At 70.4% G+C, this 53,951-nt stretch carries 49 protein-coding genes, 1 tRNA gene and 2 pseudogenes; 20 read left to right on the top strand and 32 right to left on the bottom strand.

Annotated elements, in window-relative coordinates:
• Positions 1-339, bottom strand: a pseudogene (locus ACWELJ_RS12400) (alpha/beta hydrolase); the annotation flags it as partial.
• 166 nt (positions 340-505) lie between these two features.
• Between ACWELJ_RS12400 and ACWELJ_RS12395 the strand changes: the two are divergent.
• From ACWELJ_RS12395 to ACWELJ_RS12385, 3 genes are all read left to right on the top strand, one after another.
• Positions 506-898 (top strand): OB-fold nucleic acid binding domain-containing protein, encoded by a 393-nt coding sequence (locus ACWELJ_RS12395; protein ID WP_452366247.1) that lies wholly within the window; start codon positions 506-508, stop codon positions 896-898.
• 251 nt (positions 899-1,149) lie between these two features.
• The gene (locus tag ACWELJ_RS12390; RefSeq protein WP_452366246.1) at positions 1,150-1,767 is read left to right on the top strand and encodes a DUF3159 domain-containing protein; all 618 of its coding nucleotides are present in this window, start codon (positions 1,150-1,152) and stop codon (positions 1,765-1,767) included.
• Between the two features lie 298 nt (positions 1,768-2,065).
• On the top strand, positions 2,066-2,647 hold the full coding sequence (locus ACWELJ_RS12385) for a sigma-70 family RNA polymerase sigma factor (protein WP_357195933.1): 582 nt from the start codon (positions 2,066-2,068) through the stop codon (positions 2,645-2,647).
• An 87-nt stretch (positions 2,648-2,734) separates the two neighbouring features.
• Here ACWELJ_RS12385 and ACWELJ_RS12380 read toward each other — a convergent pair whose 3' ends face one another.
• The gene (locus tag ACWELJ_RS12380; RefSeq protein ID WP_452366243.1) at positions 2,735-3,430 is read right to left on the bottom strand and encodes a potassium channel family protein; all 696 of its coding nucleotides are present in this window, start codon (positions 3,428-3,430) and stop codon (positions 2,735-2,737) included.
• Positions 3,431-3,446: 16 nt separating this feature from the next.
• Entirely contained in the window at positions 3,447-4,112 is a 666-nt protein-coding gene (locus ACWELJ_RS12375; protein WP_452366242.1) for a potassium channel family protein, read from the bottom strand.
• Positions 4,113-4,344: 232 nt separating this feature from the next.
• On the opposite strand from ACWELJ_RS12375, the gene ACWELJ_RS12370 reads away from it, so the two are divergent.
• From ACWELJ_RS12370 to ACWELJ_RS12355, 4 genes and pseudogenes are all read left to right on the top strand, one after another.
• A complete protein-coding gene (locus tag ACWELJ_RS12370) occupies positions 4,345-6,333 on the top strand; it encodes an APC family permease (protein ID WP_452366241.1) in 1,989 nt (662 codons plus the stop codon).
• Positions 6,330-6,704, top strand: a pseudogene (locus ACWELJ_RS12365) (TRAM domain-containing protein); the annotation flags it as partial. The gene ACWELJ_RS12370 and the pseudogene ACWELJ_RS12365, both read left to right, overlap by 4 nt.
• 501 nt (positions 6,705-7,205) lie before the next feature.
• Entirely contained in the window at positions 7,206-8,006 is an 801-nt protein-coding gene (locus ACWELJ_RS12360) for a class I SAM-dependent RNA methyltransferase (RefSeq protein WP_452366245.1), read from the top strand.
• Between the two features lie 126 nt (positions 8,007-8,132).
• Positions 8,133-8,942 carry a hypothetical protein gene (locus ACWELJ_RS12355; RefSeq protein ID WP_452366240.1) on the top strand — a complete coding sequence of 270 codons (810 nt, stop codon included), beginning with the start codon at positions 8,133-8,135 and terminating at the stop codon, positions 8,940-8,942.
• Positions 8,943-9,082: 140 nt separating this feature from the next.
• On the opposite strand, the gene ACWELJ_RS12350 is transcribed toward ACWELJ_RS12355, so the two are convergent.
• Positions 9,083-9,766 carry an SIMPL domain-containing protein gene (locus tag ACWELJ_RS12350; RefSeq protein ID WP_452366239.1) on the bottom strand — a complete coding sequence of 228 codons (684 nt, stop codon included), beginning with the start codon at positions 9,764-9,766 and terminating at the stop codon, positions 9,083-9,085.
• Between the two features lie 98 nt (positions 9,767-9,864).
• A complete protein-coding gene (locus ACWELJ_RS12345; RefSeq protein WP_452366238.1) occupies positions 9,865-10,464 on the bottom strand; it encodes a winged helix-turn-helix transcriptional regulator in 600 nt (199 codons plus the stop codon).
• 93 nt (positions 10,465-10,557) lie between these two features.
• Between ACWELJ_RS12345 and ACWELJ_RS12340 the strand changes: the two genes are divergently transcribed.
• Entirely contained in the window at positions 10,558-11,769 is a 1,212-nt protein-coding gene (locus ACWELJ_RS12340) for a pyridoxal phosphate-dependent aminotransferase (RefSeq protein WP_452366237.1), read from the top strand.
• Positions 11,770-11,832: 63 nt separating this feature from the next.
• Here the strand turns inward: ACWELJ_RS12340 and ACWELJ_RS12335 are convergent, their stop codons facing one another.
• From ACWELJ_RS12335 to glsA, 9 genes are all read right to left on the bottom strand, one after another.
• A complete protein-coding gene (locus tag ACWELJ_RS12335) occupies positions 11,833-12,603 on the bottom strand; it encodes a glucose 1-dehydrogenase (protein ID WP_452366236.1) in 771 nt (256 codons plus the stop codon).
• The gene (locus ACWELJ_RS12330; RefSeq protein WP_452366235.1) at positions 12,600-13,799 is read right to left on the bottom strand and encodes an NADH:flavin oxidoreductase; all 1,200 of its coding nucleotides are present in this window, start codon (positions 13,797-13,799) and stop codon (positions 12,600-12,602) included. The genes ACWELJ_RS12335 and ACWELJ_RS12330 overlap by 4 nt, the downstream gene beginning before the upstream one ends.
• Positions 13,796-14,371, bottom strand: a complete 576-nt coding sequence (locus ACWELJ_RS12325; protein ID WP_452366234.1) for a TetR/AcrR family transcriptional regulator — start codon at positions 14,369-14,371, stop codon at positions 13,796-13,798. Before ACWELJ_RS12325 ends, ACWELJ_RS12330 begins: the two co-directional genes overlap by 4 nt.
• Positions 14,372-14,447: 76 nt before the next feature.
• Positions 14,448-14,795, bottom strand: coding sequence for a hypothetical protein (locus tag ACWELJ_RS12320; RefSeq protein WP_452366233.1), 348 nt, complete (start codon positions 14,793-14,795; stop codon positions 14,448-14,450).
• Positions 14,796-14,858: 63 nt separating this feature from the next.
• Complete coding sequence (locus ACWELJ_RS12315; protein ID WP_452366232.1) at positions 14,859-15,440, bottom strand: GrpB family protein; 582 nt, start codon at positions 15,438-15,440, stop codon at positions 14,859-14,861.
• Between the two features lie 16 nt (positions 15,441-15,456).
• Positions 15,457-16,800 carry a hypothetical protein gene (locus ACWELJ_RS12310; RefSeq protein WP_452366231.1) on the bottom strand — a complete coding sequence of 448 codons (1,344 nt, stop codon included), beginning with the start codon at positions 16,798-16,800 and terminating at the stop codon, positions 15,457-15,459.
• A gap of 58 nt (positions 16,801-16,858) precedes the next feature.
• Entirely contained in the window at positions 16,859-17,041 is a 183-nt protein-coding gene (locus ACWELJ_RS12305) for a hypothetical protein (protein WP_452366230.1), read from the bottom strand.
• 16 nt (positions 17,042-17,057) lie between these two features.
• Positions 17,058-17,477, bottom strand: coding sequence for a DUF1707 SHOCT-like domain-containing protein (locus ACWELJ_RS12300; protein WP_452366229.1), 420 nt, complete (start codon positions 17,475-17,477; stop codon positions 17,058-17,060).
• 173 nt (positions 17,478-17,650) lie between these two features.
• The gene (gene glsA, locus ACWELJ_RS12295) at positions 17,651-19,486 is read right to left on the bottom strand and encodes a glutaminase A (RefSeq protein WP_452366228.1); all 1,836 of its coding nucleotides are present in this window, start codon (positions 19,484-19,486) and stop codon (positions 17,651-17,653) included.
• Positions 19,487-19,637: 151 nt separating this feature from the next.
• Between glsA and dxs the strand changes: the two genes are divergently transcribed.
• Together dxs and ACWELJ_RS12285 are read left to right on the top strand one after the other, a co-directional pair.
• Complete coding sequence (gene dxs, locus ACWELJ_RS12290; protein ID WP_452366244.1) at positions 19,638-21,590, top strand: 1-deoxy-D-xylulose-5-phosphate synthase; 1,953 nt, start codon at positions 19,638-19,640, stop codon at positions 21,588-21,590.
• 131 nt (positions 21,591-21,721) lie between these two features.
• Entirely contained in the window at positions 21,722-22,525 is an 804-nt protein-coding gene (locus ACWELJ_RS12285) for an enoyl-CoA hydratase (protein WP_452366227.1), read from the top strand.
• Between the two features lie 44 nt (positions 22,526-22,569).
• Here the strand turns inward: ACWELJ_RS12285 and ACWELJ_RS12280 are convergent, their stop codons facing one another.
• The 4 genes from ACWELJ_RS12280 to ACWELJ_RS12265 all read right to left on the bottom strand — a co-directional run bounded on the left by ACWELJ_RS12280 (position 22,570) and on the right by ACWELJ_RS12265 (position 25,985).
• Positions 22,570-23,094 (bottom strand): hypothetical protein, encoded by a 525-nt coding sequence (locus tag ACWELJ_RS12280; RefSeq protein ID WP_452366226.1) that lies wholly within the window; start codon positions 23,092-23,094, stop codon positions 22,570-22,572.
• Positions 23,095-23,179: 85 nt separating this feature from the next.
• Complete coding sequence (locus ACWELJ_RS12275; protein ID WP_452366225.1) at positions 23,180-23,740, bottom strand: hypothetical protein; 561 nt, start codon at positions 23,738-23,740, stop codon at positions 23,180-23,182.
• Between the two features lie 171 nt (positions 23,741-23,911).
• Complete coding sequence (locus tag ACWELJ_RS12270) at positions 23,912-25,156, bottom strand: HRDC domain-containing protein (RefSeq protein WP_452366224.1); 1,245 nt, start codon at positions 25,154-25,156, stop codon at positions 23,912-23,914.
• 202 nt (positions 25,157-25,358) lie between these two features.
• On the bottom strand, positions 25,359-25,985 hold the full coding sequence (locus tag ACWELJ_RS12265) for a DUF3000 domain-containing protein (RefSeq protein ID WP_452366223.1): 627 nt from the start codon (positions 25,983-25,985) through the stop codon (positions 25,359-25,361).
• Positions 25,986-26,059: 74 nt separating this feature from the next.
• Here ACWELJ_RS12265 and hemE point away from each other — a divergent pair, with 74 nt between their 5' ends.
• Together hemE and ACWELJ_RS12255 are read left to right on the top strand one after the other, a co-directional pair.
• Complete coding sequence (gene hemE / locus ACWELJ_RS12260) at positions 26,060-27,127, top strand: uroporphyrinogen decarboxylase (protein WP_452366222.1); 1,068 nt, start codon at positions 26,060-26,062, stop codon at positions 27,125-27,127.
• Between the two features lie 486 nt (positions 27,128-27,613).
• On the top strand, positions 27,614-28,960 hold the full coding sequence (locus ACWELJ_RS12255) for a protoporphyrinogen oxidase (protein ID WP_452366221.1): 1,347 nt from the start codon (positions 27,614-27,616) through the stop codon (positions 28,958-28,960).
• Between the two features lie 339 nt (positions 28,961-29,299).
• Here the strand turns inward: ACWELJ_RS12255 and ACWELJ_RS12250 are convergent, their stop codons facing one another.
• The gene (locus ACWELJ_RS12250) at positions 29,300-30,250 is read right to left on the bottom strand and encodes a serine/threonine dehydratase (RefSeq protein ID WP_452366220.1); all 951 of its coding nucleotides are present in this window, start codon (positions 30,248-30,250) and stop codon (positions 29,300-29,302) included.
• 120 nt (positions 30,251-30,370) lie between these two features.
• Between ACWELJ_RS12250 and ACWELJ_RS12245 the strand changes: the two genes are divergently transcribed.
• The 3 genes from ACWELJ_RS12245 to ACWELJ_RS12235 all read left to right on the top strand — a co-directional run bounded on the left by ACWELJ_RS12245 (position 30,371) and on the right by ACWELJ_RS12235 (position 33,243).
• On the top strand, positions 30,371-31,021 hold the full coding sequence (locus ACWELJ_RS12245) for a TetR/AcrR family transcriptional regulator C-terminal domain-containing protein (RefSeq protein WP_452366219.1): 651 nt from the start codon (positions 30,371-30,373) through the stop codon (positions 31,019-31,021).
• A 59-nt stretch (positions 31,022-31,080) separates the two neighbouring features.
• Positions 31,081-31,776, top strand: a complete 696-nt coding sequence (hemQ, locus tag ACWELJ_RS12240) for a hydrogen peroxide-dependent heme synthase (RefSeq protein ID WP_452366218.1) — start codon at positions 31,081-31,083, stop codon at positions 31,774-31,776.
• Positions 31,777-32,259: 483 nt separating this feature from the next.
• Positions 32,260-33,243 (top strand): acyl-ACP desaturase, encoded by a 984-nt coding sequence (locus ACWELJ_RS12235; protein WP_452366217.1) that lies wholly within the window; start codon positions 32,260-32,262, stop codon positions 33,241-33,243.
• Positions 33,244-33,245: 2 nt separating this feature from the next.
• Here the strand turns inward: ACWELJ_RS12235 and msrB are convergent, their stop codons facing one another.
• The 3 genes from msrB to ACWELJ_RS12220 form a co-directional block, all read right to left on the bottom strand.
• On the bottom strand, positions 33,246-33,698 hold the full coding sequence (msrB, locus tag ACWELJ_RS12230; protein ID WP_452366216.1) for a peptide-methionine (R)-S-oxide reductase MsrB: 453 nt from the start codon (positions 33,696-33,698) through the stop codon (positions 33,246-33,248).
• A gap of 10 nt (positions 33,699-33,708) precedes the next feature.
• Positions 33,709-34,995 carry a glycosyltransferase family 87 protein gene (locus ACWELJ_RS12225; protein WP_452366215.1) on the bottom strand — a complete coding sequence of 429 codons (1,287 nt, stop codon included), beginning with the start codon at positions 34,993-34,995 and terminating at the stop codon, positions 33,709-33,711.
• A 133-nt stretch (positions 34,996-35,128) separates the two neighbouring features.
• Positions 35,129-36,691 (bottom strand): alpha/beta hydrolase, encoded by a 1,563-nt coding sequence (locus tag ACWELJ_RS12220; RefSeq protein WP_452366214.1) that lies wholly within the window; start codon positions 36,689-36,691, stop codon positions 35,129-35,131.
• Positions 36,692-36,900: 209 nt separating this feature from the next.
• Here ACWELJ_RS12220 and zapE point away from each other — a divergent pair, with 209 nt between their 5' ends.
• The 3 genes from zapE (at position 36,901) to ACWELJ_RS12205 (ending at position 40,907) form a co-directional block, all read left to right on the top strand.
• Positions 36,901-37,923: a cell division protein ZapE gene (gene zapE, locus ACWELJ_RS12215; protein WP_452366213.1), complete on the top strand. Its 1,023-nt coding sequence runs from the start codon at positions 36,901-36,903 to the stop codon at positions 37,921-37,923.
• Positions 37,924-38,070: 147 nt separating this feature from the next.
• Positions 38,071-38,874, top strand: coding sequence for a tyrosine-protein phosphatase (locus tag ACWELJ_RS12210; RefSeq protein ID WP_452366212.1), 804 nt, complete (start codon positions 38,071-38,073; stop codon positions 38,872-38,874).
• A gap of 308 nt (positions 38,875-39,182) precedes the next feature.
• Positions 39,183-40,907 (top strand): TlrC/CarA/OleB/SrmB family ABC-F type ribosomal protection protein, encoded by a 1,725-nt coding sequence (locus ACWELJ_RS12205; RefSeq protein ID WP_452366211.1) that lies wholly within the window; start codon positions 39,183-39,185, stop codon positions 40,905-40,907.
• On the opposite strand, the gene ACWELJ_RS12200 is transcribed toward ACWELJ_RS12205, so the two are convergent.
• Together ACWELJ_RS12200 and ACWELJ_RS12195 are read right to left on the bottom strand one after the other, a co-directional pair.
• Complete coding sequence (locus ACWELJ_RS12200; protein WP_452366210.1) at positions 40,888-41,424, bottom strand: GNAT family N-acetyltransferase; 537 nt, start codon at positions 41,422-41,424, stop codon at positions 40,888-40,890. The two genes, ACWELJ_RS12205 and ACWELJ_RS12200, sit on opposite strands and share 20 nt — an antisense overlap.
• Positions 41,425-41,432: 8 nt before the next feature.
• Positions 41,433-42,665 (bottom strand): MFS transporter, encoded by a 1,233-nt coding sequence (locus tag ACWELJ_RS12195; protein ID WP_452366209.1) that lies wholly within the window; start codon positions 42,663-42,665, stop codon positions 41,433-41,435.
• Between the two features lie 325 nt (positions 42,666-42,990).
• Between ACWELJ_RS12195 and ACWELJ_RS12190 the strand changes: the two genes are divergently transcribed.
• Both ACWELJ_RS12190 and rox read left to right on the top strand, forming a co-directional pair.
• A complete protein-coding gene (locus ACWELJ_RS12190; protein ID WP_452366208.1) occupies positions 42,991-43,947 on the top strand; it encodes a hypothetical protein in 957 nt (318 codons plus the stop codon).
• Positions 43,948-44,075: 128 nt separating this feature from the next.
• Positions 44,076-45,503 (top strand): rifampin monooxygenase, encoded by a 1,428-nt coding sequence (gene rox / locus ACWELJ_RS12185; RefSeq protein ID WP_452366207.1) that lies wholly within the window; start codon positions 44,076-44,078, stop codon positions 45,501-45,503.
• Between the two features lie 8 nt (positions 45,504-45,511).
• Here the strand turns inward: rox and ACWELJ_RS12180 are convergent, their stop codons facing one another.
• From ACWELJ_RS12180 to ACWELJ_RS12145, 8 genes are all read right to left on the bottom strand, one after another.
• Positions 45,512-46,801, bottom strand: a complete 1,290-nt coding sequence (locus ACWELJ_RS12180) for a hypothetical protein (protein WP_452366206.1) — start codon at positions 46,799-46,801, stop codon at positions 45,512-45,514.
• Positions 46,802-46,883: 82 nt separating this feature from the next.
• A complete protein-coding gene (locus tag ACWELJ_RS12175) occupies positions 46,884-47,189 on the bottom strand; it encodes a hypothetical protein (RefSeq protein ID WP_357094104.1) in 306 nt (101 codons plus the stop codon).
• Between the two features lie 93 nt (positions 47,190-47,282).
• Positions 47,283-47,355: transfer RNA gene (locus ACWELJ_RS12170), tRNA-Gly, on the bottom strand.
• Between the two features lie 137 nt (positions 47,356-47,492).
• Complete coding sequence (locus tag ACWELJ_RS12165; RefSeq protein ID WP_452366205.1) at positions 47,493-48,692, bottom strand: hypothetical protein; 1,200 nt, start codon at positions 48,690-48,692, stop codon at positions 47,493-47,495.
• Positions 48,689-50,356 carry a cutinase family protein gene (locus tag ACWELJ_RS12160; RefSeq protein ID WP_452366204.1) on the bottom strand — a complete coding sequence of 556 codons (1,668 nt, stop codon included), beginning with the start codon at positions 50,354-50,356 and terminating at the stop codon, positions 48,689-48,691. The genes ACWELJ_RS12165 and ACWELJ_RS12160 overlap by 4 nt, the downstream gene beginning before the upstream one ends.
• Positions 50,357-50,373: 17 nt before the next feature.
• Positions 50,374-51,147 carry a hypothetical protein gene (locus ACWELJ_RS12155; protein WP_452366203.1) on the bottom strand — a complete coding sequence of 258 codons (774 nt, stop codon included), beginning with the start codon at positions 51,145-51,147 and terminating at the stop codon, positions 50,374-50,376.
• A 416-nt stretch (positions 51,148-51,563) separates the two neighbouring features.
• Positions 51,564-52,442 carry a MinD/ParA family ATP-binding protein gene (locus tag ACWELJ_RS12150; protein WP_452366202.1) on the bottom strand — a complete coding sequence of 293 codons (879 nt, stop codon included), beginning with the start codon at positions 52,440-52,442 and terminating at the stop codon, positions 51,564-51,566.
• Positions 52,443-52,445: 3 nt separating this feature from the next.
• Positions 52,446-53,276 (bottom strand): hypothetical protein, encoded by an 831-nt coding sequence (locus tag ACWELJ_RS12145; RefSeq protein WP_452366201.1) that lies wholly within the window; start codon positions 53,274-53,276, stop codon positions 52,446-52,448.
• Positions 53,277-53,951 lie beyond the last annotated feature (675 nt).

Genomic DNA, 53,951 nt, shown 5'->3' with positions numbered 1-53,951 from the left:
GGCGGCGGACAGGGCCGCGGGGCAGCCGGTGGTGTCGGCGCCGGTCCAGGCGGGCAGGGCGGCGACCACGCCGAACACCGATTCGGGGTGCTCGGCGGCCCAGTCCACGGCGACGGCCGCGCCCAGCGAGATCCCGGTGACCAGGACGGGTCCGGAGCGGGCGGCGGCGTCCAGGGCGGCCCGGTAGCTCTCGATCACCGCGCGCGGGTCGGGGTCGACCGCCAGGAACGGCAGATCCAGTGCGGCGCAAGCGGATCCGAAGGCGCGGCGGGCGAAGTGGGCGTCGGAGCCGGTTCCGGGCAGGGCGACGGCGACCGCCGGACGGGGAAGATCGGGCACCGGCCGACTGTAGCGGGGACGGGCGCGCGTGGCGGGTGCAGCCCGTCCCATCTACAGTGGCGGAGGTACGGCCATGAGCGGCCGGGTGGCAAACCGCCCGGTCGACGTGGAAGGAACGAACGACGTGAGACCCACGCCGTCCGAGCTCTACAGGAGAGCGTGCGAGATGCCATCCGCGGGTGGGAAGGACACCCCGTCAGGCTATTTCCGGCGGCTCGGCCGCAGACTGACGGAGGACCTGGATCGTTTGGATGCCGAAGAGCTCGCCGAGACGTCCGAGGCGTCGGGCGCGTGCCGGGCATCGGAATGCCGGCGTGGTGAGGAAGTCACCATGGTCGGCCGGCTCCGCAGTGTGGAGGCCTGTCCCAAGGCCGGTGGTGCGGAGGTGGCCGCCGAATTCTTCGACGGCACCGACAGCGTGGCCCTGGTGTTCATCGGCAGGCGTCGTATCCCGGGAATCGAACCGGGCCGTCGTATCCTGGTCCGCGGCCGCGTCGGTGAACGCGACGGCGGCAAGGTCATCTACAACCCCTACTACGAACTGCGCGGGAATTCCTGACACTCATGCCGAACCCCACCAGCAGCGGCGAGGGCCGCGAGTCCGCCGAGCCCTCCGCTGCGGCGGACTTCGACCCGCCCACGGTCCAGTTGAACCCGGCCGACGCCGATGCGACGGCATGGCGCCTGGATCACGCGCTGCTGGACGAGGACATGCAGGCGCTGGTGGATGCCGAGCGCGCCGCCGACGCCCCGCACCATGCCGATGAGGAGGCCGGGGCGGACGAGCCCGAGCCGACGCTGCTCGAGCAGATGGGCGGCCTGTCGGGCCTGATCTATTCCTCGCTGCCGGTGCTGGTGTTCGTGCCGGTGAATTCGCTGCGCGGCCTGACCGCCGCGATCTGGGCGTCGCTGGGCGTGGCCGCGGCGATCCTGGTGTGGCGCTTGGTGCGTCGGGGTCCGATCCAGCCCGCCATCTCCGGTTTCCTGGGTGTGGGTGTGTGCGCGTTCATCGCCTACCGGATGGGGGAGGCGAAGGGTTTCTTCCTGTTCGGCATCTACGCGAGCCTGGTGTACGGCGGGGCGTTCCTGCTGTCGCTGGTGGTGCGCTGGCCGCTGGCGGGCGTGATCTGGGGTGCGTTGAACGGGCACGGCACCGGGTGGCGTTCGGACAAGCGCGCCATGCGGCTCTACGACATCGCGACCGCGGTGTGGGCGCTGGTGTTCGTGGCCCGGTACCTGGTGCAGAACCACCTGTACGCGGCCAACAGCACCGGTCTGCTGGCGGTGGCGCGGATCGCCATGGGATGGCCGTTGACCGCGGTGGCCGCGCTGGTGACCTTCTGGGCGGTCCGCAAGGCCGGTCATCTGCCCTCTGCCAGGGCGAATGCCGGTAAGGCTGAGGCCGGGGCCGCGGATTCCGCGGCCTAGCTCAATCGTCCAGTTCGGGCACTTATCGCGCTAAATCCGCGTCGCGCAACACCTTCGGGCCCGTGCGGGGACGAAAGGGGGTGACCAACCCACCCCTGGGGTACCTATTTCGGCGGCCCCCCGGCGAGCACGATCTTTCTCAGAAGCTCTCACAGGCTACGGAGAAAGGAACGCGGAGTTGAGTACCGACGGCAAGGCAGTGGCAGCGCAGGAACGGGGCGAGGGGCTCGGTACCGCGGTGCAGATTGCGGCCTCGCGCCGGCACCCGGCGGGGCGGGGAGGCAGCAAGACCGGCAGTGTGGCGACGTCGGAGTCCCGGCGCGCCGCAGCGGAACTGGAGAAGCTGATCGGCCCGGCCGCCGCCGGTGACCGCGCCGCCGTCTCCGAGATCCTCAAGATCGTGTACCCGCTGGTGCGCCGCTACTGCGCGGCTCGCATGGGCGGCGCGGGTCACCTGCACGTGACCGCGGATGATGTGGCGCAGGAGATCTGCCTGGCGACGGTGCAGGCCATCCCGCGCTACCGCGACCAGGGCAAGTCGTTCCTGGCCTTCGTCTACGGCATCTCGGCGAACAAGGTGGCCGACGCGTTCCGGCGGGCGCAGCTGCACCCGGCCTACCCGGTCGCGGAGTTCCCCGACGCCCCGAACACCGAGGCGGGCCCGGAGGAGCGGGCGCTGGCGATGGAGACCCGGCGCGCCACCCGCGACCTCATGCAGGTGCTGTCCTCGACCCACCGTGAGGTGCTGGTCATGCGGATCGTGCTGGGCTGGACCGCGGCCGAGACCGCCGAGGCCATCGGCACCAGCCCGGGCGTGGTGCGGGTCATGCAGCACCGCGCGCTGAACCGGCTGCGGGCCGAGCTGCGGGAGGCGTCCTGAGGGTGCGGGGGATGAAGACGGCGAATGGGCCGGGCGCAGGGGGTGCGCCCGGCCCATTGCCGTATGCGGGGGTGCGGCGGTTCGGGGTCAGGCGGTGGCTTCGACCGAGCCGAACCCGTTGACCCCGTTGACGCCGAGCGCCTTGCGCAGCTCGTCCTCGGCCTCGACCGAGGTGACGAACAGCAGTTCGTCCTCGCCTTCGAGCGGATCGTCGGCCTGCGGGACGATGACGCGCCCGCCGCGCAGGATGGTGACCAGGGCGGCGTCGCGGGGCAGGGTGAGGGTGCGAACGGCCTTGCCCGCCAAAGGCGTATCGGTGGGCAGGGTGATCTCGACCAGGTTGGCCTGACCTTGGCGCAGCGTCATCAGCCGCACCAGATCGCCGACCGAGACCGCCTCCTCGACCAGCGAGGCCAGCAGTCGCGGCGTGGACACCGCGACGTCGACGCCCCAGGACGAGTCGAACAGCCACTCGTTGCGCGGGTCGTTGACGCGGGCCACCACTCGCTGCACGCCGAATTCGGTCTTGGCGAGCAGGCTGAACACCAGGTTCACCTTGTCGTCGCCGGTGGCGGCGATGACCACGTCGTAGGTCTCGAGCCCGGCCTCCTCGAGCGTCTCCAGCTCGCAGGCGTCGGCGTGGGTCCAGACGGCGGTGGGGGCGCTGGTGGGGTCGATGTGGTCGAGTCGGCGTTCGAGCAGCATGACCTGGTGGCCGCCGCGTAGCAGTTCCTGGGCGATGGAGCGGCCGACGGCTCCGGCCCCGGCGATGGCTACCTTCATCGGGCTTCCTTCACGATCAGTGCTCGGGGGCAGGGGGATTGGCGGCCAGGGCGACGGCCTCGCCGACATTGCCGGAGGTGGCGGCGATGTAGACCAGGTCGTCGGCCTGCAGCATGGATTTGCCCGTGGGCAGCACGCCCTGCCCGAAGCGGATGACGAAGGCGACGCGCGCCCCGATGGCCTCCTCCAGCGCGTTCACCGAGTGCCCGTACCAGTTCTCGTTCAGGTCGAGTTCGGTGACGGCGACGGTGCCGGTGGGGTCGCGCCAGGTGGTGGTGGACTGATCGGCGACCAGGGTGCGCAGGAATCGGTCGGTGGTCCACGGCACGGTGGCGATGGTGGGGATGCCGAGGCGCTCGTACACCGCGGCGCGCTTGGCGTCGTAGATGCGGGCGACCACGCGCTCCACGCCGAAGGTCTCGCGGGCGACGCGCGCGGAGATGATGTTGGAGTTGTCACCGGAGGACACGGCGGCGAAGGCCCCGGCGCGTTCGATTCCGGCCCGGGTCAGCACATCTCGATCGAAGCCGACGCCGGTGATGCACAGGCCCGGGAAATCGCGGCCCAGGCGCAGGAAGGCGCTCGAGTTCTGATCGATCACCGCGACCTCGTGGCCGATCCGGACGAGGGCGCGGGCGAGCGAGGATCCGACCCGCCCACATCCCATGATCACGACGTACACCGTACGAACCCCATTCCCGAAAACCGTGGTGTGCGGTCTGGTTGCTTGATCGAAATATCGGCCGGGTGGCAACCGTACCGCTCGAGTTTCACTGCGGGCACTTTCCCCCTCCGGAACATGTTCAAACCGGAACCGGAAAAACCTCACAGCGCCCGAGGTCACCCTACGGCCGCGGGTGGCCCGCGTCGCGCCGCGAACACGGTCGCCCGCGGACTGACCTATGCTGCCTGGAGTGTCGAAGTTGACGACGGCCGCCAAGCGCATGCTGGTGGGCCGCCCATTCCGCAGCGATTCTCTCGGTCATACGCTGCTGCCCAAGCGGATCGCGCTCCCGGTCTTCGCGTCGGACGCGCTGTCTTCGGTGGCATACGCGCCCGAGGAGATCTTCCTGGTGCTGTCGGTGGCCGGCCTGTCCGCCTACGTCTACGCACCGTGGATCGGTCTGGCGGTCGCGCTGGTGATGGCGGTCGTGGTGGCCAGCTACCGGCAGAATGTGCACGCCTATCCCTCCGGTGGCGGCGACTACGAGGTCGCCACCAAGAACCTGGGACCCACGGCGGGGTTGACGGTCGGCAGCGCGCTGCTGGTCGACTATGTGCTCACGGTGGCGGTGTCGATCTCCTCGGCGGCGTCCAATATCGGGTCGGCGGTGCCGTTCGTGGCGACGCACAAGGTGTTGTTCGCGGTGTCGGCGATCGTGATCCTGACCGCGATCAATCTGCGTGGTGTGCGCGAATCCGGCACGGCGTTCGCGATTCCCACCTACGCCTTCATGATCGGCATGTTCGTCATGCTGATCTGGGGTTTCGTCCGGATCTTCCTGGGTCAGACGGTGCACGCCGAGTCGTACGGATTCGGGTTGAAGGCCGAGGACGAGCATCTGTTCGGCCTGGCCTTCGTCTTCCTCATCGCGCGCGCCTTCTCCTCCGGCTGTGCGGCGCTGACCGGTGTCGAGGCCATCTCCAACGGCGTGCCCGCGTTCCGCAAACCCAAGTCGCGCAATGCCGCGACCACCCTGCTGCTGCTGGGCTGCATCGCGGTCACGCTGTTCATGGGCATGATCGTGCTCACCCAGAAGGTCGGCATCGTCTACGCCCACGACACCTCGGACCTGATCGGCGCGCCCGCGGGCTACGAGCAGAAGACCCTGGTGGCGCAGCTGGCGGGCGCGGTGTTCTCCGGCTTCCCGGCCGGGTTCTACTTCATCACCATCGTCACCGCGCTGATCCTGGTGCTGGCGGCCAACACCGCCTTCAACGGGTTCCCGGTGCTGGGTTCGATTCTGGCGCAGGACCGTTTCCTGCCGCGTCAGCTGCACACCCGCGGTGACCGGCTGGCGTTCAGCAACGGCATCCTGTTCCTGGCGGGCGCGGCCATCGCGTTCGTGGTGCTGTTCGGCGCGGAGGTGACGCGTCTGATCCAGCTCTACATCGTCGGCGTGTTCGTGTCGTTCGTGCTGAGCCAGACCGGCATGCTGCGGCACTGGACCCGGTTGCTGCGCACCGAGACCGATCCCGCGCAGCGGATGCGGATGAAGCGGTCGCGGGTGATCAACGCCATCGGCCTGACCATGACCGCGACCGTCCTGATCATCGTGCTGGTCACCAAGTTCGTGGCGGGCGCCTGGATCGCCATCATCACCATGGCGGCGATCTTCGGCCTGATGAAACTCATTCGCCGCCACTACGACTCCGTGTCGCGGGAGCTGGACGAGGCCGACTGGGACGGGGTGCTGCCCAGTCGCACCCACTCCATCGTGCTGGTGTCCAAGCTGCACATGCCGACCCGGCGCGCCCTGGCCTACGCCCGCGCCACCCGGCCCGACACCATCGAGGCCATCACGGTCAATGTCGACGAACCCGACACCCGGGCGCTGGTGCGGGCGTGGGAGTCCAGCGATATCGCGGTGCCGCTCAAGGTGATCGAATCGCCGTACCGTGAGATCACCAAGCCCGTGGTCGATTACGTGAAGCGGGTGCGCAAGACCTCGCCGCGCGATGTGGTCACCGTGTTCATCCCCGAATACGTGGTCGGCCATTGGTGGGAGCAATTGCTGCACAACCAGAGCGCGTTGCGTCTGAAGGGCCGCCTGCTGTTCGAGCCCGGCGTCATGGTGACCAGCGTCCCGTGGCAGCTGTCCTCGTCGGCGGGGCGGGCCCACCCCAGCCGGGTGGTCAATGCCCCCGGTTCGGTGCGTCGCGGTTTCGGGGACGAATCGTGAGCGGACCCGACTGGTACGGCGAGGTCTTCGAGGTCCGTCTCGGCCCGCCGGGCCACGGCGGTTTCTGTGTGGCCCGCCACGAGGGCCGTGTCCTGTTCGTCCGCCACGGCCTGCCCGGTGAACTGGTCCGGGCCTTGGTCACCGAGGACCGCGGCGGCTCCTTCTGCCGCGCCGACGCCATCGACATCCTCGACCCGTCGCCCGACCGCGTCCCCGCCACCTGCCCGGTGTCGGGCCCCGGCGGCGCGGGCTGCTGCGACTTCACCTTCGCCACCCCCGAGGCCCAGCGCGCCCTCAAACACCAGGTCGTCGCCGACCAGTTGCGCCGCCTCGCCGGCTGGGAGCCCGACTTCACGGTCGAGCCCATCCCGGTGCCCGCCGGTCTGCCGACCGGCACGGTCGCGCAGCCGGACTCCCGCACGGGGCTGATCGCCCTGCCGGGCAGTTCCGGACGGACCCGTGGCGTGACCACGAGGCTCGGCGCGAGCCTGCTGGCGGGCTCGCGCCCCGAATCGCAGCCGACCGCGGGTGCCGCCGAGGTGCCCGAGCCTGCCGTGCCCGCAAAGTCTCGGTCAGGACGGGTATCCGAGTCGCGCGCCGGGGGACGCCCGGACACGACCGCGGTCACCGGTGTCGCGCCGGGCCGGGTCGGGGGAGTGGCCACGCATGTCGCGAGCGCCCTCATCGGCAGTCCGGCGACACCCGACGCCGGGCCCGGACGTGGCGTGCGGCCGGTCGGTTCGCCGGCGGCGGACGCGTATGCCGGTGGCTGGCGCAGCCGGGTGCGGCTGGTGGTGGACGCCGACGGCCGTGCCGGGGTGCATCGGTATCGGAGCACCGAGGTCATCGCGGATCTGCGGTGCCCGCAGCCGATGGCGGGAGCCATGGAGGGGATCGCCGAACGGGAGTGGACGCCCGGGGCCGATCTGGTGGTGGCTGTCGACGGGGACGGGATGCGGCATCTGGTCGAGGTCGCGCCCGCCGGGGACGAGCGGAGTGGACGGCGGGAGCGGCGTGAGCGGGGCGGTCGCGGCGGGGATCGGCGCAGTACCGCGGCGCGGCGGGCGGCGGCGCACAGTGCCCGCACCGAGCGGGTGGTGGATGGCACCGGGCGCGCGGTGCAGTATGTCGCCGAGCGCCGGTGGGAGTTGTCGGCGACGGGGTTCTGGCAGCCGCATTACGGTGCGGCGCAGTGCTATTCGGATGTGGTGGCCGAGTGGGCCGATGCCGCGCCGGGTGCGCTGGTGTGGGATCTGTACTGCGGTGTCGGCGTGTTCGCGGCGCGGCTGGCCGGGCGGGTCGGAGACGCGGGGTTCGTGCACGGTGTGGAGTTCGCGCGCACCGCGGTCACCGAGGGCCGGGCGGCGCTGCGGGATCTGCCGTGGGTGGATCTGACCGCGGACCGGGTCGAGCGCTGGATTCACGAACAGTCCGGCGCCGCACCGGATGTCGTGGTCCTGGACCCGCCGCGCGCGGGCGCGGGCAAGGATGTCGTCAACGCCCTGAGCGAGCGTTCCCCGCGCCGCATCATCCATATCGGCTGCGACCCGGCCGCTTTCGCCCGCGACGTCGGCCTCTACCGATCCGTCGGGTACCACCCGGTGGCCCTGCGGGTCTTCGACGCCTTCCCGGGCACCCATCACGTGGAGTGCATCGCGGTCTTCGAGCGCTGACTCCGGGATCAGGGAGCTGTCGCCGCGGGAATCGCCCGATTCCCCGCGCCGACCGCTCCCTGATCTTGTTGTGGCGCAGGTGGGTTGGCGGGCGGCGGCTTCGGGGCCTGGGCCAAGATGTTGCCCATGAGTACGTTGTCGGATCCGACTGTGGCGTCGATCCTGGAGCTGATCTACGGGGATCAGTCGAAGTTCCATTCGCTCGAGGCCTTGCTGCTGGGGGTGGATCTCAAGCGGCCGGAGTACGGGGTCCCGATGTGGGTGAACGCCGACAGCTACTGGGGTCGGTTGGTGAGTCCGGTGTACGGGGCGCGGATCGCGGCGCAGGCCGGGAACGCGGAGGCCGATCGGGCGCTGCTGGATCTGGTCGAGGTGACGGTGGCGCGTTTCCTGCAGGGGGAATCGTTGCAGCGCAAGAGCCTTCCGGCGTGGATGCCGGAGCTGCGCCGGGCGCTGCTGGCCGACGGGTACCGCATGAAGATCGACCGGGTGACGGGGGAGGGTCCCGACGGGACCGTGCGCTGCCGCCTGAAACCCACCGGCGAGCTGCCGGTGCGCCTCGCCGACCGGGTCGCCCTGCTGGAGACCGAACTGGAGGTGCGCGGCCAGCAGACCGCCCTCGACCACCTGCGCGCCGCCGTCAAACACCATGGGCGCGGCCGTTTTCCGGCGTGTGAGAAGCGCCTGCGCTCGGCCCTGCTCCAGGTGACCGCCTACGCCACGGGCACCGGCGACCTCGACGGCACCCGCAATGTCCGCCACCTCGTCGACACCGGCCGCCTCACCGTCGCCGAGGGCACCCGTCTGCTGCACGACCTGCGCGGCCTGACCGACGAGGACCCGTTCCCGCATCGAACTCGCGCCGACGCCACCAGATTCCGCGTGCAGCTGACCCTCGTCCACGCCACCGCGCTCTTGGCCCAAGTCCAGCACTGACTCGGGCGCGGGGGATTCCTCACGGGTGGTTCGGTCGTGCTGCCGAGCCGGTCACCCGGGTTCAGCGCCGGACCGTGAGCTGCGCCTGGCTGTCGAGTCGAGCCCGGGCGGCTCCGGTTCGGTGACAGTAGGATTCGCTGCTAGGCGAGCTGCCAGGTGACGCGGATGCTGGTGGAGATCTCGCTCTCGCCGAGCTCCACCGGCATGGCCGGTGCGCCTGCGGCTTTCGCGGCGGCCGCGAAGGCGATGCGCGGGGCCGGGGTGGGTCCGGTGATGTTCTCGGTGATCTCGAGGACCGGCCCGAGTGTGCGGCCCGCCCGCGTCACGTACTGTTCGGCCTTGCTCACCGCGTGGTCCCAGGCTTCGTCGCGGGCGCGGACCATCAGTGCTTCCTCGTCGGCCACGGTCAGCGTCAGCCCGCCCAGCCGGACATCATCACCTCCGGCGGCGACGGCGTGGGCGATGATCGCGGCGGGCCCATCGTCCTTGCCGGACTTGGCTTCCCCGTCGGGCCCGGCGATGTCGCGCAGTGTCACGGTCAGCGATGTCCCCGCCGAATACCCGACCAGCTTCTCCCGATTGCCGTCGGTCCACACGGTTTCCGCGCGCACGGTCAGCCCGCTGGTCGAGATGTCGCGTCCGTGCACGCCGTCCCCGCGTAGTGACCCGATCACCGCGTCGGCCCGTTCCCCGGCGCGCGCGTAGGCGGCGGCCACGGTGTCGGCCCGGGTGTCCACGGAGATCGATACCCGCATGATGTCCGGTGTCGCACCGGCGCTCCCGGATCCGATCATCGTGATGGTGCCGACGTTATCGCTGGTCACGCGGTCCTCCTCGGTCGATGCGGGCGCAACCCAGCCGATGCTACCGACGCGGGGTGACCGCTCGCCCGTGCCGCGCGGACGGCGCCCGACGGCTCAGGTCAGGCGGCCGGATGCCCGGTGCCGGTGGTCTCGGCGATGGTGTCGGCGAGTGAGCGTGCGCCCGTGGCGATCTCGCCGGCCGCGGCCAGATCGAGCCGCAGGTCGAGGTCGGCGGCGTCGGCGGGTCCGTCGTGGTGGGTGAGGCCGGTCTCGGTGATCACGTAGTGGAAGGCGGTGTCGCCGATGCGAACCGTGACCGTGCCGGTGGGGACGAGTTCGGCGACCGCGCGCCCGAGGGGGAGGGCGAACCAGTGGGCGCGCACGGCGTCGGTGGCGCGCTGCTCGCCGAGCTGGGTGGTGCCCCAGGCGGAGAGGGTGTCGAGGACCGGGCGCAGGGCCGCGCCGGAGTCGGTGAGTTCGTAGAGGGCGGTGCCGGCGCGTGGCCCGGTGCGGCGTTTGGTGAGAATCCCGTCACGCTCGAGGTCCTTGAGCCGGGCGGCCAGCACGTCGGTGCTGATGCCGGGCAGGTCGGCGAACAGGTCGCTGTAGCGGCGCGGGCCCGAACAGAGTTCGCGGACCACCAGCAGGTTCCACCGGTCGCCGACGATGTCGAGGGCGCGGCTCACGGTGCAGTAGTGGTCGTAGCTTCGGCGTGGCACGATCCCACTGTAACCAACAACTTGGAAAAACAAAGTGCAAACTTGGAATTTCCAAGTAGAGTGTGCGGCAACCACACCGAGAAGAGGTCGTTCATGCAGGTGAAGCAGTCGAGCAAGCTGTCGGGCGTGTCCTACGAGATCCGTGGACCGGTCGCCGAGCATGCCGCACGGCTGGAAGCCGAGGGGCATCACATCGTGAAGCTCAATACCGGCAACCCACTGCCCTTCGGCTTCGAAGCGCCCGCCGAACTGCTCCAGGACATGGTCCGCAACCTGCCGCAGTCCAGCGGCTACTCCTCGTCCAAGGGCCTGCTCTCGGCCCGGCGCGCGGTGGTGCAGTACTACCAGACCCTGGGTCTGAGCGAGGTCGACGTCGAGCAGGTCTTCCTCGGCAACGGCGTCTCCGAACTGATCATGATGGCCATGACCGCGCTGCTGGAGAACGGCGACGAAGTCCTGGTTCCCGCACCGGATTTCCCGCTCTGGACCGCCGCCACCGCCCTCAACGGCGGCCGCCCGGTGCACTACATCTGTGACGAGCAGGCCGACTGGATGCCGGATCTGGCCGATATCGAATCCAAGATCACCGACCGCACCCGCGCCCTGGTCATCATCAACCCGAACAACCCCACCGGCGCGGTGTACTCGCCCGAGGTGGTGCGGCAGATGCTGGAGCTCGCGCGCCGCCACAACCTGGTGGTGTTCTCCGACGAGATCTACGACAAGATCCTCTACGACGACCTCGCCCACACCGCCACCGCCGCCCTGGCCCCGGATGTGTTGTGCCTGACCTTCTCCGGACTCTCGAAGTCCTACCGCGCGGCCGGTTTCCGCGGCGGCTGGCTGGTGGTCTCCGGCCCGGTCGAGCACGCCGAGAACTACCTCGAGGGCCTGACCATGCTGGCCGGTCTGCGCCTGTGCGCGAATGTGCCCGCGCAGCAGGCGATCCAGGCCGCCCTCGGCGGCCACCAGAGCATCTACGACCTGACCCTCCCCGGCGGCCGCCTGCGCGAACAGCGCGACCGGGCGTGGGAGGCGCTCAACGCGATCCCCGGCATCTCGTGCGTGAAGCCCAAGGGCGCGCTGTACGCCTTCCCACGCATCGATCTCGACACCTACAAGATCCACGACGACGAACAGTTCGTCCTGGACCTGCTGCTCCGCGAGAAGATCCACATCGTCCAGGGCACCGGCTTCAATTGGCCCCGCCCCGACCACTTCCGCATCGTCACCCTGCCCCACGCCGACGAACTGGAAGCCATCATCGAACGCATCGGCCGCTTCCTCGCCACCTACAAGCAGTAGTCGAGTGGCCCACGCTGGAGGGGATTTGTCTGATTCCGCCTCCAGCGTGTGCCACTCGGCGGGTCAGGCGGGGCGGCCGGCGGTCATGCCGCCGTCTACGACGAATTCGGCGGCGTTGCAGTAGCTGGATTCGTGGCTGGCCAGGAAGACGACCACGTCGGTGACTTCCTCGGGGGCGCCCAGGCGGGCCAGGGGGTTGGCCGCGCGATCGGCGGTGGTGCCCTCGGGGACGCCGATCATGGGGGTCAGGATGCCGCCGGGGTGCACGGAATTCACTCGAACCCCGTGCGGGGCCAGTTCGATCGCCGCGGACTTGGTCAGCCCGCGCACCCCGAACTTGGAGGCCGTGTAGGCGTGCGCGCCCGGCACGCCCTGGATGCCCGCGGCGGAGGAGATGTTCACCACCGACGCCGGCCGCGCCGCCACCAGGGCGTCACGGGCGGCGGTCAGGCCCAGGAACGGGCCCGTCAGATTGATGGAAAGCGCGCGCTGCCACTGCTGTTCGGTGTATTCGCCGAGCGGGCCGAAGTCGAGGATGCCCGCGTTGTTGACCAGCACATCCAGTTTGCCGAAGCGTTCCACCGCCGCGTCGACGGCGACCCGCCAGTCGGCGGCGCTGGTCACGTCGAGATGGATGAACGCCGCCGCCTCGCCGAGTTCGGCGGCCAGTTTCGTGCCCGCCTCGTCGGAGATGTCGCCGATCAGCACCGAGGCGCCCTCGGCCACGAACGCCCGCGCGTGCGAGGCGCCCATTCCCGATGCGCCGCCGCTGATCAGGGCTACCCGCCCGTCGAGCCGCCCGCGCGTGCCGTGTCCGTTCGAGCCTGAGCTCATGCTCGCTGCCTTCCGTCGAAATCGATGATCGTCCGCTCCGGCCGGAACACGCAGCGGGTGGAGGTGTAGATGGTGGGCATGCACTTGTTGCAGTGCACGCAGGCCGACCGGGTGCCCGCCTCGGACTGGATGCGCCGCAACAGGTCCGGTTCGCGCAGCAGCGCCCGGCCCATGGCGACGAATTCGAAGCCCTCGGCGCGGGCCAGGTTCATGGTGTCGAGATTGGTGATGCCGCCCAGCAGGATCAGCGGCATGGACAGTTCCCGGCGGAATTGGCGGGCCCGCTCGAGCAGGTACGCCTCCTGATACGGGTACTCCTTGAGGAAGGCGCGCCCGACCACCTTGAAGCCCAGCCGCGCCGGACCGGGCAGGACCTCGGCGAATTCCTTGCGCGGCGCGTCGCCGTGGAACAGCAGCATCGGGTTGAGCAGTGAACTGCCCGCGGTCAATTCGAGCGCGTCGAGCGCGCCGTCGGCTTCGAGCCAGGCCGCGACCTGCACGCTCTCGGGGATGGTGAGCCCGCCGCGGCGGCCGTCCTCCATATTGAGTTTGGCGGTCACCGCGAGCCGGTCGCCGACGGCTTCCCGCACGGCGCAGGCGATTTCGCGGGCCAGCCGGGCCCGGTTGACCAGGGGCCCGCCCCAGCGGTCGCCGCGCCGGTTGAGCAGCGGGCTCAGGAAGGAACTGACCAGGTAGTTGTGGCCGAAATGGATTTCGACCGCGTCGAATCCGGCCTGCTCGGCCAGCAGCGCGGCGTTGGCGTGCGCGGTGATGAGCTCGCGGATCTCGGCGTCGCCGGGCACCTTCATGGCCTTCATGCTCAGCGGGCTGAACATCGCGCTGGGGGCGAGCGCGGGCACCCGGTTGGAGGCGGCGTTGGCGACCGGTCCGGCGTGCCCGATCTGGGCGCTGGCGGCCGCGCCCTCGGCGTGCACGGCGTCGGTCAGCTCGCGCAGTCCGGCCACGGCTTCGGGGCGCATCCAGATCTGGTGGCGGTCGGTGCGCCCGCCCGGCGCGACCGCGCAGTAGGCGACCGTGGTCATGCCGACCCCGCCCGCGGCGACCTCGCGATGGAAGTCGACGAGTTCGGGGGTGACCAGCGCCTCGGGGGTGCGGCCTTCGAAGGTGGCGGCCTTGATCACCCTGTTGCGCAAGGTGATCGGGCCGAGTTTCGCGGGTGCGAAGATATCGTTCATCGTTGTTCTCCCGGTGCGGTGAGTCCGGCCACCACGAATTCACGCAGGGCCGTGAGCGCCGATTCCGGCATCCCGTGATCCTCGATCTCGGGTGCGCCGAATCGCATGATGATCAGGTCGAAGGCCAGCATCCAGCGCTGGGCGGCCTGGCTCGGCCGCAGTTCGGGCAGCAGCCGCGCCCAGGAATCCATCTGGAACCACGGTCCCCGCCACGTCGTCAGATGCCGCCCCAGCACGAATCGGGCCAGCAGCCGTAAATGCAAGCGCCCCAAGGGATCCGCGGCCAGTTCGACGAACGGCGCGAGGATGGTGTCCACCACCGCGGGCACCGAATCCCGCCCGCCCTTCGCCTGTGCGAGACCCTCGACCCACAGGGGGCCGAGCCGATCCTCGATGAGCGCGCCGACGAGCGCTTCCTTCGACCCGAAGTGATAGTGCACCGCCGCCGGATTGGCTCCGGCGGCCGCGCACACCGCGCGCACCGACACCTCGTCGTACGGCTCGGTCAGCAGCAATTGTTCAGCGGCGGCGATCAGCCGTTCCCGCGTTCCCGCGGACACCTTCTCGACCATGCCAAGCAGTGAAACACGTCTCAATCAGGATTTCAATCAGTGATTGAAACAGTGTTGGAAAGGTCCCGATGAGCGGTCACTCACTCTGCGACCAGGCGGCGACCGGCATGGTCAGATAGACGCCGATCCGGCCCTCGACGAACTTCTCGACATCGGCGAGCAGCCGGTCACAGCGTTCCTGACGGTTCTCGGCGCGGGTGGCGAAATACTTCGAGCGGATCTCGATGACCAGGTCCATGCCGGACCGGTCGAACTTGCCCAGCGGCCGGAAGCGGATCTCCACATCGCCGGGCAGCAGGTCGCCGTCGTAGGGTTCCTCGGGGCATTCGACCGCCACCGAGACCAGGTGCGGAAGCCATTCGCCCAGCTCGCGCAGGACGGTCTCGGGCAGCTCCGGTCTGTGGGTCACCTCGACGAGGGGCATCGCCTCAGTGTATGGATCGGGATCGGGGAGCGTATGGATCGCGCTCGGGGAGTCGGCGGGGCGTCAGCCTCGCAGGGCGCGGGCGATGATCTCCTCGATCACGTCGCTCTTGGCGTTGGAGTAGTGCTGGACGTACTTCCACTCGCGTTGCGCCAGTTCGCGTTTGGTGCGCTCGTAATAGGCGCGTTCGTCGTCGTGGGTGCGCAGCCGGTCGCGGAAGGCGAGCACGCGCTCGATCTCGGGCGCGCCCAGCTCCGGCGAGAAGACGTGCAGGTTGACGCTGCGCGGTGCGCCGTCCTCGACCCGCCGGACCAGGCAGCGGTGCCCGTACCAGTCCGGTTCGCGCACGCGCAGGGTGTAGCCGAGGGCCGCGAGGGCCGGAACGTAGGCGGCCTCGTCGGCGGTGTCGGCGACCACGAGCAGCATGTCGATGACGGGTTTGGCGGCCAGACCCGGGACGGACGTGGACCCGGTGTGCTCGATCCGTAATACCTTCGCGCCCAAGGTGTCCCGGATCGCCGTCGCCTCGGCCTCGTAGTGGGCGGGCCAATGCGGGTCGTACTCCTCGATGATCACCGGCACCGAGTAGGGCCGCACCTCGACGACGAAGGCGTCGGCGATGGCGTCGTCGTCCATGGTGGCCATGAACGCAGCCTAGGGGTCAGGAGGTGCGGATGCTGGCGATGATCTGCTTGGCCTGGTCGGCGGCGAGTTCGCCGGAGGTGCCGCGGTCGGCGAGGACGGCCAGCACCAGCAGGGCGTTCTTGGGGCCGGTGAAGGCGAAGGTGTAGATCGAGTAGGTGGTCGTGGTGCAGCCGGCCGGGGAGGGCTTCCAGCTGCCGGAGGTCTCCACCTGCTGGCCGGCGATGCCGCTCTGGGTGGTGACCGCGGTGGGTGCGCTCGGGGCGCCGCCGGTCATGTCCATGTAGCCGCCCTGGGCGGAGATCTTCGCGACCTTCAGCGCGGCCGCGGCGGGATCGCTGCCGTCGGCGCGGGTGACGTAGGCGAGCGACCGGTACGCCGAGCCGGGGCAGTAGCCGCCGCCTTCGGTGGCCTTGCCGCGGCCGATGAACGAGCCGTCGAGCCCGGTCTGCGGCACGGTCTCGGACTGGTCGCCGACCGCCCAGCCCTTCGGCACGTCGTAGCTGATGCCGTACGCCGGAACGACCACCGTCCCCGCACCCGGCTTGGGCGCACCGGACTTGGACGGCCCGGTGGTGGACGGGCCGCCGGAGCGGCTGGTGGGAGCCGGGCCCGCGGTGGTGCTGGGCGCGGCGGTGGTGGAGCCCGACGAGTCGCGGGTCAGCGCGTACGCCGCGATCCCGCCGCCGACGACCACGATCACCGCGACGATGGCGGCCCACACGATCCAGGTGCGGTTGCCTCCGCCGCCCGGCGCGGGCTGCGGCCGGCCGTACCCTGGAATGGGCTGCTGGCCAAGGTAATTCGGTGCCGACTGCTGACCCGGGTACGTCCCGGCCGGGTAGCCGGGATCAGGCCGGCCCGGATACATCGCCGCCGGATCCTGCCCCGGATATCCCTGAATCGGCTGCGGCCCGGTATATACCGCCGTCGGCGCATATCCGGATTGATTCGGGATCGGCGTCTGTTCGGTATAGACCGCGGTTGGTTCGTAGCCGGGCTGGTTCGGAATCGGCGTTTGCCCCGGGTAGACCGCGGTCGGTTCGTACCCAGGATGATTCGGTGCCTGCGGCTGGCCGGGGTACACCGCCGTCGGGTCGTACCCCGGCTGGGGGACAGGGGGCTGGCCGGGATACACCGCGGTCGGTTCGTAGCCAGGGTGATTCGGGACGGGCGCTGGTCCCGGGTGCGCCGCGGTCGGGTTGTAGCCCGGGTGGACCATGGTCGGGTCCGGTGGGATCGGCTGGTGCCCAGGGTAATTCGTGGTCGGCTGCTCGCCCCAGGCGAGGTTGGGGTCCTGCGGGGAGTGCGCGGGTGTGGCCGGGCTGTCGGGGTTGCGCCACTGATCATGGTTGTCGGTCACGGTGTTTCGCCCCTGTCCCGGCTCGTCGCCTGTCGGGGCCAACCCTAGCGGCTGGGTATCAGGCGTGCTCGGCGGGCGCGTCCGGATCGGCGGCGGGCGCGGGCGGGGTCGCGGGGGACACCCGGATGACGCCGGCGTCCAGGTCGAGGCTCACGCGCGGCCGGTGCAGCTGGCCGCCGCCGTCCTCGCTGCCGTCGTCCTCGAGCTTCTTGCCGGGGAACAGTTCGCCGAATACACCCACGCATCCACCATAACCGTCAGCCGCGGTGGTAGCGCGGACCGTGATAGCCGTAGCCGCGCCGGCCCCGCGCGAACACGAAGAACAGCACCGGGAACAGGAAGAATGGGAAGACGTGGGTGACGATCGCGAACACGAACGCCAGCACCACCAGCGCGCCCGCCCCGATCGGCACCAGCGGCAGCGGTTGGCGCGGGGTGGGCGGGGTGGCCGGGACCTGCGGGGCCGCGGGTTGCGGCCGGGGTAGGTCGGCGAACAGTACGGCCAGCTCGCCGGCGGTTTTCGCGGCGTAGGCGCGTCCCACCCGGTCGTCGTATTCGGCGAGGTCGAGGCGGCCCGCCGCGAAATGCTCACCCAGCGCCGCGGCCGCCTGCTCGCGTTCCGCGGTGCCGACACGCACGGTGGGCGGTCCGTAGACAGCGGGATCGAAATCGGTCATGACATCCGCCTCGTGGGAGGGAAGGAATTTCGTTGTCCGCCAGCGTAGGCGCGTTCCCGGCGGCGCGCCTGCACGCGTTTGCGTAATCGGGCGTACGCCCGCCGACGTACACCGCGCGCCGCGCCGGCGCATGAGCCCTCGGGCCGGCGGGCGTCGGCGGAGTACGTCGGCGGTCAGACCCCGCCGTGTGCCGAGACGGCTCGCACCGCGGCGTCGGCCTGGGCGTACGCGGCGGCCGCCAGCCGTTCCAGCAGCGCGAGTTTGATCTGCGGCGCCTGATCGGTGAGCTCGTCGAAACGCGCGGGCGGCAGGACGGCCAGCCGGACGGTGGTCTCGGCGTACACGTCGTTGGCGTAGCGCATGTCCGCCAGCATCGAGGTCTCCCCGAACGACATGCCCGGGGTGAGGGTGATCAGCCGGTGCCGGCGGTTGTCGCGGTCGGTGAAGGTGAACCGCACGCGTCCGTCGAGGATGAGGAACAGACCGCAGCGTTCGCTGTCGCGCGGGACGATGAGTTCGCCGCGCGCGATGGTGCGGGTCTCGAATTCCTTGGCCAGCCGCTCCCGCTCGTCGGTGGGCATATCGGCGAGCGCGGGATGCGCGTCCACGGTGAAGGCGGCCGGTCGTTCCTGGCCGCCGGGACAATGCCGGTCGAGCACCAGCTGTTCGCACCACTCGGTGGCGGCGTCGCGGTCGATGAACACCCGCCCGTGCACGTCGGCGGGGTCCAGGCTGGAGGCGAGCTGCCCGAGTTTGGCGTCCGGATCGACCAGCCCCACCGGGCACCCGGCGGCGGCCAGCTCACCGCGCAGGTCCTCGATCATTCGGACGGCGATCGGGCTGACGTCGCCGACCTCGCGCAGGTCCAGTACCAGCGCCTCGAGCTCGCCGGCGGTGTCCTCGACCGCGCGCACGGCGGATTCGGCTCCGGCGAAGAGCAGGTCGCCGTGCAGTTCGAAGACGCGCGCATGGTCGCCGAACTCGCGCAGCACCGCCAGTTCCTCGGGGTCGCGGCGCACCCGGGAGGGCGCGTCGGCGACGGTGTAGGCGGTCCGGATGGCGGTGTGCGCGGCCCGGGTCACGTGCAGGAAGTGCAGGCCCAGCCGGGCCGACAGTTCCCGGCACGCCTTGACTCCGCGCACGCTGCTGCCGTGCGCGTCCAATCGCGGTGAGTAGACCGCGATTCCGATCTGTCCCGGCAGCACCGCCAGGATGCCGCCGCCCACACCGCTTTTGGCGGGCAGTCCGACGGTGGTCACCCAGTCGCCGGCCGCGTCGTACATGCCGCAGGTGGTCATGACCGAGAGCACCTGTTCGACCAGTGGTCCGGTCAGCGCCCGTTCTCGGGTGAGCGGATTGACCCCGTTGTTGGCGAGAGTGGCGGCCATCACGGCCAGATCGCGGCAGGTGACGTCGATCGAGCACTGCCGGAAGTAGCGGTCCACCGCCTCGTCGGGGTCGACGTCGATGATGTTGGCCCCGCGCAGCAGGTACCCGATGGCGCGATTGCGGAATCCGGTGCGCGCCTCGGAGGCGTACACGTCCTCGTTCATGGTGAGTTCGCGTCCGGCGAATCGACTGTAACTGCGCCGGATTCGGGCGAATCGGTCGGCGGCGTCGGTGCCCTTGACCAGTCCGGCCGCCGCGATGGCCCCGGCGTTGATCATCGGATTGCGCGGCCGCTGGGTCTGCGGGTCGAGGCTGATCTCGTAGAACGGCTCACCGGTCGGTTCCACGTCGATGCGGCGCGCCATCTCGGCCGGACCCCGATCGGCGAGGGCGAGCGCGTAGGTGAAGGGCTTGGAGATCGATTGAATCGTGAAGGCGGCGTCCAGATCTCCGCTGCCGTAGATCCGCCCGTCCGCGGTTGCCAGGCAGATGCCGAACGAATCGGGTTGCACGGCGGCGAGTTCGGGAATGTAGTCGGCGAGCGTTCCCGACGTGTCGGCGCGGCAGAGCTCGTACACTTCGTCGATGATGCGGGCCACGACGCCGCCGGAGGGGACCACAGGCCCAGCGTAACCGGCGTAATCTGTGTTGAGCCTCACATCTGTTACGGATGTCGCAGGTGGCGTTTCGTTCCTGGCATCGGGGGCCGGAAAGGGCTCCGTAGACTGTTGCAAACATTGGAGACATCCGGAGGGAGCAATAGCCGTGGGAGTGCTTTCCCGGGTCGACATGCCCGAGGATCTGCGCCGGCTGTCGGTACCGGAGCTGCAGGAGCTGGCCGAGGAGATTCGCGAGTTCCTGGTGCGCAAGGTCGCCGTCACCGGCGGGCACCTCGGGCCGAACCTCGGCGTCGTGGAGCTGACCATCGCGTTGCACCGGGTCTTCGACTCGCCTGCCGACCCGATCATCTTCGACACCGGGCATCAGGCCTATGTGCACAAGATCCTGACCGGCCGCAAGGACGGGTTCGACACGCTGCGCAAGGAAGGCGGGCTGTCGGGGTATCCGTGCCGCGCCGAGAGCGCCCACGACTGGGTGGAGTCCTCGCACGCCTCCGCGGCGCTGTCCTACGCCGACGGGCTGGCCAAGGCGTTCGCGCTGACCCGGCAGAAGCGGCACGTGGTCGCCGTCGTCGGTGACGGCGCGCTCACCGGCGGCATGTGCTGGGAGGCGTTGAACAATATCGCCGCCGGACCGGACCGTTCGGTCATCGTGGTGGTCAACGACAACGGCCGTTCCTACGCGCCGACCATCGGCGGCCTGGCCGAGCGGCTCGCGGGCCTGCGCACCCAGCCCGCCTACGAGCACGCGCTCGACGCCACCAAGCGGATCGTGCAGAGCATTCCGCGCGTGGGGGATTCGGCGTACTCGATGCTGCACGCCATCAAGACCGGCATCAAGGACGCGGTCGCCCCGCAGGAGCTGTTCAGCGATCTCGGGGTCAAGTACGTGGGCCCGGTCGACGGGCACGATCAGGTCCAGCTGGAGGCGGCGCTGCGTCGTGCCAAGGACTTCGGTGGTCCGGTCATCGTGCACGCGGTGACGCAGAAGGGTCGCGGGTACAAGCCGGCCGAGGATCACGTGGCCGATCAGATGCACGCCATCAACCGGATCGATCCGGAGACCGGTGAGCCGGTGGGCGGCCCGTCCGCGCCGAGCTGGACCTCGGTGTTCTCGTCGGAGCTGATCGCGCAGGCCGAGCAGCGGGACGACATCGTGGCGATCACCGCCGCCATGCCCGGACCGACCGGTTTGACACCGTTCGGAAACCGCTTCCCGGACCGCATGTTCGACGTCGGCATCGCCGAACAGCACGCCATGACCTCCGCGGCCGGAATGGCCCTGGGCGGTCTGCACCCGGTGGTGGCCATCTACTCCACCTTCCTCAACCGCGCCTTCGACCAGCTGCTCATGGATGTGGCGCTGCTCAAGCTTCCGGTGACGCTGGTGCTCGATCGCGCCGGGATCACCGGTGACGACGGCGCCTCGCACAACGGCATGTGGGACCTGTCGGTGCTCGGCATCGTGCCGGGCATCCGGGTCGCGGCGCCGCGGGACGCGGTGCGCCTGCGCGAGGAGCTGGGGGAGGCCCTGCACATCAGTGACGGGCCCACCGCGATCCGCTTCCCCAAGGGCGCCGCCGTCGAGGAGATCGAGGCGGTGGAGCGTTTCGAGGGTGTCGATGTGCTGCGCCTGCCCGAGACGGGTGACGCCGCGTATGCGGTGCACGCCGATGTGCTGCTGGTGGCGGTCGGCGCCTTCGCCGGGCTCGCCCTGGAGGTCGCGGATCTGCTGGCGGCCGAGGGTGTTTCGGTGACCGTGGTGGACCCGCGCTGGGTGCTGCCGGTCTCGGACACGCTGGTGAAGCTGGCCGGCAACCACCGGCTCGTGGTCACCCTGGAGGATTCGGGTCTGCACGGCGGTATCGGTTCGACGGTGTCCGCGCGGCTGCGCAGCGCGGGTGTCGATGTGCCCGCCCGCGATCTCGGTGTGCCGCAGCACTTCCTGGACCATTCCGCGCGCGGCAAGATCCACCAGGATCTGGGCCTGGTGCCCGGTGAGGTGGCGCAGCGCGTGCACGGCTGGCTCGGTGCGGCCTCGGACGGCGGCCTCACGGCCGCCGGTGAGGATCTCGCCGAGGCGCTGCTGCCCGCCGTGGAGTAGCCGGGCGGATTGTCGCCGGGTAACCGGCTCACGGACCCGCGATCCTCGGATCGCGGGTCCGTTTTCTATGTGGAGCTGGACTTCTCGCGTAGATTCTGTAACAGGTTACAGTTTTCTGGTCAGGAGTTCGGATGTCGTTTGTGCTGGTCGAGAAGCCGCGTCCCCAGATCGCGCTGGTCACGTTGAATCGGCCGGAGCGGATGAACGCCATGGCGTTCGATGTCATGGTGCCGCTGCGCGAGGCCCTCGAGGAGGTCTCCGCCGACAACGAGGTGCGCGTGGTCGTGCTCACCGGCGCCGGTCACGGCTTCTGCTCGGGCGCGGATCTGCAGCACGCGGGCAAGGTGCCGGGTGTAGAGGGCTTGACGCGCACCACGATCGGCCGCCGCTCGATGGAACTGCTCGACAATGTGATGCTCACGATCAAGCGCATGCATCAGCCGGTGATCAGCGCCATCAACGGCGCGGCCATCGGCGGCGGCTTCTGCCTGGCCATGGGCACCGATATCCGAATCGCCTCGGAGGACGCGTATTTCCGGGCCGCGGGCATCAATAACGGTCTCACCGCCGCCGAACTCGGCATCAGCTACACGCTGCCGCGCGCCATCGGCTCGACCCGCGCCTTCGAGATCATGCTGACCGGTCGCGACGTCGACGCCACCGAGGCCGAGCGCATCGGCATCGTCTCCCGCGTCGTCCCCGGCGACAAACTCCTCGAGGCGGCCTACGACACCGCCGACCAGATCCTGCGCTGGAGCCGCAGCGGCGGCGAACTCACCAAGCGCCTGCTGTGGAGCGGCCTGGAAGCGGGCAGCTTCGAATCCCACATGCAGACCGAGGGCATGGCCCAGCTCTATGTCCGCCTCACCACCGAGAACTTCGACGAGGCCGTCCGCGCGCGCCGCGACCGCCGCCCACCCAACTTCCTGGACTGAGCGACGGCCGGATCCCTCGGCTCCCTGCCGAGCCGAGGGACGGATCACCGGAGGCCGGCGCTCCCGGTCGGGAACAGCTGCGAGCTGCCCGAGCTGGGGCCGATGACGAGCTTGGGGAGCGCGGCGCTACCGGAGACCGTGCCGTCCCCGTGGCAAGCGGCCTGCGCGGGCGGCGTCACGCTGACCGACCCCGGTGGCGCGGCGACGACGGTGACGGTGGTGTCGGCGAAGTCGGAGCCCTGAATCACGCGGATCTTGTGCGTTCCCGAGGTGGCCGGAACCCAGGTGATGCGCGTGTAGTTGTGAATCCCGTCGGTGGCGGTCGCCAGGGTGCCCGCGACGCATGCGCCATTGTCGAAGGCATCCACGAAGCGGTTGATCCGCGCCCCGTCGAGACCGTAGTCCGTCCCGTACGACGCGGAAATGGTGTAGGCCTGTCCCACGACATACGACCCCGGCGTCACGCACGGGGTCGACGCGGCCGGGTCGGACGGGCAGGCCAGGATCTGGACCGGACCGACGTCCGCGAGAGCGGTGGGAGCGGACAGCGCGGTGATCGCCGCTGTCATGCTCACAAGTGCTGTGCCCCAGCCGATTCGGCGGCCGGAGCGAAGTGTGTCACGCATGGTGAATGGTCCTTGTCTGCGGTCGGGATCAGTGGCCGAGGCCGGAGCTGCCGGGGATCAGGTTCCCGCTGCCGGTTCCGGCGCCCAGGCTGCTGCTGCCGAACGTCACGCAGGTGCCCTGCTGTGGTTGGGGCGTCGGGGCGGGGGATCCCGGCGGCGCGGCGACCACGGTGACGGGGATCGTGTCGTCCGGGTGCACGAGCACCGGCCAGAGGACGGTGAGGATCGAGAGGGTGAGCTTGTGCTGCCCGGCGGTGGTCGGCACCCAGGTGACGGACGGGCCGCCGGAGGTCGGCATCTTGACGCTGCCGATGCACTTGCCGTTGTCGTAGAAGTCCGCCGCGGCATCCATGGACTGCCAGCCGTCGGTGCCCCCGGGCGAACCGGTCGAGAAGATGTAGGGGTGTCCGACCACGTAGGTCGACGGTTCTGTGCAGGGGCTGGTCGAGCAGTCCCAGATCCCGGGAGCTTCCTGGGCGAGGTCGGCGGTCGCGGTGGGCGCGGACAGGGCGGTGAGCGCCGCCGTGATGGTCACAAGTGTTGTGCCCCAGCCGATTCGGCGGGCGGGGCGGAGGCTTTCGGCGGGCATGGTGGACTCCTCGTTCGGCCCCTCGGTGCGGGGTCGACAGAATCTAACGTTCGTCAATTCTGAAAGGAGTCCACTTCGGAAAACCGGTGTGCCCCAACTTCCTTGGGCGATGATTCCGCGGTCGGCCCAGGAATCCGGATGCCCCGGCGTACCGGGGCCACGGCGTTGTGGTCAGCCCTTCGGGTAGAGGGCTTCGCTCAACCGGGGGACCGTCAGGGCGCGCTGCCACGGGCGGGCGCCGCCCGCGGAGAGGAAGTCCTCGATGAGGGTCGGGGCCTCGCCGTTGGTGACCGACTTGGGCAGCCCGTCCCAGCACATGCGACGCAGCAGGTCGGGGGTGAGGAGGTTCTCGACGGGGACCGCGACCTCGGTGGAGAGTTCGGTCATGGCGGCGCGGGCGCGTTGCAGGCGGGCCGCGGCGGCCGGGTCGCGGCGCTCCCAGCGATTGACCGGGGGCGGGCCGTCGAAGGGCTGGGTGAGCGGGGGGAGCTCGGTGTCCGGGAGGGCGCGGGCGCGTTCGACGGCGCCGAGCCATTCGCGGGAGTAGCGGCGCTGACGGGGGCCGCCGAAGATCGGCAGGGCGCGCAGCGCGGCGATGGTCTTGGGCTCGTTGGTGGCGGCGGAGACGATGGCCGAGTCGGGCAGGATGCGGGCCGGGGCCACATCGCGCAGCCGGGCCAGGCGGTCGCGGGTCGTCCATAGTTCGCGGACGATGGCGAGCTGGCGGGTGCGGCGCAGGGTGTGGATGCCGGAGGTGCGCCGCCAGCGGTCGGCCTTGGGGCCGGCGGGTTCGGCGGTGCGGACGTGCTCGAATTCCTGTGCGGCCCACTCTGATTTGCCCTGGTCGGACAGGTCGGCGGCGACGGCGGCGCGCAGTTCGAGGAGTAACTCGACGTCGAGGGCGGCGTAGTTCAGCCAGTCGTCGGGCAGCGGGCGGGTGGACCAGTCGGCCGCGCCGTGGCCCTTCTTCAGTTCGCGGCCCAGCAGCCGCTCCACCATGGCCGCCAGCCCGACCCGCTCGTAACCGGCCAGGCGCCCGCCCAGTTCGGTGTCGAACAGTTCGGCCGGGTACAGCCCCAGTTCGGCCAGCCCGGGCAGGTCCTGGTCGGCGGAGTGCAGCACCCATTCCAGGCCGTTGATGGCGTCGGCGAGCGGGGCGAGCTCATTGTCCACCGGGATGGGGTCGATGAGGAAGCTGCCCGCGCCCTCGCGGCGCAGCTGGATCAGGTAGGCGCGATTGGAGTAGCGGAAGCCGGAGGCGCGCTCGGCGTCGACCGCGAGCGGGCCGGTGCCGGCGGCGAGGCGGCGGGCGGCCGCGGCCACTTCGGCGGCAGAGTCCAGTACCGGCGGTACACCGTCCACTGGCGCGAGCAACGGTACCGCGGCAGTGGCTTCGGGTTCATCTGGTACGGACATGGTCTTGAACTCTACGGGTTGGGCAAGGGCGAGCCGCGTCACGTCGGTGAAACGACCGGCCGTGACACTGCGTCGGGCCATGGGGAATCGTACTCACCGGGTGTCGATTTCGTTGCAGTACAGATGTTCTCGCAGGCGAGAGGGGGTTTCCCGCCCGGCCGGGCGGGAATTCGGCGATCGGTGGGCGCGACCGGGGCCGCAATTACTCGGCGCCCTCGCCTCGGCGCACGTCCAGCCGGGTGACCCCGGCGGGCGGCAGCCCGGCCGCGTAGGCGAGCACCTCGCAGAAGGCCTCCACGTGCGGGCGCAGATTGGTGTCGGTGACCGTCCAGGACGCCCGCACCTCGAGCTGGTGGGCGCGCGGCGGCCCGGCGATGTCGCCGTAGCGGACCGAGCTGGTCGCGGTCACCGTGCCGCCCAGGGCGGTGAACGGGGTGCGCGAGTCCAGGGCGTCGACCAGCCAGCTCCACGCCACCTCGGGCAGCAGGGGGTCGGCGGCCAGCGCGGAGTCGATATCGGCCTGACAGTAGGCGACCAGGCGGAACACGCCGTGCCAGGCGTCCTGCCCGGCCGGGTCGTGCAGCAGGATCAGGCGGCCGAACGCGTCGCCGTCGGAGTCGACGGGCACCACATTGCTGTCGGGTCGCGTGACTTCCGCGCCGAGGGCGTAGGAGTACGGCGCCAGGCGCTGGGGCGGGCGGATCGGTGCGAGTTCGATGCGGGGATGCACTGATGCGGTTCCCATGGCCTCGACCGCGGCGCGGAACCGAGCTGGTTCTTCGGGCTCCGGGGTCGGGGCAGCGCCGTCGCGGAAGTCGAGCGGTGTCACGAAACGCAACCGTAGACCCCTCGGGCACCCAGCAGTGCGAGGCGCGCCGCCGCGCCCCTTTACGATGGGCGGCGATGACTACTCACGCCCGCCGCCAGCTGACCGATGCCCCGCTCCTCGCCGCCGCCACCGGTGGCGTGCCGCACCGGCGTCCGGTGTGGTTCATGCGACAGGCCGGTCGGTCCCTCCCGGAGTACCGGGAGGTGCGTGCCGGAATCGGCATGCTGGAATCGTGTTTCGACCCGGAACTGGTGTGCGAGATCACCATGCAGCCGGTCCGCCGCCACGATGTCGACGCGGCAATCCTGTTCTCCGACATCGTGGTTCCGCTCAAGGCCGCGGGCATCGACCTCGACATCGTGGCCGGTGTCGGCCCGGTCGTGGCCAACCCGGTGCGCACCGTCGCCGACGTGCGCGCGCTGCCGCGGCTGCGCGCCGAGGACGTGGGCGCGGTCACCGCGGGCGTGAAGCTGCTGCTCGACGCGCTGGGCCAGACCCCGCTCATCGGATTCGCCGGTGCCCCGTTCACTTTGGCGTCGTACCTGGTCGAGGGCGGGCCCAGTAAGAACCACGAGCGCACCAAGGCGATGATGCTCGCCGACCCCGAGACCTGGCACCAGCTGCTGGGCGTGCTCACCGACATCACCATCGAATTCCTGCGCGCGCAGATCGCCGCGGGCGTGGACGCGGTGCAGCTGTTCGACTCCTGGGCGGGCGCGCTGTCGCTGGCCCAGTACCGCGAATACGTTATGCCGCACTCGGAACGGGTCTTCACAGAGATCGCCGACGCGGGCGTGCCGCGCATCCATTTCGGTGTGGGCACCGGAGAACTGCTGGGCGCCATGGGCGAAGCGGGCGCGGACGTGGTCGGCGTCGACTGGCGGATCCCGCTGCACGAGGCCGCCCGTCGCGTCGGCCCCGGAAAAGCGTTGCAGGGCAACCTGGATCCGGCCGTCCTGTTCGCCGGTCCGGCCGCCATCGACGCCGAGGTCCGCCGCATCGCCCGCGAGGCCGACGAGGCGATCACCCTCGGCGCGAAGGGTCACATCTTCAACCTCGGCCACGGCGTCCTCCCCAACACCGACCCGTCGGTCATCACCGACACCGTCGCCCTGATCCACAGCCTGCCCACCCCGCTCTGACGACGGCGGTGCGGGCCCGAGCGCTGGTCTCCGGCGCCGCCTGCCGCACCCACGAGCGTGTCGGGCTGAAGGACCCGGCCGCAGCCGCCGGTCCCCGCTCGCGCACTGTCGAAGATCGGTCGAGCGCTCGGTCGCGCTCGTGTGGTCACGGACGACCGATACGAGCCGGTCCGGCGGATGCTCCCTCGGCGTTCCCGCACTCTGGCGAGGACCGGTTCGGGTCGGCGGAAACGTGAGCGCCGGCGCGCGGGAACCGGCTCGCGGACGCGGCACCGACCGGGTGTTCCCGCACGATGGTGAGGACCGGTTCGGGTCGGCGGAAACGTGAGCGCCGGCGCGCGGGAACCCGCTCGCGGACGCGGCACCGACGCGGGCCGGGCCGGGCGGCGGGAGTAGGTTGGCGTCGGAGCGGCTCGACGTCGAGGTGCGGGTCGCGCGCCGCGGGCCGTGCGTTCGCGGCGATGACGAGCGGACGAGGAGTGGTCGATGCGGGTCGCGGTGGTCGGTGGCGGGATCAGCGGGCTGGTGGCCGCGTACCGGCTGCGGCGGGCCCTGGGGGAGTCGGCGGAACTGGTGCTCGTCGAGGAACGCGACCGCGTCGGGGGAATCCTGCGGACGGTCGACATCGACGGTGATCCGGTGGATCTGGGCGCCGAGGCCTTCGTGGGGCGGCGGCCCGAGATCCCGGAATTGATGCGGGAGTTGGGGATCGAGGATCAGCTCGTGTTCCCGGCCGGGAAGCGGCCGCTGGTGTGGTCGCAGGGGACCGGGCATCGCCTGCCCGAACGCACCCTGATGGGCATTCCCGCCGCGCCGGAATCGCTTGCGGGACTGGTGGATGCGCGCACCCTGGCCCGGGTCGAGGCGGAGCCGGGGCGGCCGCTGCGCTGGGAGCCGGGCACGGATGTCGCGGTGGGGGAGCTGGTCGGTGACCGTTTCGGTGAGCAGGTGGTGCGCCGCAGCGTCGACCCCCTGCTCGGCGGGGTCTATGCGGGCCTGTCGAATTCGATCGGGGTGCGCGCCGCACTGCCGACCCTGGCGGCCGCCCTGGATCGGGGCGCGACCAGCCTGACCCAGGCCGTCTCCGAGGCGCTCCCGCCCCCGAGCACGGCCCCGGTGTTCGGCGGCATCCGCGACGGTTACCGCGTCCTGCTCGACGCCCTGCGCGCAGCCGCCGACGTGAAGTCCGAAATCGGCACCGCCGCAACCCGTCTCACCCATACCGCGACCGGATGGCGGCTGGACCCGATCGGCGCGGTGGACGCGGTCGTGCTCGCGACCCCCGCCCCCGTCACCGCGCGCCTGCTGCGCGAGGTGGCCCCCGACGCCGCCGACCTGGCCGCCGGTATCGAACTCGCCTCCTCGGCCGTGGTGGCCCTGACCCTCCCCGTCGATACCGCCTTGCCCGACAACTCCGGCGTCCTCGTCGCCACCGATGAACCCTTGCGCGCCAAGGCCTTCACCCTCTCCAGCCGCAAATGGCCCCACCTCGCGACCCGCGATGTGGCCCTGGTCCGCGCCTCCTTCGGCCGCTTCGGCGACGACTCCACCCAGTCCTGGTCCGATGCCGACCTGACCACCGCCGCCGTCGAAGACCTCACCACCGTCACCGGCGCCGACATCCGCCCCCTGCACGCGATCGTGCAGCGCTGGCCCGGCGGCCTCCCGCAGTACGCCCCCGGCCACGTGACCCGCATCCTCGACCTGCGTTCCGCCACAACCGATCTCCCCGGCCTGGCCCTCGCGGGCGCCTACCTCGACGGCGTCGGTGTCCCCGCCTGTGCCGCCAGCGGCAGCAAGGCCGCCGCCCGCATCGCCGCCCACCTCACCTGACGCGGTCGCCCCAGGCGGCCGGGACCGGCAGTGACACACCGCGATCCGCGCCGTCCCACCCGGCCGCCGTCACGGCCCGTGAACTTGGACCTCGGCGGTCGGGGGAGGTGGCGTTCGACGCGGGCCGCGACGGCGTGCGGTCGTGGACGACGGGGAACTCCGACACCGATCCGCACTGCCGCACTGCCGCACTGCCGCGCCGCCGCACTGCCGCGCCGCCGCTCTGCCGCTCCGCTGCGGACGGCCTGCGCCCCTGGGCATCTGCCACGGCGGGGGAAGGCCCGCGGCGCCGGACATCCGCCGAGCACGCCCGCCGGTGATGTCAGTGACCGCCGAATGTCACCGTGCGACGAGGTCGGCCGGGTCGGTGTTCGCGCCGCACACGATGACCGCCACCCGCTCGCCGGGGGAGGGGATGTAGGCGCCCGACAGCAGGGCCGCCAGGGCGGTCGCCGCACCGTGCTCGACGGCGATTCGCCGCGTGTCCCACAGGGTTTGGCGCGCCGAGGCGATCTGCTCGTCGGTGACCAGCACCGACCGGACATCGCCCGCGGCGGCCGCGGACAGGGCCAGGGGCGTGACGCGGCGCGCGCCGAGGGAATCGGCGGCGATGGAGTCGACGTCGACGTCGACGGGTGCCCCGGCGGCGAGCGCGGCGTTGAAGGCGCGGCAGTGCTCGGGTTCGACGGCGACCACCCGCACGCCGTGGTGGTTGGCGGACACCGTGATTCCGGCCAGCAGCCCGCCCCCGCCGACCGCGACCAGCACGGTGTCGAGCTCCGGGACCTGCGCGATGATCTCCTCCAGCAGGGTGCCCGCGCCCGCGGCGATGTACGGGTCGTCGTAGGCGTGGGAGCGCAGCGCGCCGCTGACGCCGGCGAAGCGCTCGCATTCGGCGGCCGCCTCGGCGTATCCGCCGTTGCCGCACAGCACCTGCGCGCCGAGGGTCCGTAGCCGGGCCAGCTTGACGGTGGGGGTGGCGTCGGGCAGGAACACCGTGGCGGTGGAGTCCACCAGTCGCGCGGCCCACGCGCCCGCCACGCCCGCGTTCCCGCCGGAGGCCAGGGTGATGCCGACCCTCGGCAGCCGCCCCCGCTCCTGGTGCGCCAGCACGAAATTCGCGGCTCCCCGCGCCTTGAAACTGCCGGTGTGCTGCATGTGCTCGAGCGCCAGCCACACGTCCCCGGCCACCGGAACCGTCTCGGTGTCCGCGCGGGTGAGGACGACGGGCCGGGTGCGTCCGGAGATCCGTTCGGCCGCGGCTGTCACGTCGGCGTGGGTCAACTGCACGTGCGCTCTTTTCGCTCGATCTGGTCAGATTTCCGGTCGGACGCGTCGTTCCGCGCGCACGGCCTGCGGGAACCCCGGGCCGATCGACCCCATAGTTACACTGTAACTTACGATGGACACATGCCCAGGAACTCCCAGTCGCTCGCCGAGGCGACCCCCGAGGCGATCGCCCGCGCGGGGTTGGAGATCATCGAATCACGCGGCGCGGGCGAGCTGAGTTTCCGTACCGTCGCCGCGCATCTGCGGGTCTCGCACACCACCGTGGTGCGCCGTGGCGGCGGCGATTTCAACGGCCTGGTCGAACTCGTGGCGGACGTCCTGGCGCTGGACCTGCCCGAGGTCCCGCCCGGCTCCGGCGACTGGGCGCAGTCCACCGAACGGCGTTTCTCGGCCTGGTACGACCTGCTCACCGCCTACCCGGGCCTGGTCATGCTGCGTGGCCCGCGCCCGTGGGTGGGCCGCCGCATCCTCGCTCGGCTCACCGAACCGCAACTGGCCGACAATCTTTCGCTCGGCCTGACCCCGGAGCAGTCGTTCTACGCCTATCGCGAGTGCTACCTCTACACCCTGGGCTGCGCGAGCCTGGTCGAGTCCCGCGACCGCAAACCCGCCCAGCTCGCCACCCGGGCCCGTCTGGCCGCCCTGGATCCCGACGAATTCCCGGTCATGGCAACCCATCTGGACACCGTCACCGAATTGCTCACCGGCGACGCCGTCTTCCACGACGGCCTGCGCCGCATCATCGCCTCCTGGGCGGCCACCGCCCGCTGAACCGCGGTCCGTCCTGCCCGATTCCGGGCGCTCGCGGGCGCAGTGGCACGATGGGGGCCATGGCGCGACTCGACTACAAGGCCCTCAACGACACCATCCGCTACCTCATGTTCTCGGTGTTCCAGGTGGAGCCCGGCGAGCTCGGTGAGAACCGCACCGCGGCGATCAAGGAAGCCACCGCGTTCTTCGAGTCGCTCGAGGAGCGCGGCGTGGTCGTGCGCGGCATCTACGACGTCGCCGGTCTGCGCGCGGACGCCGACTTCATGATCTGGTGGCACGCGGAGCAGATCGAGGATCTGCAGGCCGCCTACGCCGATTTCCGCCGCGTCACCGAGCTGGGCCAGATCTCCAACCCGGTGTGGAGCCAGGCCGCGCTGCACCGCCCGGCCGAGTTCAACAAGTCCCACATCCCGGCGTTCCTGGCGGGCGAGGAGGCGGGCAACTACATCTGCGTGTACCCGTTCGTGCGCTCCTACGACTGGTACCTGCTGCCCGACGAGGAGCGTCGCAAGATGCTCGCCGACCACGGCAAGGCCGCCCGCGACTACCCGGATGTGCGCGCCAACACCGTCGCGTCGTTCGCCCTGGGCGACTACGAGTGGATCCTCGCCTTCGAGGCCCCGGAACTGCACCGCATCGTGGACCTGATGCGCGATCTGCGCGCCACCGAGGCGCGCCGGCATGTGCGCGAGGAGATTCCGTTCTTCACCGGTCCGCGCGTGGAGCTCGAGCAGCTGATCAACGCGCTGCCCTGACGCGTCGGCGGGTTGCCGCGGCGGCCGTCGCCGCGCGGTAACCCGCTGCCTGCCCGCAGAATTCGGGGCATGCGCGACAGCGCCGCACCCCATAGTGTTTCCGCGACCCGATCCGCCTGCGCCGCCCGAGGGGTGTGGCCCCGAGCGCGTCGGGTCGACGCGGTAGCGCTTGTTTGCGGGCGCGGGATGTCCCTCGCCCCCGAACATGTGCTCTCCGCATTCCGATCTCACCGCGACTGGCCGGGCGCGAGAAGCCGCATCTGCCAGTTGCCGGTCGTTAGCCTGTAGGGGTGGACTCATCCGCGGCGACGCCGGGTGGGAAAGATCCGATATACGTGTACAACTCGGATATAGCGGACGCGTCCGCTATCGAATTCCGACGGGACTCGCCGACACCGCGATCGGCGTCGGAGCCCGACAGACTACTGTGAGCGCGATCGATTGGTCTGCAAGTTTGTCTCTACCGACATCGGAGGGCTTTGCATGGCGAAAGAATTGACGCAACTCGAGCTGCTGACCGAATTGGAACCGGTCGTCGGCCAGAATATCGATCGGCACCTGGCCATCGCCAAGGAGTGGAATCCGCACGATTACATTCCGTGGGACGAGGGCCACAACTTCGCCGCGATGGGCGGAACCGATTGGGAGCCCGGGCAATCCAGGCTCTCGGAGGTCGCCAAGGTCGCGATGATCACCAATCTGCTCACCGAGGACAATCTTCCGTCCTACCACCGCACCATCGCCGAGAATTTCTCGATGGACGGCGCGTGGGGTACCTGGGTGGGCCGCTGGACCGCCGAGGAGAACCGCCACGGCATCGCCATGCGCGACTACCTGGTCGTGACCCGTGCCGTGGATCCGGTGGCGCTCGAGCACGACCGGATGGTGCACATGACCCGCGGCGTGCACGCGCCGGAGGGCTTCGGCGGGGTGATGGACCAGGTCGCCTATGTCACCTTCCAGGAACTCGCCACCCGCGTCAGCCACCGCAGCACCGGCCGCGTGTGCGACGACCCGGTCTGCGACCGCCTGCTCGCCCGGATCGCCGCGGACGAGAACCTGCACATGATCTTCTACCGCAATGTCGCCGGCGCCGCGATCGACCTCGCCCCGGATCAGGCCATCGAATGCATCAATTCGGTGGTGATGAACTTCGCCATGCCCGGCCACGGCATGCCGAACTGGCGTCGCAACGGCGTCCTGATGGTCAAGCACGGCATCTACGATTTACGGCAGCATCTCGACGAGGTGCTGTGGCCGGTGCTGAAGGTCTGGAAGATCTTCGAGCGCGACGATTTCACCGCGCGCGGCGAGAAGGCCCGCGAGGAATTGGGCCTGTACATGGAGAACCTCGAGAAGGACGTCATCCGGTTCGAGGAGCAGCGGGCCCGCATCCTGGCGCGGGAAGCGGCCAAGGCCGAGAACGGCTCGGCCAAGGCCGAGAGCGGGCTCGCCGCGTCGCGGTGAGCTCAGCTGGTGGAGTCCGGCGCGGGCTGCAGCCGCAGTGAGATCGAGTTGATGCAGTAGCGCTTGTCCGTGGGCGTGGGGTAACCCTCGCCCTCGAACACATGCCCCAGGTGACTGTGGCAGTTGGCGCACAACACCTCGACGCGTCGCATGCCTAGGGAGTTGTCCTCCACCAGCACCACCGCGTCCGACCCGGCCGGGTCGAAGAACGACGGCCAGCCGCAGTGCGAATGGAATTTCTCGCTGCTGCGGAACAATTCGGCCCCGCAGGCCCGGCAGGAGTAGACGCCCTCGGTCTCGGTGTCGGTGTATTCGCCCGTGAACGCCCGTTCGGTGCCCGCTTCGCGCAGGACGCGGTATTCGTCCGGGGTCAGCTTGGCGCGCCATTCCTGCGGGGTGAGCTGGATGCGCGGGACCGGCGGGGCGGCCGGGGTGGGTTCTGCGTCGGAACTCATGGGCTCCACGCTAGTACGCCGCGCCCGCCTTGGTTCGCGGCGCGATGGCCGGTTCCGGCTCGGTGGCGGTCCACTCCGGGTGCATCCAGGCCGGGTCCAGGGATTTGCCGACCCGCAGCCGTCCTTCGCGCTTGGCGGCCAGGTAGCGGTCGCCCAGGACACAGAACGCGACGATGAGCAGCAGGCCCCAGCCGAAGGTGGTGCGCAGGTACTCGACCACGCGGCCGGGGTGCTGCCAGCGGTCCGAGAGCCACTTGTCGTAGGACATGAACCCGAACACCGCGACCCAGGCGGGCCAGTTGCGCATCACCGAGTTGGGGCGCACCACCGTCATCAGCAGCGGGAACAGGTACATGGAGTAGTACATCTGGCCCAGCGAGCCGAGCAGCAGCGTCGCGGTGATCATGATGCCCGCCGAGGTGCACACGAAGAACACCTCGTCCTCGCGGTAGTAGCGGTACAGCAGCCACAGGGTCAGCGCCACGATGACGGCCATGGCGATCCGGATGACCCAGATGAGCCAGTCGGCGACGCCGTAGTAGGCGCCGTTGCCGACGATCGCGCTGTTGAAGTAGTCGCGCGACTCGGTCAGGTACGGCAGCGTGTGCGACCAGAACTGGTCGAAGTCCGTGATCAGCGGCCACGCGATCAGGTTGAGCGCCACCGGGATTCCGAGCGCGGTGATGAACACCTTCCACTGCCCGCGCACCAGCGCGATCAGCAGCAGCGGCGCCAGCAGCGGCCCCTTGACCGCGATCGCCAGACCGAGCGCCACACCCGCCCACAGGTCCTGGCGTTTCAGGATCAGGTGGATGAACACCATCATCGACAGGAACAGGCAGCCGTTGATGTTGGTGAACACCAGCGTGTTGGTCACCGTCTCCGAGGCGAACATGCCCAGCAGCAGCGCGGGCGCCGCCACCGACTTCAGCGAGTAGTCGAACAGCTTGAGCAGCAGGTACCAGGCCAGCAGGATGGCGATCGCGTTGACCAGGATGAACCCCCACCGCGACTTCTCCGGGTCCAGGATGGCCAGCGGCGAGATCAGCAGCGTCCCGCTCGGCGGGTACAGGTAGTGGGGGTCGGTGGTGTCGTAGTTCTCGCCGTAGACGGCGTGATGGTTGAGGAACGCCAGCGAGGCGTTGTACACCGGACGGAAGTCGTCGGTGATGAACCCGTTCACAGCCTTGATGAACACTCGGTTCAGCACCGTGAGTATCGCGAACGGCCACAGGGCGAAGTTCAGTACTTCGGATGTGGTGCGAGCGGTGCGGGGCTCGAGCTGGCGAAGGAACACTCGGGCACGGTACACCGAATCCCCCCGTCACACATGTGCCGACCCGCCTAGTCCCGCCACCACCCGCCCCGGGAAGCCAACCAGGGCACAGCGAAATCAGCAGTCACATTGGCATACGACGCGCTACCGCGCGCTAGGCCGGGCAGGCGGTGCCGTCGGCGGGGAGCTTTCCGTCCTTCAGGTAGTCGGCGAGGGACTGCTGGGCGCAGCCGGAGTGGGCGAAGGTCGGGTGACCCCAGCCCTGCCAGACGACGGTGGCGGTGCGGGCTCCGGCGGTGCCGAGGGCGCCGGTGACGGTGGGGCGGCCGTCCTGGCCGGTGACCGGGTCGGCGTTGCCGCCCAGGACCAGGACCGGGAGGGTGAGCTTGTCGGGCAGCGCCATGGGGGTGGCGGCGGGCCAGGCCGAGCAGGCCATCAGGTCGATGGCCGCGACCTTGCCGAACACCGGATAGTGGGTGGCCCAGGCGGTTTCGAGCTCCTTGGCCTTGCCCGGGGTGGAGGGCTCGTGGTTGTCGGTGCAGCGGTTGACGAATTGGCCGTCGGTGGCGATCGCGGCGGTGGCGCGCAGCACGAACGGGGTGATCGGGCCGCGGTCGCCCTTGCCGAGCGCGGTGAGGGCGTCGGCGAATTCGGTGATCTGCTGGTTGCCCAGGGCGCGGGAGTCACCGAGGAAGCCGCTCAGGGCGGTCACGAACGCCGAGGCGGACAGATCGGGCAGCTGGCCCGCGGCGGCCCGGTTGGTGAGGTCGACGACCGTCGCGCGCGGATCGGCGCCGAGCGAGCAGTTCAGGGACGCGCAACGCTGCGCGTACGCGGTGAGCGCGGCCTCCTGGCCCTTCACCTTCTGCTCGGCGCGTCCGTTGGCGTCGAGCCCGACGGCCTGCGGCGAGTCGAGGATCAGGCGGCCCAGGTGCGGTCCGTACTTGCGCGCGTAGTTCAGCGCCACGTTCGCGCCGGTGCCGGTGCCCATCAGCGCGAGGTGGTCCACCTGCAACTGCTTGCGCAGCTGTTCGATGTCGTCGGCGGCGTGCGGCGCGTCGTAGAGGCCCTGGCCCGGGGCCAGGAAGTCCAGGCAGGCCACGGTGGCCTCGCGTCCGGCGGTGGCCATGGCGTCCACGGGATCGGTTGTGCCGCGCGTGAATTGGGCCTGGTCGGCCAGCACCCGGCGCTGCGGGTCGGTCATGCAGCTGACCGGCACCGAACTGCCGATGCCGCGCCGGTCCACCGCGATGATGGGCCGCGCGGCCAGCAGCGCGCTGGCGGGCCCGGCCGCGAGTCCGGCCAGGGTGGAGGTGGAGGACCGGTCGGATCCGGAGGTGAGCACCAGCGGCGCCACATCCTTGGGCGTCCGGTCGTAGCGGGCGCGCATCGCCGCGTTCTTGAAGATGCCCGACACATTGCCCGCGATATCGATCTGCGCGGTGTACTCGGCGCATTCGAGCACCAGGCCCTGCGGCGGCGCGCCGAGCGAGAGCAGGTTGAACGTCGGTGCGGTGCAGTCCTTCCAGGCCAGTTCGGCCTTGGGCACCTCGGGCGCGGGCGGGACTTCCTCGACCGGTGCCTGACTCGGCGCGACCCCGCCCTGGTGCGGGTGTTCCACGGCGACGGCGGGCCGGTTGGACGGCCCGGCCCCGCAGGCGGTGGTCACCAATACCGTCAGTGTCGACGCCAGCAGAGCGGCCCGAGTCCAGCGCATGCGCTACAGCCTGCCAGGTCGGGCACGCGGTTTCAGCCTCGGGTGCGGGCGCGTTGGGCATCGGACGCGATCGGAGTCGGGCACGGCATACGATCCGGGTCGGGCGCGGCATGCGATCCGGCTTCGGGTCCGGATGGGTTCTGTGAGCTGAATCGCATTCGGCCCATGCTGCGTAAAGCCCCGCGCGGGACCGGATCTACGCTGACGCAGTGCAGAAACGCCTCGTCGACAGCCACCCGGAGGTTCCGGCCGACCAGCTCGTGGCCCAGATGGTTCCGCCGCCCACCTTCGACGAGGTGAGCTTCGGTTCCTACATCCCGGATCCGAAGGAGCCTTCGCAGGCCGCGGCCGTGCTGAAGGCCGAACTGTTCGCCGATCAGGTCACCAAGCTGCGCAAGGCCGCGGACAAGAAGAGCCTGTTCGGCAAGAAGAAGCCGGTGCAGGGCATCGGCCTGTATCTCGACGGCGGCTTCGGTGTGGGCAAGACCCACCTGCTGGCCTCGATCTTCCACAGCGTGCCGAGCCCGAAGTCGTTCGGCACCTTCGGTGAGCTCACCAATCTGGTTGGCGCGCTGGGCTTCAACAACGCCGTCGAGCGCCTGTCGGCCAACAGCGTGCTGTGCATCGACGAGTTCGAGCTCGACGATCCGGGCGACACCATGCTGGTCTCGCGGCTGCTGACCGAGCTGACCGCGCGCGGCGTGTCGGTGGTGGCGACCTCCAACACCCTGCCGGGTCAGCTGGGCGAGGGCCGTTTCGCCGCGCAGGACTTCCTGCGCGAGATCAAGAAGCTGGGTTCGCTGTTCGAGCCGATCCGCGTGGACGGCCCCGACTACCGGCACCGCGATCTGCCGCCCGCCCCGGAGCCGACCTCGCAGGAGCTGCTGGTCGAACGGGCCGCGGCCACACCGGATTCCACGCTCGACGACTACGACGAGCTGCTGAAGCACCTGAGCACCCTGCACCCGTCGCGTTACGGCGCGCTGATCGACGGCGTGTCGGCGGTGTTCATCTCGGGCGTGCACCCGGTCACCGATCAGGCTGTGGCGCTGCGCATCGTGGTGCTGGCCGACCGGCTCTACGACGCCGGCATCCCGGTGACGGTGTCGGGCGCGAAGCTGGACGAGATCTTCACCCAGGAGATGCTCGACGGCGGCTACCGCAAGAAGTACCTGCGCGCGATCTCGCGCCTGCTGGCGCTGTCGCGTTTCGAGGCTCCGGCGCACGCCTGATCGGCTTTCGGCGGGCCCGGGGTTTCCAGGGGAGATCCCGGGCGTCGCGCACCCCGGTGGCTTTCATAGTTTGCGTGGGTAATAGATTCCGGTGGTCAGCCAAAACCGGGTCGAATACGGTTTTCGGCCCCGGAAGGGAGCACCACCTTGCGTAAACGTGCTGTTCAGGCCGCCGCGGCGGTCACCATCGCCCTGTCCGCCAGCCTCGGTTCGGTGGCGACCGTCTACGCCGCCGACCCGCCGGCCGCCACCGGCAGCGTGCTGGTCAACACCGACGGCCGCGCCCTCGGCCTGACCGGTGTGCTCAATGCCCGCGACGCCGGCGGCTACCGCACCGCCGACGGCCACAGCGTGCGCACCGGTCTGGTGTTCCGCACCGGCGAGCTGAGCAAGGCCACCGACGCCGATCTGGCCAAGCTCGCCGCCGCCGGTGTGGTCTCCGTCCACGACCTGCGCACGAGCTACGAGCAGCTGATGGGTCAGGACAAGGTGCCCGCCGGGGCCACCGAGCACCACGACGACATCATCGGCCAGGCTCCGCCGCAGGTGATGGCCTCGACCCTGTCCGCGGGCACCGACCTGTACCGCGCGTTCATCACCGCGCCCGGCGCGAACGAGGGTTTCGCGAACGTGCTGCGCGACATCGCCTACAACCCGGGCGGCGTGCTGTTCCACTGCACCGCGGGCAAGGACCGCACCGGCTGGACCTCGGCGGTGCTGCTCACCCTGCTGGGCGTGGACAAGGACACGGTCTACTACGACTACCTGCTGTCGAACTACTACCGCGGCGCCAAGGACGGCGACATGCTCAACGGCGTGACCGCCTCGGCGCTGGACTCGGCCTTCGACCAGGCGGCCGAGAGCTACGGCAGCTTCGACGGCTACGTGCGTGACGGGCTGAAGCTGACCGACGCGGACATCGCCGCGCTGAAGGCGAAACTGCTGGCCTGACAAGGCGTTTCACAACTACCGGAACAGTACGGTCGAGCGCCGGGCGGGTGATCCCGCCCGGCGCTCGCCGTGTGTGATCCACATCAAAGCGGTTGACGACCCCGCCGCGTCCCCGATACCGTTCCACTCCTCATGGGTTTCGGTTTCCTTTTCTTGTGATCGCGTCGCCGCGTTGAGCCCTTGCTCCGCCGCGACTCCCTCCCCACGCGTCTCCGCTGGTCAGCGGCTCGTATTCGCCTGTCGGCGGCCGATTCCCGCGTGGGTTCCCCATCGATCCGGCTCGTGCGCGAGCCAGAACAGGAGACCCTGTGCTCACCCTCCAACCCTCCGCGGTATCCCAGCTGACCCTCTCCGGCGTCACCAAGCGCTACGCCGATCGCGTGGTGCTCGACGAGGTGAGCCTGTCCATCCGGCCCGGTGAGAAGGTCGGCATCGTCGGCGACAACGGCGCCGGGAAGTCGACGCTGTTGCGGCTCATGGCCGGTCGCGCCCTGCCCGACAACGGTGACGTCGTCGTGCGGGCCGGGGGCGGTATCGGCTACCTGGCACAAGCCCTGGAGCTGCCGCCCACCGCCACCGTCGCCGACGCGATCGACCTGGCGCTCAGCGATTTCCGGGACCTGGAGTCCCGAATGCGCCGCGCTGAAGCCGATCTCGTCGCCCCGGGCCCGCTCGGCCGGCGGCTCGACGCGTACACCGACCTGGTGGCGCGTTACGAGGCGCGCGGCGGCTATACCGTCGACGCCCGGGTGGACGCCGCCCTGCACGGCCTCGGCCTGCCGGACCTGGACCGAAATCGCCTGCTGGGCACCCTGTCCGGTGGTCAGCGGCGGCGGCTGGCACTGGCGGCCACCCTGGCCTCGTCGCCGGAACTGCTGCTGCTCGACGAGCCCGCCAACGATCTCGACGACAGCGCGGTCGAATGGCTGGAACGTCACCTGCGGGAGCATTCCGGCACGGTGGTCGCGGTGACCCACGACCGGGTCTTCCTCGAGCGCATCACCAAGATCGTGCTCGAGGTGGACGCGGGCGCGGTCACCCGTCATGGCAACGGCTACTCCGGTTACCTCACCGCCAAGGCCGCCGAACGCCACCGCCGGCAACAGGAATACGACCGCTGGCGCGCCGAACTGTCCCGCGGCCGCCGCCTGATCGAGTCGAACGCGGAGCGCCTGAGCGCGATTCCGCGCAAGCTCGCGCTGCCGTCCTTCGCCGCGGGGCCCTACCGCCCACGCAGCCGCAGCCACGGCGCCCAGTCCCGCATCCGCAACGCCAAGGAAAGGGTGACCCGCCTGACCGCGAATCCCCTTGCCCCACCTCCGGATCCGCTCCGCTTCACCGCCGACCTCGCCCTCCTGGGTGCGTCCGCCGCGCCGCAGTCGCAGGAGTCGGCGCGGTCGCTCGGCTCTGCGAAGCTGCTGGGTGGCGGGGTGCCGTCCGGCGCGGCGCTGCCGCCGGTCGCCGAGGTGAGTTCGGTTGTGGTGCAGGGGCGTCTGTGTTTGGGCGGGTTGCGGATCGGTGCGGCGGATCGGCTGCTGGTGACCGGGCCCAATGGCGCGGGCAAGACCACGCTGCTGCGGCTGCTGGCCGGTGAGCTGGCCGCCGACTCGGGCGTGATCACGGTCCGCGGCCGGGTCGGGCATCTGCGGCAGGAGGAGACGTCGGGTCCGGCGGATCGAACGGTGCTGGAGGCGTTCGCCTCCGGCCGCCCCGGCTATCCGGACGAGCATGCCGACGCGCTGCTGGCGCTGGGCCTGTTCCGCCCGGCGGATCTGGAGCTGCGGCTGGGCGAGCTGTCCTATGGTCAGCGTCGCCGCGTCGAATTGGCGCGTCTGGTCACCGATCCGGTGGATCTGCTCCTGCTGGACGAGCCGACCAACCACCTGTCCCCGAGCCTGGTCGAGGATCTGGAGCAGGCCCTGGACGGCTACACCGGCGCGGTGGTCCTGGTCACCCACGACCGCCGCATGCGGCAGCGGTTCCGGGGCCGTCGCCTCGAGCTGAGCTCGGGTGTCAGAACCGGTGCAGCATGACGTAGTCGTGGTGCAGCTGGCTGCCGACGGTGAAGGTCTTGGTTCCGGCGACGGTGAAGCCGTGCTTGCCGTAGAAGCGCTGGGCGCGCACGTTTTCCTGGTTCACGCCCAGCCAGACGGCGTGGTCGCCGCCGGTGCGCGCCGCCCGCAAGGCGGCGCGCATCAGGGCCGCGGACACCCCGTTGCCGTGCTGTCCGGGCAGCACGTACATCTTGCTGACCTCGGTCACCGGGCGCTGGGTGACCACGGCGGCCACGTCGGGGTCGGCGGGCGGCATGGTGTTGAGCAGTGCGTAGCCGACGATCTCGCCATCGAGCACCGCTTTGAGCACCCGCCGCCGCGGATCGGTGAGGTAGTCGCGAAACCGGTCCGCGGACAGCACGTCCGCGATGAACGCCGCCATGTCCTCCGGCGTGGATCCGGGCGGGCAGGCCAGCGGGAAGGTCACCGCGGCCACCGCGGCCAGCTCCTCGGCATCGTCGGTGACCGCCGGTTCGATGGCTACGGCGTCGCTCATGGTTCCAGTCAAGCAGGCTCGGCCGCGGGTTCGGTGGGCGAGGGGGCGGTGGTGGCGCGCGGGTGGAAGACGCGCGCGAACCCGATCAGCAGCACCGCGAAGGCGAGCGGAATCGCGAATCCGGCCCGCATGTTCACCGCGTCGGCGAGCACGCCCACCACCGCGCCGCCGACCAGGGTGCCCGCGTAGTTGAACAGGTTGAGCCGCGCGATGAGCGCGTCGAGATCGCGGCCACTGGTGAGCTGTCCGGCTTCGCTGAAGCACAACGGCGCGATGACGGGCAATCCGATTCCGGCGACCAGGAATCCGAGGATCGCCACCACCGGTCCGGGCGCGGACACCACGATCACCAGGCCGACCGACCCGACCGCGGCGGCGGTCCGCACCACGGTGCGCGGGCCGAAGCGGCGCACCCACAGGTCGCCGGTGAGCCGGCCGACCAGGGAAGCGCCCTGGTAGGCCGCCAGTGCGAGCGCGGCGGTCGCGGAGGACGACAGCAGTTCGTCCTTCAGATACAGCGCCGACCAGTTGCCGACCGCGAGATCGATGGCGAAGGCGAGCGCGATCACCGCGCCGAAGATCCAGAAGATGCGCACCGGCACCGCACTGGCCGTGTCCTGTTCGGCCGGACCGGCTTCGGCCTCGTCGGTGCCCAGCAGGTGCGGCCCCGCGGCCAGGCACCCGGCCAGCACCACCGCGGCGGCGATCAGGATGGACACCGTCAGCGGCACGTCGAGCGCCTCGAACGCCGACACCAGCAGCGCGCCCGCGATCGATCCCGCGCTCCAGGCCGCGTAGAACGAGACCAGCACGAATCGGCCGTAGCCGTGCTGGATGAACACCGCCTGCATGTTCGTGCCGGCGTCCACGATGCCCAGCGCGACGCCGTACACCGCGAGCGCCGCGAACAGCGCGATCTTGTTCGGCGATACCGCGATGGCTACGCCGGACACCGCGATCAGGGCCAGCCCGATGCGCAGCGCGGTCCGGCTCGACCAGCGCAGCGCCAGCCGCTCGGCGGTGATGCTGCCCGCGCCGGCGAGCAGCGAGATCATGGCGACCGAGGCGACGATCAGCCCGTCGGTGAGCCCGAATTTGTCCTTCTGCTGCGGAAGTTCGGTGAGGATGACGGCCAGGAAGAACCCCTGCAGCGCGAACGCCACCGAGTTGGCGGCGCGCGCCGCCCTCAGTGTCGGGTGTAGCGCGCTGAGCTGCGGGTTCGGGGACTGCGGCGGGAGCATTTCGAAAGAGTAGCGGCGGCGGCACGAGCGGGCATCCCGGACATCGCCGGGGGCATCGCGGACAGACGGTTCGGCGCCGGCTCGAGCACGAACAGGTCCCCGGCGTCAAGATCGATCTCGGCATCGCGGACAACGATTACGAACCGCGCCGTGCTTGATCACACGCGGCTCCCGGTTGGGTAACGAATCTGGTCGCTTTCCTGCCGGTGGGTGCCTGCGCTGCGGCACTCTGGAAGTGACGGCTAGGGCTGGTGGTTTCCGATGAGGCGGGAGCGGCCCCTGCGGTGAGTGTGGTGGCTGGGGTGATCTTGTGAGCATGAGGCGAGTGGATGGTCCTCGCGACCGGTCGGTGGCTCTCGCCGACCCGGTTCCGCGCGCGAATCGCACGGCGGCGGTGGCGGATTCGCCGCGCGCGTCGGGCAAGGGCCATACGGCGGGGGAGCGGTGCCGGGAACCCGGCTGCGCGGACTGCCGCCGGGATGTCCGACGGCTGGAGTTCTGGTTGCGCGGGCAGCTGCTCGCCGCCGGAGCCGAGGATGTGCGCTTGGGCGCGGTGGTCGGCGCGCATACCGTGAATGTGTTGTGGCGCAAGGGTGAGCGCACCTGCGCCATCGAGGTGTCCAGTGCGCCACCGGAATTGACGCGCGCCCGGATCGTCACCGCGGAGCTGCGGGCCGGCGGCTGCGGTGAAGTGCTCTGGATCTGCCCGCCCGGGTTCTGGACCGCGCAGCTGCCCGCGCTGGGTCTCGACGATTTCGCCGCCGCGGGCCGCGAGTATCGGGTCACCGGCGGGTTGCTGGTCTCCGGTCCGGGCGGTGTAGTGTCGGCGCGCCAATCCTCGTGCGAACTGGCCGAATTCGTGACGGGCTGGGTGGCCGCGGAGATAGCGTTCGGCTGCCGCGACGAACACACGGGAGGATGGGCGACAGTGACCGACTGGGAGCGCCACACCCGCACGCAGGCCGCGGTCATCGCACGCCAGCGTCAGGAACTCATGAATCAGCGCACCGCGCTGGCCCTGGCCCGCAAGGCCACCCGCGACAAGACCAAACAGCTGCTGCGCCTGACCCACCGCCTGGAGCGCGCCGAGGTCGCGGCTCAGCAGCAGTCCGACGACCTGGCCGAGACCCGCCGCCGCATCGCCGACCACAATCGCGTGGACGCCACCTTGCGTCTGACGGTCGCGGCCCAGAAGTCGGCGATCATGCACTGGCAGCTGATCACCTGGTTCGCGGTGATGGTGATCGTGACCTTCATCGCGGCGGGACTCGTCCTGAAGTAAGGCGACCGCGCGCGAATTTCCCTCCCCCTTCAACGTATATCGCAGTGGGGGGCTTGCGGCAAGGCCCCGGGTATGCCGCAGAATCGTCGACCGTAAGGCGATGACCTGCGGAAATCAGGAGGGCGTTCATGGTCGATGTGATCATTGTCGGGGCCGGGCCGACGGGGTTGATGCTCGCCGCGGAGCTGCGGCTGCACGGGGTCGGGGTGGTCGTGCTCGAACGCGACCCGGAGCCGACCCAGGTGGTGCGGGCGATGGGGATGCACGCGCGCAGTCTGGAGGTGCTGGATCAGCGCGGGGTGGCGGATCGGTTCGTGGCGCTGGGCAAGCAGCACGACCCGAGCGCCTTCTTCGCCGGGATCGTCCCGTCGAAGCCGCTGCACCTGGACAGCACGTTCCCGTTCGTGCTCGGCTTGCCGCAGCCGATCACCGATCGCCTGCTGGCCGAGTGGGCGGTCGAGCTCGGCGCGGAGATCCGCTACGGCGCGCGGGTGACCGGGCTGAGCCAGGACGCCACGGGCGTGACGGCCGAACTGGCCGATGGTTCCGTCTCGCGCTCGCGCTACCTGGTCGGCTCTGACGGCGGCCGCTCCACCATCCGCAAACTGCTGGGCGTCGATTTCCCGGGTGAGCCGGCCCGTTTCGAAACCCTGCTGGGCGAGGTCGAATTGACCGCCCCGCAGGACGAGGTGATGGCGACGGTCATGGAGGTCCACAAGACCCACCGCCGCTTCGGCGCGGTCCCGCTCGGCGACGGCGTCTACCGCCTGGGCGCACCCGCCGACGGCATCACCGAGGACAGCGATGCCCCGCCCACGCTCGACGACCTCAAGCGCCAGGTTCGCGCCTTGGCGGGCACCGACTTCGGCGCCCACTCCCCGCGCTGGCTGTCCCGTTTCGGCGACGCCACCCGCCTCGCCGACCGCTACCGGGTGGACCGCGTCTTCCTGGCCGGCGACGCCGCCCACATCCACCCCCCGAACGGCGGCCAGGGCCTGAACCTGGGCGTGCAGGACGCGGTGAACCTCGGCTGGAAATTGGCCGCCGCCGTCACCGGCTGGGCCCCGGCCGATCTCCTCGACACCTACGAATCCGAACGCCGCCCAGTAGCCGCCGACGTCCTCACCACCGCCCGCGCCTCCAGCGAACTGACCTCCCTCGAGCCGGGCCAGCAAGCCATCCGCCGCATTCTCACCGAACTCATGGAATTCTCCGACGTCCACCGCTACCTCATCGAAAAGGTCACCGCCCTCAATATCCGCTACGACCTGGGCTCCGCCGACGACCTGATCGGCCGACGCCAACGCGACATCCCCTTGAAGAACAGCCGCCTCTACGAGCACATGCACCAGGCCCGCGGCCTCCTCCTCGACCAAACCGGCACCCTCTCGATCGAGGGCTGGTCCGACCGGGTCGACCACGTGGTCGACCGCAGCGACGAACTCCCCGCCCCCGCCCTCCTCCTGCGCCCCGACGGCCACATCGCCTGGGCGGGCGCGGACCAGGAGGACCTCCGAACAGTCCTGCCCCGCTGGTTCGGCGCCCCCACTCCCTGATCTCGCGGTCAGCGGGTGAGGCGGAAGGGGCCTCGGTGCCAGTGCCAGTCGTGGCGGTGGACCAGGGCGGCCAGGTCCAGGAGGGTGAAGCCGGTGTCGGCGCGGAAGGTGTCGAGGCCGGGCCAGGTGAGGGGGCCTTGGGAGAGGCGGCTCATCAGGGTGGACTCGTGGTGGACATCCACCTTGCGGGACAACAGCTCTGGGAGGCCGTGGCGGCTGCCGGTCCAGGTGAGCCAGCCCCAGCCGCGGGTGAACGCGGCGTCCCGGGCGGCGGCGGCTCTGGTGCGCTGGGGGTGCAGGGCCGTGTGAGCGAGGGGGGAGACGTCGATGAGGACGGTGCGGCCGTCGGTGAAGGTGGCCGCCGCCGTGGGGTAATGGACGCGCTCGCTGCCGTCGAGGTCGTAGGTGACGGCGACGGGGAGTTCACGGAAGGTCTCGACATGTGGACTGGTGTCGAGCAGGCGGAGCAGACGAGCCTGCAACGCGGTGTCGAAAGTCACTTCGCGGCCGAGCTTTTCGGCGAACATGTGGCCGCGACTGTCGTCGTCGTAGTCCAGGCGGCCCGCCGGGAGGGTGGGCAGCGGCTCGGGGCTCCCGCCTTCGGGCCATTCGACGCGGCGCGACCATGGAGCCCAGACGTCGTCTCCCGCATCGGCTGTCGTATCGGGCTGGGCAGCGGCGGGGACCTGTCGTGCGGCTGCGGTCATCGCGAGATCGCCTGCGGTGCCGGGTGCGTGGATCGCTCTGCCTGCCCAGTCCTGCCCCGGTACGGGCAGCAGGTGCCAGCGGCCCTTCTGTTGCCAGCCCGCGATGCGCTGGAAGACGAAGCCCGCCAGGCGTTTCGCGTCCTGGAGGTCGTGGCCGGCGAGGCGGAGTTTGAGGTAGGCCCAGTCCTGGGCGGCGATATCGCCGTCGGTGGCATAGGTTTCGGCGAGCAGGGCGCGCACGAGGCGTTCGTCGCCGTGGCCGACGGGGTAGCGCTGGGCGAATACCGACAGGTCGGGCCGGCCGGTGGCGAGGGTCTGGCGCAGCATGGCGCCGACCGCGCGGGTGTAGAGCTGGCGGGCCCGGTCGCGGGAGACCCCGAAGCGTGCGCCGAGCAGCGTCAGCGTTTCGGGGCTCTCACCGTCGAGTCCGAGTCGGCAGGTGATGAGTTCGGCATCGCGGGGCCGGTCGGCCGCCACCTCGGCGGCGAGGCCCGCCAGGACTTCGTGGACGTGCTCCAGCCCGAAGTCGACCCCGTCTGCCGGGTCGTCGCGCAGCGGGGTGCGCGCGGTGCGTGTGTCGCTCGTCGTCAAGGCGGCCCCTACCCGTGTTCGCCAGTCTGTTCGACGAGCGTAGCCGGGGCCACCGACAGTCGGCGTGGTACGCGCGGGAGGGTCAGAGGACGGCGTTCATGATGGTGCCCGCGCTGGTGGCGACGATGCCGCCGATCATCGCGCCGGCCACCATCTTCGGCGAGGCGAGCCCGCTGCCCGACCACTTCTCCCAGGCGAACCGGCCGCCGGCGTAGGTGATGGCCATGACGCCCGACAGCAGCACGAACCAGGTGAAGTAGCGAACCAGCTTCATGAGTTTGTCCGCGACCGGCGGGGTTTCCGGGGTCGGGTTACCGAGCTGGGCGAGTGGGGCAGACACGAGGTCATACTGGGAGAGCACAGTGTCGTGGAAGGCGCTGAGCAACATGGTCACCCTGCAAAGGTACCGCGAATTCGAGCCGACATGCCCGGGAATGTGCGCCAGATCTAGTGCGCAAGAACAACTTTCGTTGTCGTGTTGAGCGGATGACGAGATTCGAACTCGCGACCCTCACCTTGGCAAGGTGATGCGCTACCAGCTGCGCTACATCCGCATCGCTTCCGTTCCGGCGTCTCCGCCCGTCCGGCTGCGAGAGAGAACATTAGCCCACCCGCGCGCCATTTCCAAAACGCCTGGCAAACCCCGAGCTGCCCCGGGTGCCACCGCACCTGCCGAACCGGGCCCGACCGGCTATTTCGGGGTGTCCTCGTTCATCGGGACCAGCGAGGAGATGAGGGTCGCGCCGCCGAACTGCGTGGTGATGACCAGCTGCGGCGCCCAGGTGCGTTTGGTGGCGTCGGGATGTTGTTCGGTGACGACCATGACGTGCTGGCCGTCGAAGGGGCCGGGCATGATCTGCACGCAGTAGGTGGTGCCGACCGGTATGGAGTCGATGCCCGCCTGGATCTGCTCGATGGTGGGCGCCGGCGCGTCGGGGGCGTACATCTCGCGCACGGCTTTACCGGATCGGTCGACGTAATACCGGTTCTGCAGTGCGAGGATCGCTTCCGGCCCGGACCGTGTACTGCCCGGTCCGTTGCCGCGCACGGTGCCGCCCTTGGTCTCGTTGGGACACAGGTTGGCGGGCAGCCCGGACGCGGGCTGATCGGTGGCGGCGGTCGTGGCGGGAGCACTGGCGACCGGCGCCGCCGCCGGCGTGGTGGCCGCGGCCTTCGCACGATGGTCGTCGCCCTCACCGACCTTGGCGATCTGCACGACGATCGCCGCCGTCACCACGATCGCGGCCAGCACGCCCAGCACCGGGACCGCCCACCCGCGTTCACCGGTCGCGGGGAACCGGAACCGCGGCCCCGATCGGGTCGGGCGTGGCGGCCGCTTCAGCGGTCGGCGTTCCTCCGGGAACCCCCACTCCGAGCCTGCGCGCTCGCGGGGCGGAGTGAAGTCGCTCGACGCCCGATCACGCAGGGAGTCGTACACCGCTTGGGCGCGCGGGGAATCGTGGGCGGTCCGGGTGCGGTGCGCGGCGGCCGCACGGGATGACGGCGTGGGGAGTGCCGACTCCCCATGCGATAACGGTGTGTGGTGTGCGGACGCCTCGCGCGATGACGGTGTCGGGTGCGTGGCTGTTCGGTTGTCGGTCGAGCTGTGGTCGGCCCGGTGCCGCGCCTCGTACTCCGTGGCCACGTAGTCGGCGGCCTCGTCGTCGTAGTACTCGTCGTATCCGTCGTCGAGTTCGTCGTCGTAGGTGTCGTAGTCGTCATACGCGTTGTGGACGTCGTGCCCGCGCGCCACCGCGTGCTCGTCGCGTGGCGGCCCGCTCGCGCCGGTGATCCAGTCCGCCCAGCTGCCGGTGTACGCGCCCTCGGTCGCGGGTGTGGGTGGTTCGGCGCCCGGACCTGTTGTCCGCGACCCTGATTCGGTGGTGCTCATGGCGTCGCCTGCGGGATGAGGTCGGGAATCAGCGGAGCCCCACTGCTCGGCGTGGTGGTGAGCGCGGGCAGGCTGGTGGCCGGACCGCTCGACGGCGTGGTGGTGCCCCCGCCGAGCGGGAACTGCCCGCCGGGCGCGACGGTGGTGGTCGCGGTGGTGGTGCCCGCGAAATCCATTCCCACGCTGGGCTTGTCGCTGCCGCCGCTCGGGGCGGCTCCGGGTGTGGCGGTCCCGGACAGGTCGTGTGCGACGGCCGCGAACCATCGTCCGACCCAGTCGGTGGGGCTGGCCCCGAATCCCGCGCCCTGGGCGTGGGTGTAGTCGTGCTTCTGCGCGGTGTCCCAGTATCGCACCCAGGTGGTGATGTCGAGCAGATCCTTGTTGTCGGTCACGTTCTGGGTGACGGCGGAGAACGCCTGCGTGGTGAGCCTGCTGATGGTGGTGGGCGGCACCAGGTTGGCGGCGGCCCCGACCAGTTTGGTCCCGAACACGGCCAGTCCGGCGATCGGATTGGCGAGTCCGGCGGTGGCGATCTCGGCGATATTGCCCGGTGTGAGAATGTCTTTCACCACCGCCACGATGGAGTTGATGGCGATGGTGCCGACCTTGAGCAGCGCTTGGAACGCGCCCGGGATGTCGACCTGGGTGTTGGGGTTGGAGGCGTCGGCGATGCGCTGGGAGATGGATTTCTGCGGCTGATAGGACAGGTCGGTGAGGGAGGTTCCCGACAGGTCCTTGTTCACCACGGAGGTGGCGGTCTTGATGGAGGTGAACGCCAGCGCCTCCGCGATCGACTTCAGCGATCCGATCGGGTCGCCGGCCGAAAGCTCCACCTGCCCGGCAATGTTGGCGACGGTCCGCACCAGTGGCGCGCCGACGGGGGTGTCGCAGGCCAGGTCGCCTTCGGTGCAGAATTCCGCGACTCGCCCGACCAGTGACCCGAAGTTCTCCAGGGTGCCGGAGTCGGGTGCGATGCCCGCGCCGGAGGCGGTCTTGGTGGCGGGCGGATCACCCAGCCCAGCAACCGTTTTCCCGTCGGTTCCGGGCGCGGCGGTGGGCAGTTTCTGATCCGGTTTGCCGGGGAACAGCGGTGCGTTGGCATTGCGGTTGGGGTCGCCGAACAGCGCGACGGCCGCGACCTTCTCGGCGGGCACGGTTCCCTTGCCCGCCCCGACCTCCTGCGCGAAGACCGAGGCCACGTGCGCGCCCTGCGAGTATCCGGCGATGGCGAGCCGCGTGTTCGGGCACCGGTCGGTGATCTGTTTCGCCATGGACCGCAGGCGTTCCAGGCCGCCGGTCACCGACTGGCTGTAGGTGGTCTTGGAGACGGCGACCACGCCGCCGAAGGACGCCTCGTAGGGCACATAGGCGCGGTCGGCGAGTCCGTCGCCGGCGTCGGCCAGCATGGGCCGGAACACTTCCGACAGCATCCCGGTGTCGGTGGTGACGGCGGCGTCGGGGGAGGATTCGCCGGTGCCCTGGATGCCCAGCGCGTACAGGGCCGGGCATTTGTCGATGGGCACGGTGGTGTCGGGCGGGCCGCCGCGGGCCACGGCGAGGTCGAACACGCCGGGCCCGGCGGCCGCGGTCCCCACCACGCAGACGGCGGCGGTGAGCAGCGCCGCGCTCCGGAACCATCGGGTGGACAGCGATTTTCGATGCACGACGCACCTCGTTCAGGTTATGGGCCGACTGGTTCCGCGCCGTGTTGCGCGCGTTCGGTGATCCGGGTCCCGGCTATGCGTGCCGCGGTGAGGATCTGCTCGGCCAGAAGCCGAACCGGTTGCGGGGGAGTGCGGGTGGGATCGCCTTCCTCCATCGGCGAGACCCCGGCGGCGGGATCCCAGGCCGCCATCTCGTAGGGTTCCAGCGCCCGCCAGGGTTCGAGCCATCCGAGTCGCCAGGTGCGGGCGCCCAGCTCGATGGCCAGTCCTTCCATCTCCTCGCGCCGTCGCGCGACCGGAACCGGCAGCGGCCGAGCCGAATCCGCCACCGTCAGCACCCCGACGACCACGCTCCCGGCGGGCGTGGCCCGCGCCTGATGCGCCAGCAGCGCCCGGTGCAGCGCGTTCACCCCGCGCAGGTGACTCCGCCCGACCAGCACCACGAGCGGCGAATCCATATCCGCCCCCGCCCCGATCCGCGCGGGCCACCGCTGCCCGGCATCCCCGGCCCAGCGCAGACTGGCCGCGAGACTGCTGACCCCCGCCCCGCCGTGCACACCGACCAGCCACAGCAGCGGCGGCCGGGGCGGCCGGTTCGGCACGGCGCGATGCCACATCGCGACCGGGGGCACGGCCGCCGGCGGGGGTGTCGGGTCGACGGCCTCGAAAAGCATGTCGCGGCCGCGTGATCGCTCACCGGCGTCGCCCTGCGCATGGTGCTGTCCGTCGTCCGGTTCCGGCGGGTTCGCGCCGCCCGGGATTGTCAGGCTTACGCGGTTGGGAACGGGCATGCTCGCGTCGCTTGGTGCGGTTCCGTTCATGCCACTCGGAACTGTTGGGGTGGTGCCGTCGGGAACTGTTGGGGTGGTGTCGCCGGGAACTGTTGGGGTGGTGCCGTCGGGAACTGTTGGGGTGGTGCCGTCGGGAACTGTTGGGGTCGTGCCGCCCGGAGCAGGAGTGGTGCGGCTCGGGCCCGGTGGGTCCTCGTTGCCCGGGGTTGTTCGTGGTGCGCTCGTGGGTGATGGGATCGCGTCGCTCGGGGGCTGCCCGTCTGGGCTGTTCGCGGCCGGTTGGCTTGTGCCGGACGGGGTTTGCGCGGGGCTGGGGTCGGCCGGGGGCGCGGTGCCCGTGCGCCAGGCTCCGGCGCCGCGTGGCTGCCATGCGGCGGTCGGCCGGGGCGTCGGCGGGTCCGGGAGTCGGGTGCTGGTCATCGCAACGCTCCCAGCAGGGTGAGGTAGGCGTCGCGGGTTTCGGCGGTGAGCCGGTGCCAGGAGATGGGGCCGCCGGTGGCGAGGTGCAGGTCGAAGGGGATCTGGACGACGGCGCGCACCCAGGAGCCCAGATGGGTGCGGACGTGGTCGATGACGGTGGCGGCGGAGCCGGGCACCTGCTCGGTGAGCACGATGACGGCGTCGCCGACGACGAATTCGCTGAAGTTCTCGTCCAGCCAGGTCAGCGCGGGCTGTAAGCGGTTGATGGCGTCGGGCCGGGCGGCCACCGTGATCACCAGCCCGACGCGGGGATCCGACAGCAGGGGAGCGGCCAACCGGCTGGTGACGGGTGCGCCCGCGTCGAAAATACCCAGCAGTCCGGCGGTTTCGAGATATCTGGCCACCGAGGTCAGGGATTCCCTGCGCGGCAACGGATCCGGTGTCCGCGCCAGCACCCGCACACCGGTGGAGGTCTGCCCCGAGCAAGCCCCGACGCTGGCCGCCGACCCCGGATCGCTGGTGCCGAGCCAATTTTGCAACGAGCTCACGGGCGCGGCGGTATCGCAGCCCCGCAATGCCACGTCCCCGCCGCCGAGCGTGGCGTCGACGACGACCGGCCAGACGTCGCCGTCACTGTCCACCGCTGCCGCGGCGGCCAATCCGAGCGCGGTGGTACTGGCGCCCGACGCCCCGGATCCGCCCAGCACCAGAGCCGCGGGCACGGCGGCCCGCAGCAGTCGTCCCCGCCCGCCGTGCAGCGGTACCGCGTCGGTGGGCGACCCGGCGGGTCCGGGCCGCATCAGGTCGTGCTCGGGCGGATCCCCGTCGCCGCCGTGGCCGGCCGGTGGCCGGAGCCGGTCGTCGATATCGACCATGGCTCACCGGCTTCCGGCGATGATGGAGGTGATGGTGGTGCGCCCGTCGCGGGTGGCGGTGGTGATGACCTGCTGCCACGAGGTCTGGGTGCCGTCGGGATGCTTCTCGTCGACGGTGACGTTCCACCGGTCGGCGTCGGCCTCGGTGATGGTCACGCAGTGTTGGGTTCCGGTGGGTGTCGCCGAGATCGCGTCGCGGGTGGCCTGTTCCGGCGCGACACGGGCATCGGCGCTGAGCACCGACCGCACCGCCGCCGCGTCCCGCAGCACGTACCAGGCGTATTCGAGCCGCATGATCACTCCGGGCCCGCTGTTGAGGTTTCCGGCCCCGGCCCCGCTCACCCGCTGCGGCGTCTCCGTCTCCCGGCACCACACGGCCAGCCCCGGCTGATTCCCGCCCGCCGCACTCGTCGCCGCCGCACCGCCGGGGGTACTCCCCGCGGTACTCGCCGGAACGGCCTGCGGCTCATTCGAATCCCCGGCCGAGGACACCAGCCACGCGATGCCCGCCACGATCAGGAGGGCCAGCGAAACCCCGGCAATCGCCAGGGCGCGAGTCCGGATCCGCATCCGCCGTTGCGTCTGCACCGCCCGCCGCCGCGCCTCGTCGACGAGCGCCGCCATCGGATCCTCGGCCCGCAGCTCCGCCACGGCCCGCCACTCGTCATCCCACGCCGAATCCCGCCCCGCCGAAACCGGTTCGGCGACGGCCCCTTCGGCCAGCCACGAGGCCCACCCCGCCACCTCCACCGGCTGCGTCCGGGCCTCCGGCGCCACCCCGCCCGGCACGATCTCCGGCATCACCGGCCGCCGCCCGATCCCCTCACCAACCACCGAATCCCCACTGACCGCGGGCTCGGTCCCCAGCTCCTGCTCCTGCTCCGCGAACGAACTCGCTTCGCGTCGATGCCGTGAAGCCCCAGGCTTGGGCACCCGCCTCGTGACCGCACCTTCGGCCTGGTGTCCAACGGATTCTGCCCGGCGCGCGCCGGACTCTGCCCGGTGTGCGCCGGATTCGGCCTCAACCGCCCCAGAGTCCACCCCGTAGCCGATCCCGGCCTGCGATCGGTGAATCCCAGCCGATCCCGCTCCCGACCGCTCAGCCGTGGGTTCAGCTCGCGACTGGTTGGTCTCGTGTGGGGCGAGGTTCGGTGGGGCTTCGGGTCGCGACTGGTTGGTCTCGTGTGGGGCGAGGTTCGGTGGGGTTTTGGGTTGTGACTGGTTGGTCTCGCGTGGGGCGAGATTGGGTGGGGTTTTGGGTTGTGACTGGTTGGTCTCGCGTGCGGCGAGATTGGGTGGGGCTTCAGGTTGTGACTGGTTGGTCTCGCGTGCGGCGAGGTTCGGTGGGGCTTCGGGTCGCGACTGGTTGGTCTCGCGTGCGGCGAGGTTCGGTGGGGGTTCGAGTCGCAGGAAGTCGCTGTCGGGCCGGGCCGGGCCGGGTTCGCGGTGGTTCGCCCGGTCTACTGCTTCAATTCCGGGTGCTCGGCGAACATCTCCTTCAGCACCGAC

It is taken from the genome of Nocardia sp. NPDC004582 (assembly GCF_053602115.1).
The sequence above is the reverse complement of the archived record's forward strand: the minus strand, read 5'-3'. Positions and strand labels throughout refer to the sequence as shown.

What these genes read in the sequence shown, in the direction of transcription:
- hemQ (WP_452366218.1), top strand. Translation starts at nt 31,081, where the DNA reads ATGGCGCGACTCGACTACAAGGCCCTCAACGACACCATCCGCTACCTC.
- rox (WP_452366207.1), top strand. Translation starts at nt 44,076, where the DNA reads ATGGTCGATGTGATCATTGTCGGGGCCGGGCCGACGGGGTTGATGCTC.
- ACWELJ_RS12380 (WP_452366243.1), bottom strand. Translation starts at nt 3,430, where the DNA reads ATGAAGGTAGCCATCGCCGGGGCCGGAGCCGTCGGCCGCTCCATCGCC.
- ACWELJ_RS12325 (WP_452366234.1), bottom strand. Translation starts at nt 14,371, where the DNA reads ATGGTCGAGAAGGTGTCCGCGGGAACGCGGGAACGGCTGATCGCCGCC.
- ACWELJ_RS12165 (WP_452366205.1), bottom strand. Translation starts at nt 48,692, where the DNA reads ATGAGCACCACCGAATCAGGGTCGCGGACAACAGGTCCGGGCGCCGAA.
- ACWELJ_RS12255 (WP_452366221.1), top strand. Translation starts at nt 27,614, where the DNA reads ATGCGGGTCGCGGTGGTCGGTGGCGGGATCAGCGGGCTGGTGGCCGCG.
- ACWELJ_RS12395 (WP_452366247.1), top strand. Translation starts at nt 506, where the DNA reads ATGCCATCCGCGGGTGGGAAGGACACCCCGTCAGGCTATTTCCGGCGG.
- ACWELJ_RS12275 (WP_452366225.1), bottom strand. Translation starts at nt 23,740, where the DNA reads ATGCCCGCCGAAAGCCTCCGCCCCGCCCGCCGAATCGGCTGGGGCACA.
- ACWELJ_RS12220 (WP_452366214.1), bottom strand. Translation starts at nt 36,691, where the DNA reads ATGCGCTGGACTCGGGCCGCTCTGCTGGCGTCGACACTGACGGTATTG.
- ACWELJ_RS12320 (WP_452366233.1), bottom strand. Translation starts at nt 14,795, where the DNA reads ATGCCCCTCGTCGAGGTGACCCACAGACCGGAGCTGCCCGAGACCGTC.
- ACWELJ_RS12340 (WP_452366237.1), top strand. Translation starts at nt 10,558, where the DNA reads ATGCAGGTGAAGCAGTCGAGCAAGCTGTCGGGCGTGTCCTACGAGATC.
- ACWELJ_RS12390 (WP_452366246.1), top strand. Translation starts at nt 1,150, where the DNA reads ATGGGCGGCCTGTCGGGCCTGATCTATTCCTCGCTGCCGGTGCTGGTG.
- msrB (WP_452366216.1), bottom strand. Translation starts at nt 33,698, where the DNA reads ATGAGTTCCGACGCAGAACCCACCCCGGCCGCCCCGCCGGTCCCGCGC.
- ACWELJ_RS12245 (WP_452366219.1), top strand. Translation starts at nt 30,371, where the DNA reads ATGCCCAGGAACTCCCAGTCGCTCGCCGAGGCGACCCCCGAGGCGATC.
- ACWELJ_RS12285 (WP_452366227.1), top strand. Translation starts at nt 21,722, where the DNA reads ATGTCGTTTGTGCTGGTCGAGAAGCCGCGTCCCCAGATCGCGCTGGTC.
- ACWELJ_RS12330 (WP_452366235.1), bottom strand. Translation starts at nt 13,799, where the DNA reads ATGAACGATATCTTCGCACCCGCGAAACTCGGCCCGATCACCTTGCGC.
- ACWELJ_RS12315 (WP_452366232.1), bottom strand. Translation starts at nt 15,440, where the DNA reads ATGGCCACCATGGACGACGACGCCATCGCCGACGCCTTCGTCGTCGAG.
- ACWELJ_RS12235 (WP_452366217.1), top strand. Translation starts at nt 32,260, where the DNA reads ATGGCGAAAGAATTGACGCAACTCGAGCTGCTGACCGAATTGGAACCG.
- ACWELJ_RS12300 (WP_452366229.1), bottom strand. Translation starts at nt 17,477, where the DNA reads ATGACCGATTTCGATCCCGCTGTCTACGGACCGCCCACCGTGCGTGTC.
- hemE (WP_452366222.1), top strand. Translation starts at nt 26,060, where the DNA reads ATGACTACTCACGCCCGCCGCCAGCTGACCGATGCCCCGCTCCTCGCC.
- ACWELJ_RS12150 (WP_452366202.1), bottom strand. Translation starts at nt 52,442, where the DNA reads ATGGTCGATATCGACGACCGGCTCCGGCCACCGGCCGGCCACGGCGGC.
- ACWELJ_RS12360 (WP_452366245.1), top strand. Translation starts at nt 7,206, where the DNA reads ATGGCGGGAGCCATGGAGGGGATCGCCGAACGGGAGTGGACGCCCGGG.
- ACWELJ_RS12175 (WP_357094104.1), bottom strand. Translation starts at nt 47,189, where the DNA reads ATGTTGCTCAGCGCCTTCCACGACACTGTGCTCTCCCAGTATGACCTC.
- ACWELJ_RS12200 (WP_452366210.1), bottom strand. Translation starts at nt 41,424, where the DNA reads ATGAGCGACGCCGTAGCCATCGAACCGGCGGTCACCGACGATGCCGAG.
- ACWELJ_RS12155 (WP_452366203.1), bottom strand. Translation starts at nt 51,147, where the DNA reads ATGCCCGTTCCCAACCGCGTAAGCCTGACAATCCCGGGCGGCGCGAAC.
- ACWELJ_RS12335 (WP_452366236.1), bottom strand. Translation starts at nt 12,603, where the DNA reads ATGAGCTCAGGCTCGAACGGACACGGCACGCGCGGGCGGCTCGACGGG.
- ACWELJ_RS12270 (WP_452366224.1), bottom strand. Translation starts at nt 25,156, where the DNA reads ATGTCCGTACCAGATGAACCCGAAGCCACTGCCGCGGTACCGTTGCTC.
- ACWELJ_RS12280 (WP_452366226.1), bottom strand. Translation starts at nt 23,094, where the DNA reads ATGACAGCGGCGATCACCGCGCTGTCCGCTCCCACCGCTCTCGCGGAC.
- ACWELJ_RS12355 (WP_452366240.1), top strand. Translation starts at nt 8,133, where the DNA reads ATGAGTACGTTGTCGGATCCGACTGTGGCGTCGATCCTGGAGCTGATC.
- ACWELJ_RS12195 (WP_452366209.1), bottom strand. Translation starts at nt 42,665, where the DNA reads ATGCTCCCGCCGCAGTCCCCGAACCCGCAGCTCAGCGCGCTACACCCG.